The 56,218-nt window shown below is 63.9% G+C and carries 57 protein-coding genes (2 of these 57 running past the window's edge); 26 read left to right on the top strand and 31 right to left on the bottom strand.

Annotation, left to right across the window (positions count from 1 at the left end; genetic code table 11):
• Positions 1 to 1,128: the 5' portion of a translational GTPase TypA gene (gene typA / locus O4220_RS19780; RefSeq protein WP_032365354.1), read on the bottom strand. It extends 810 nt beyond the left edge of the window; the window shows 1,128 of its 1,938 coding nt (coding positions 1-1,128); it begins with the start codon at positions 1,126 to 1,128; its stop codon lies off the left edge, out of view.
• A 175-nt stretch (positions 1,129 to 1,303) separates the two neighbouring features.
• On the opposite strand from typA, the gene O4220_RS19775 reads away from it, so the two are divergent.
• Positions 1,304 to 1,480, top strand: a complete 177-nt coding sequence (locus tag O4220_RS19775) for a hypothetical protein (RefSeq protein WP_094609726.1) — start codon at positions 1,304 to 1,306, stop codon at positions 1,478 to 1,480.
• Here the strand turns inward: O4220_RS19775 and O4220_RS19770 are convergent.
• Entirely contained in the window at positions 1,446 to 1,871 is a 426-nt protein-coding gene (locus O4220_RS19770) for a (deoxy)nucleoside triphosphate pyrophosphohydrolase (RefSeq protein WP_269607180.1), read from the bottom strand. The genes O4220_RS19775 and O4220_RS19770 overlap by 35 nt on opposite strands.
• Before the next feature lie 14 nt (positions 1,872 to 1,885).
• Here O4220_RS19770 and O4220_RS19765 point away from each other — a divergent pair, with 14 nt between their 5' ends.
• Positions 1,886 to 2,170, top strand: a complete 285-nt coding sequence (locus tag O4220_RS19765) for a 4a-hydroxytetrahydrobiopterin dehydratase (protein WP_269607179.1) — start codon at positions 1,886 to 1,888, stop codon at positions 2,168 to 2,170.
• On the opposite strand, the gene O4220_RS19760 is transcribed toward O4220_RS19765, so the two are convergent.
• Complete coding sequence (locus O4220_RS19760) at positions 2,112 to 3,332, bottom strand: mannosyltransferase (protein ID WP_269607273.1); 1,221 nt, start codon at positions 3,330 to 3,332, stop codon at positions 2,112 to 2,114. The genes O4220_RS19765 and O4220_RS19760 overlap by 59 nt on opposite strands.
• A gap of 301 nt (positions 3,333 to 3,633) precedes the next feature.
• Between O4220_RS19760 and O4220_RS19755 the strand changes: the two genes are divergently transcribed.
• A complete protein-coding gene (locus tag O4220_RS19755) occupies positions 3,634 to 4,494 on the top strand; it encodes a hypothetical protein (RefSeq protein ID WP_269607272.1) in 861 nt (286 codons plus the stop codon).
• Positions 4,495 to 4,651: 157 nt separating this feature from the next.
• Here the strand turns inward: O4220_RS19755 and O4220_RS19750 are convergent, their stop codons facing one another.
• Positions 4,652 to 5,401 carry a DUF1906 domain-containing protein gene (locus O4220_RS19750; protein ID WP_269607178.1) on the bottom strand — a complete coding sequence of 250 codons (750 nt, stop codon included), beginning with the start codon at positions 5,399 to 5,401 and terminating at the stop codon, positions 4,652 to 4,654.
• A 228-nt stretch (positions 5,402 to 5,629) separates the two neighbouring features.
• Here O4220_RS19750 and O4220_RS19745 point away from each other — a divergent pair, with 228 nt between their 5' ends.
• Both O4220_RS19745 and O4220_RS19740 read left to right on the top strand, forming a co-directional pair.
• On the top strand, positions 5,630 to 6,208 hold the full coding sequence (locus O4220_RS19745; protein ID WP_269607177.1) for a TerD family protein: 579 nt from the start codon (positions 5,630 to 5,632) through the stop codon (positions 6,206 to 6,208).
• Between the two features lie 148 nt (positions 6,209 to 6,356).
• Entirely contained in the window at positions 6,357 to 7,154 is a 798-nt protein-coding gene (locus O4220_RS19740) for a hypothetical protein (RefSeq protein ID WP_269607176.1), read from the top strand.
• A 65-nt stretch (positions 7,155 to 7,219) separates the two neighbouring features.
• Here O4220_RS19740 and O4220_RS19735 read toward each other — a convergent pair whose 3' ends face one another.
• A complete protein-coding gene (locus O4220_RS19735; protein WP_269607175.1) occupies positions 7,220 to 8,572 on the bottom strand; it encodes a sialidase family protein in 1,353 nt (450 codons plus the stop codon).
• A 194-nt stretch (positions 8,573 to 8,766) separates the two neighbouring features.
• Between O4220_RS19735 and O4220_RS19730 the strand changes: the two genes are divergently transcribed.
• Entirely contained in the window at positions 8,767 to 10,155 is a 1,389-nt protein-coding gene (locus O4220_RS19730; RefSeq protein WP_269607174.1) for a WS/DGAT domain-containing protein, read from the top strand.
• Positions 10,156 to 10,230: 75 nt separating this feature from the next.
• Positions 10,231 to 11,097, top strand: coding sequence for a PE-PPE domain-containing protein (locus O4220_RS19725; protein ID WP_269607173.1), 867 nt, complete (start codon positions 10,231 to 10,233; stop codon positions 11,095 to 11,097).
• 36 nt (positions 11,098 to 11,133) lie between these two features.
• Here the strand turns inward: O4220_RS19725 and O4220_RS19720 are convergent, their stop codons facing one another.
• On the bottom strand, positions 11,134 to 11,517 hold the full coding sequence (locus tag O4220_RS19720; RefSeq protein WP_269607172.1) for a VOC family protein: 384 nt from the start codon (positions 11,515 to 11,517) through the stop codon (positions 11,134 to 11,136).
• A 21-nt stretch (positions 11,518 to 11,538) separates the two neighbouring features.
• On the opposite strand from O4220_RS19720, the gene O4220_RS19715 reads away from it, so the two are divergent.
• Positions 11,539 to 12,513: a glycosyltransferase gene (locus tag O4220_RS19715; RefSeq protein WP_269607171.1), complete on the top strand. Its 975-nt coding sequence runs from the start codon at positions 11,539 to 11,541 to the stop codon at positions 12,511 to 12,513.
• On the opposite strand, the gene O4220_RS19710 is transcribed toward O4220_RS19715, so the two are convergent.
• A complete protein-coding gene (locus tag O4220_RS19710) occupies positions 12,422 to 13,378 on the bottom strand; it encodes an alpha/beta hydrolase (protein WP_269607170.1) in 957 nt (318 codons plus the stop codon). The two genes, O4220_RS19715 and O4220_RS19710, sit on opposite strands and share 92 nt — an antisense overlap.
• A 74-nt stretch (positions 13,379 to 13,452) precedes the next feature.
• On the bottom strand, positions 13,453 to 15,366 hold the full coding sequence (locus O4220_RS19705; RefSeq protein ID WP_269607169.1) for an alpha-amylase family protein: 1,914 nt from the start codon (positions 15,364 to 15,366) through the stop codon (positions 13,453 to 13,455).
• Between the two features lie 71 nt (positions 15,367 to 15,437).
• Here O4220_RS19705 and O4220_RS19700 point away from each other — a divergent pair, with 71 nt between their 5' ends.
• The gene (locus O4220_RS19700) at positions 15,438 to 16,397 is read left to right on the top strand and encodes an SDR family NAD(P)-dependent oxidoreductase (protein WP_269607168.1); all 960 of its coding nucleotides are present in this window, start codon (positions 15,438 to 15,440) and stop codon (positions 16,395 to 16,397) included.
• 6 nt (positions 16,398 to 16,403) lie between these two features.
• On the opposite strand, the gene O4220_RS19695 is transcribed toward O4220_RS19700, so the two are convergent.
• Complete coding sequence (locus tag O4220_RS19695; RefSeq protein WP_269607167.1) at positions 16,404 to 16,949, bottom strand: hypothetical protein; 546 nt, start codon at positions 16,947 to 16,949, stop codon at positions 16,404 to 16,406.
• Positions 16,950 to 16,986: 37 nt separating this feature from the next.
• Positions 16,987 to 18,735 (bottom strand): GAF domain-containing protein, encoded by a 1,749-nt coding sequence (locus O4220_RS19690; protein WP_420030439.1) that lies wholly within the window; start codon positions 18,733 to 18,735, stop codon positions 16,987 to 16,989.
• Positions 18,736 to 18,805: 70 nt separating this feature from the next.
• On the opposite strand from O4220_RS19690, the gene O4220_RS19685 reads away from it, so the two are divergent.
• Positions 18,806 to 20,179 (top strand): FAD-binding oxidoreductase, encoded by a 1,374-nt coding sequence (locus O4220_RS19685; protein ID WP_269607165.1) that lies wholly within the window; start codon positions 18,806 to 18,808, stop codon positions 20,177 to 20,179.
• 5 nt (positions 20,180 to 20,184) lie between these two features.
• On the opposite strand, the gene O4220_RS19680 is transcribed toward O4220_RS19685, so the two are convergent.
• A complete protein-coding gene (locus O4220_RS19680) occupies positions 20,185 to 20,505 on the bottom strand; it encodes a hypothetical protein (RefSeq protein WP_269607164.1) in 321 nt (106 codons plus the stop codon).
• Positions 20,506 to 20,716: 211 nt separating this feature from the next.
• Here O4220_RS19680 and O4220_RS19675 point away from each other — a divergent pair, with 211 nt between their 5' ends.
• Positions 20,717 to 21,127, top strand: a complete 411-nt coding sequence (locus tag O4220_RS19675) for an ABC transporter permease (RefSeq protein WP_269607163.1) — start codon at positions 20,717 to 20,719, stop codon at positions 21,125 to 21,127.
• Between the two features lie 19 nt (positions 21,128 to 21,146).
• On the opposite strand, the gene O4220_RS19670 is transcribed toward O4220_RS19675, so the two are convergent.
• A complete protein-coding gene (locus O4220_RS19670) occupies positions 21,147 to 21,785 on the bottom strand; it encodes a hypothetical protein (protein ID WP_269607162.1) in 639 nt (212 codons plus the stop codon).
• A 20-nt stretch (positions 21,786 to 21,805) separates the two neighbouring features.
• Entirely contained in the window at positions 21,806 to 23,149 is a 1,344-nt protein-coding gene (locus tag O4220_RS19665; RefSeq protein ID WP_269607161.1) for an MFS transporter, read from the bottom strand.
• A gap of 170 nt (positions 23,150 to 23,319) precedes the next feature.
• Here O4220_RS19665 and O4220_RS19660 point away from each other — a divergent pair, with 170 nt between their 5' ends.
• From O4220_RS19660 to O4220_RS19650, 3 genes are all read left to right on the top strand, one after another.
• Positions 23,320 to 24,087 carry a metallophosphoesterase family protein gene (locus O4220_RS19660; protein WP_269607160.1) on the top strand — a complete coding sequence of 256 codons (768 nt, stop codon included), beginning with the start codon at positions 23,320 to 23,322 and terminating at the stop codon, positions 24,085 to 24,087.
• Between the two features lie 4 nt (positions 24,088 to 24,091).
• Entirely contained in the window at positions 24,092 to 25,264 is a 1,173-nt protein-coding gene (locus O4220_RS19655; RefSeq protein WP_269607159.1) for a winged helix DNA-binding domain-containing protein, read from the top strand.
• 103 nt (positions 25,265 to 25,367) lie between these two features.
• On the top strand, positions 25,368 to 25,862 hold the full coding sequence (locus tag O4220_RS19650; RefSeq protein WP_269607158.1) for a hypothetical protein: 495 nt from the start codon (positions 25,368 to 25,370) through the stop codon (positions 25,860 to 25,862).
• 88 nt (positions 25,863 to 25,950) lie between these two features.
• Here the strand turns inward: O4220_RS19650 and O4220_RS19645 are convergent, their stop codons facing one another.
• Both O4220_RS19645 and O4220_RS19640 read right to left on the bottom strand, forming a co-directional pair.
• On the bottom strand, positions 25,951 to 26,568 hold the full coding sequence (locus O4220_RS19645; RefSeq protein ID WP_269607157.1) for a class I SAM-dependent methyltransferase: 618 nt from the start codon (positions 26,566 to 26,568) through the stop codon (positions 25,951 to 25,953).
• A gap of 212 nt (positions 26,569 to 26,780) precedes the next feature.
• Positions 26,781 to 27,776 (bottom strand): alpha/beta hydrolase, encoded by a 996-nt coding sequence (locus tag O4220_RS19640; RefSeq protein WP_269607156.1) that lies wholly within the window; start codon positions 27,774 to 27,776, stop codon positions 26,781 to 26,783.
• 364 nt (positions 27,777 to 28,140) lie between these two features.
• Here O4220_RS19640 and O4220_RS19635 point away from each other — a divergent pair, with 364 nt between their 5' ends.
• Positions 28,141 to 28,548, top strand: a complete 408-nt coding sequence (locus O4220_RS19635) for a hypothetical protein (RefSeq protein WP_269607155.1) — start codon at positions 28,141 to 28,143, stop codon at positions 28,546 to 28,548.
• Complete coding sequence (locus O4220_RS19630; RefSeq protein WP_269607154.1) at positions 28,545 to 29,750, top strand: DUF6575 domain-containing protein; 1,206 nt, start codon at positions 28,545 to 28,547, stop codon at positions 29,748 to 29,750. The genes O4220_RS19635 and O4220_RS19630 overlap by 4 nt, the downstream gene beginning before the upstream one ends.
• On the opposite strand, the gene O4220_RS19625 is transcribed toward O4220_RS19630, so the two are convergent.
• The 8 genes from O4220_RS19625 to O4220_RS19590 form a co-directional block, all read right to left on the bottom strand.
• A complete protein-coding gene (locus O4220_RS19625) occupies positions 29,740 to 31,074 on the bottom strand; it encodes a tyrosine-type recombinase/integrase (protein ID WP_269607153.1) in 1,335 nt (444 codons plus the stop codon). The two genes, O4220_RS19630 and O4220_RS19625, sit on opposite strands and share 11 nt — an antisense overlap.
• A 1-nt stretch (position 31,075) precedes the next feature.
• Positions 31,076 to 31,267, bottom strand: a complete 192-nt coding sequence (locus O4220_RS19620) for a hypothetical protein (RefSeq protein ID WP_269607152.1) — start codon at positions 31,265 to 31,267, stop codon at positions 31,076 to 31,078.
• Positions 31,267 to 31,923, bottom strand: coding sequence for a recombinase family protein (locus tag O4220_RS19615; RefSeq protein WP_269607151.1), 657 nt, complete (start codon positions 31,921 to 31,923; stop codon positions 31,267 to 31,269). Before O4220_RS19615 ends, O4220_RS19620 begins: the two co-directional genes overlap by 1 nt.
• Positions 31,923 to 32,162, bottom strand: a complete 240-nt coding sequence (locus tag O4220_RS19610) for a hypothetical protein (RefSeq protein ID WP_269607150.1) — start codon at positions 32,160 to 32,162, stop codon at positions 31,923 to 31,925. The genes O4220_RS19615 and O4220_RS19610 overlap by 1 nt, the downstream gene beginning before the upstream one ends.
• Before the next feature lie 201 nt (positions 32,163 to 32,363).
• A complete protein-coding gene (locus tag O4220_RS19605) occupies positions 32,364 to 33,116 on the bottom strand; it encodes an HGGxSTG domain-containing protein (protein ID WP_269607149.1) in 753 nt (250 codons plus the stop codon).
• Between the two features lie 244 nt (positions 33,117 to 33,360).
• A complete protein-coding gene (locus O4220_RS19600) occupies positions 33,361 to 34,632 on the bottom strand; it encodes an AAA family ATPase (RefSeq protein ID WP_269607148.1) in 1,272 nt (423 codons plus the stop codon).
• Positions 34,629 to 35,828, bottom strand: a complete 1,200-nt coding sequence (locus O4220_RS19595; RefSeq protein WP_269607147.1) for a hypothetical protein — start codon at positions 35,826 to 35,828, stop codon at positions 34,629 to 34,631. Before O4220_RS19595 ends, O4220_RS19600 begins: the two co-directional genes overlap by 4 nt.
• 99 nt (positions 35,829 to 35,927) lie before the next feature.
• Positions 35,928 to 36,566, bottom strand: coding sequence for a hypothetical protein (locus O4220_RS19590; RefSeq protein WP_269607145.1), 639 nt, complete (start codon positions 36,564 to 36,566; stop codon positions 35,928 to 35,930).
• Positions 36,567 to 37,194: 628 nt separating this feature from the next.
• Here O4220_RS19590 and O4220_RS19585 point away from each other — a divergent pair.
• From O4220_RS19585 to O4220_RS19575, 3 genes are read left to right on the top strand one after another with little or no spacing between them, the layout of a single operon-like run.
• The gene (locus tag O4220_RS19585; RefSeq protein ID WP_269607144.1) at positions 37,195 to 38,403 is read left to right on the top strand and encodes a hypothetical protein; all 1,209 of its coding nucleotides are present in this window, start codon (positions 37,195 to 37,197) and stop codon (positions 38,401 to 38,403) included.
• A 6-nt stretch (positions 38,404 to 38,409) separates the two neighbouring features.
• Entirely contained in the window at positions 38,410 to 38,586 is a 177-nt protein-coding gene (locus O4220_RS19580) for a hypothetical protein (protein WP_269607143.1), read from the top strand.
• Positions 38,586 to 38,939: a hypothetical protein gene (locus tag O4220_RS19575; protein WP_269607142.1), complete on the top strand. Its 354-nt coding sequence runs from the start codon at positions 38,586 to 38,588 to the stop codon at positions 38,937 to 38,939. Before O4220_RS19580 ends, O4220_RS19575 begins: the two co-directional genes overlap by 1 nt.
• 218 nt (positions 38,940 to 39,157) lie before the next feature.
• On the opposite strand, the gene O4220_RS19570 is transcribed toward O4220_RS19575, so the two are convergent.
• The 4 genes from O4220_RS19570 to O4220_RS19555 all read right to left on the bottom strand — a co-directional run bounded on the left by O4220_RS19570 (position 39,158) and on the right by O4220_RS19555 (position 43,116).
• A complete protein-coding gene (locus tag O4220_RS19570; protein WP_269607141.1) occupies positions 39,158 to 40,156 on the bottom strand; it encodes a PIN domain-containing protein in 999 nt (332 codons plus the stop codon).
• 202 nt (positions 40,157 to 40,358) lie between these two features.
• Positions 40,359 to 41,438, bottom strand: a complete 1,080-nt coding sequence (gene ychF, locus O4220_RS19565; protein WP_094681040.1) for a redox-regulated ATPase YchF — start codon at positions 41,436 to 41,438, stop codon at positions 40,359 to 40,361.
• Positions 41,439 to 41,450: 12 nt separating this feature from the next.
• Entirely contained in the window at positions 41,451 to 42,245 is a 795-nt protein-coding gene (locus tag O4220_RS19560) for a TIGR03620 family F420-dependent LLM class oxidoreductase (RefSeq protein WP_269607140.1), read from the bottom strand.
• Between the two features lie 34 nt (positions 42,246 to 42,279).
• A complete protein-coding gene (locus O4220_RS19555) occupies positions 42,280 to 43,116 on the bottom strand; it encodes a helix-turn-helix transcriptional regulator (RefSeq protein WP_269607139.1) in 837 nt (278 codons plus the stop codon).
• 102 nt (positions 43,117 to 43,218) lie between these two features.
• On the opposite strand from O4220_RS19555, the gene O4220_RS19550 reads away from it, so the two are divergent.
• Positions 43,219 to 43,989 carry an SDR family NAD(P)-dependent oxidoreductase gene (locus tag O4220_RS19550; RefSeq protein WP_269607138.1) on the top strand — a complete coding sequence of 257 codons (771 nt, stop codon included), beginning with the start codon at positions 43,219 to 43,221 and terminating at the stop codon, positions 43,987 to 43,989.
• A gap of 22 nt (positions 43,990 to 44,011) precedes the next feature.
• On the opposite strand, the gene O4220_RS19545 is transcribed toward O4220_RS19550, so the two are convergent.
• From O4220_RS19545 to edd, 3 genes are all read right to left on the bottom strand, one after another.
• Entirely contained in the window at positions 44,012 to 44,344 is a 333-nt protein-coding gene (locus O4220_RS19545; RefSeq protein WP_052077602.1) for a CD225/dispanin family protein, read from the bottom strand.
• A gap of 84 nt (positions 44,345 to 44,428) precedes the next feature.
• Positions 44,429 to 45,046, bottom strand: coding sequence for a bifunctional 4-hydroxy-2-oxoglutarate aldolase/2-dehydro-3-deoxy-phosphogluconate aldolase (gene eda / locus O4220_RS19540; protein WP_269607135.1), 618 nt, complete (start codon positions 45,044 to 45,046; stop codon positions 44,429 to 44,431).
• A 29-nt stretch (positions 45,047 to 45,075) separates the two neighbouring features.
• Entirely contained in the window at positions 45,076 to 46,899 is a 1,824-nt protein-coding gene (gene edd, locus O4220_RS19535) for a phosphogluconate dehydratase (protein WP_269607134.1), read from the bottom strand.
• Between the two features lie 142 nt (positions 46,900 to 47,041).
• Between edd and O4220_RS19530 the strand changes: the two genes are divergently transcribed.
• The 6 genes from O4220_RS19530 to O4220_RS19505 all read left to right on the top strand — a co-directional run bounded on the left by O4220_RS19530 (position 47,042) and on the right by O4220_RS19505 (position 54,158).
• Positions 47,042 to 48,223, top strand: a complete 1,182-nt coding sequence (locus tag O4220_RS19530; RefSeq protein WP_269607271.1) for an ROK family transcriptional regulator — start codon at positions 47,042 to 47,044, stop codon at positions 48,221 to 48,223.
• A 134-nt stretch (positions 48,224 to 48,357) separates the two neighbouring features.
• The gene (locus tag O4220_RS19525; RefSeq protein ID WP_269607133.1) at positions 48,358 to 50,631 is read left to right on the top strand and encodes a carbon starvation CstA family protein; all 2,274 of its coding nucleotides are present in this window, start codon (positions 48,358 to 48,360) and stop codon (positions 50,629 to 50,631) included.
• Complete coding sequence (locus O4220_RS19520) at positions 50,632 to 50,802, top strand: YbdD/YjiX family protein (RefSeq protein ID WP_269607132.1); 171 nt, start codon at positions 50,632 to 50,634, stop codon at positions 50,800 to 50,802. It abuts the gene before it with no gap.
• A 57-nt stretch (positions 50,803 to 50,859) separates the two neighbouring features.
• On the top strand, positions 50,860 to 52,326 hold the full coding sequence (locus O4220_RS19515) for a DNA-3-methyladenine glycosylase 2 family protein (RefSeq protein ID WP_269607131.1): 1,467 nt from the start codon (positions 50,860 to 50,862) through the stop codon (positions 52,324 to 52,326).
• A complete protein-coding gene (locus tag O4220_RS19510; RefSeq protein ID WP_269607130.1) occupies positions 52,323 to 52,820 on the top strand; it encodes a methylated-DNA--[protein]-cysteine S-methyltransferase in 498 nt (165 codons plus the stop codon). Before O4220_RS19515 ends, O4220_RS19510 begins: the two co-directional genes overlap by 4 nt.
• Positions 52,821 to 52,916: 96 nt before the next feature.
• Positions 52,917 to 54,158 (top strand): AI-2E family transporter, encoded by a 1,242-nt coding sequence (locus O4220_RS19505; RefSeq protein WP_269607129.1) that lies wholly within the window; start codon positions 52,917 to 52,919, stop codon positions 54,156 to 54,158.
• Here O4220_RS19505 and O4220_RS19500 read toward each other — a convergent pair.
• Positions 54,140 to 56,218, bottom strand: partial view of an AAA family ATPase gene (locus O4220_RS19500; protein ID WP_269607128.1) — the 3' portion only. It continues 930 nt past the right edge of the window; the window shows 2,079 of its 3,009 coding nt (coding positions 931-3,009); the start codon falls outside the window, past its right edge — the gene reads right to left on this strand; it ends in the stop codon at positions 54,140 to 54,142. The two genes, O4220_RS19505 and O4220_RS19500, sit on opposite strands and share 19 nt — an antisense overlap.

The raw sequence follows: 56,218 nt of genomic DNA, 5'->3' as shown, positions 1-56,218 counted from the left end.
GTTGCCGATGAGCTCCTGATCGAGGCGGCTCTTGACCATGCGCGAGGTGAGCTTGTGGCCGCTGACGCGGCCGACGAGCGGGCTCGTGTTGGTACCGATGGTGACCGAGATCGCGGGCTGGTCGACGGTGATACGCGGCAGAGCGACCGGGTTCTCCAGGTCTGCGAGCGTGTCGCCGATCATGATGTCCGGGAAGCCCGCGACGGCGACGATGTCTCCTGCGACACCCTTCTCGCCGGGAACGCGCTCGACGCCGATCGTGTTGAGCAGCTCGGTGATCTTGGCCTTCTGGACGACGGGCTCGCCGTCGACCTCACGCATCCAGCTGACGGTCTGGCCCTTGGAGAGCTGGCCGTTGTGGATGCGGACCAGGGCGAGGCGGCCGAGGAACGCGGATGCGTCGAGGTTGGTGACGTGCGCCTGCAGTGGCGCGTCGACGTTGCCCTTGGGTGCTGGGACGTAGCTGAGCAGAACCTCGAACAGCTCGTCGAGGTTCTCGGCGTCGGGAGCGTGTCCGTTCTGGGGCTGGACCTTCGAGGCCTTGCCCTCACGACCGGAGGCGTAGAGGACGGGGAGGTCGAGTGCGAGCTCGGCTGCCTCGGACGCTTCGTCGTCGAGATCGGACGCGAGATCGAGCAGCAGGTCGTGGCTCTCCGAGACGACCTCTTCGATACGTGCGTCGGGACGGTCGGTCTTGTTCACGACCAGGATCACCGGCAACGACGCGGCGAGCGCCTTGCGCAGCACGAAACGGGTCTGCGGCAGCGGGCCCTCGGATGCGTCGACGAGAAGGACGACGCCGTCGACCATGGACAGGCCGCGCTCGACCTCTCCGCCGAAGTCGGCGTGGCCGGGGGTGTCGATCACGTTGATGACGGTGATGGTGCCGTCGGCATTGCGCTTGTGAACGGCCGTGTTCTTGGCCAGGATCGTGATGCCTTTTTCTTTTTCGAGGTCACCCGAGTCCATGACGCGGTCGATCGCTTCGGCACGTTCCTCGAACGCGCCGGACTGCCGAAGCATGGCGTCGACCAGGGTGGTCTTGCCATGGTCGACGTGTGCAACGATGGCGACGTTGCGAAATGTAGTGGTGCTGTCGATGTTGTCTGCACTGCTTGGGGCGCTCACGCGAAAAATTCTCCTGGAGTCGAATGCGGGCTCTTGTTCGCTAGCGGGCTTATGTCGCTAGAGAAGCGCGCTGCACCGCGAGGTTCTCGCGACTGATCGAGTTTACCCGTAGTCCGGCAGTGCCCCGCGCCACCCTCAGGTCTGTGACCTGCGCCACCCATTAGTCTTGGTGCTCATGGGCAAGATAAAGGCCGCAGATGTCTCGGGGATGAAGCCCAAGAAAAAATGCTGCCGCAAGAAGGTTCGTTGCATCAAATGCCCCGTCGTGATCATGCGAATGAAGAAGCTGGAATCCGCGGGCGCGACCAAGAAAGACCTCAAGAAAGGTCTGAAGACCGCTCGGGCGAAGTGAGCAGAATTTCCTGCAGGTCCGGCAGCCAGAGTCGGTCCGCATCGACCAGATCCACCGTCGGCAGCGTCTCGGCGTCCACCCAGCGCAGAGCCGAATGTTCCAGCGCTGCAGGGGTTCCCGAGACCAGCGCCGCCCGGTAGGTACGAAGCACCAGTCCGCCGGGGAGCTCGACATCGCCGCTCAGCGCCGCACCGATCGAGCACTCGACTCCCAGTTCCTCGCGCAGCTCGCGCGCCAGCGCCGCGTCCTCGGACTCCCCCGGCTCCACCTTGCCGCCCGGCAGTTCCCAGCGGCCGGCCAGCTCTGGCGGACGGGTTCGTTGGGCGAGCAGCAGACGGCCGTTCTCGATCAACGCGGCTGCGACAACCACAGCGGTAGGGGTACCGGACATGCCACCATCTTTCTATGACCGAACTGCTGACCGACCGCGACATCGACGACGCCCAGCTCGCCGATTGGACGGTGCAGGAAAAATCCCTGACGCGAACCGTCGAACTGGCCTCGTTCCCGGCAGCGATCGAGGTGGTGAACCGCGTGGCCGACGCCGCCGAGGAGGCGGATCATCACCCCGATATCGACATCAGGTGGCGGACGCTCACGTTCACGCTCTCGACGCACTCTGCCGGCGGTCTCACACAGAAGGATGTGGATCTGGCGCGTCGGATCGACTCGCTGACTGGTCCTTCCTGACTCTTCCCGCGTAGACGACCCAGCCGAGGAACAGAGCAGATCCGATCACGTCGACGGCACCGGCCCAGGCCTCGAGGCCGGGACGAGGGATGGTCCAGATCGATTCCTGGAAGAAACTCAGCAACCACGGCACCCCCACCGTGATCGTCACCAGCCAGTAGCCGGCGACGACCTTCGCTCCGGCGATGCCTCGCAGTGGTCCGTGCACCAGCCAGATCACCATCGGAATCACCCAGATCCAGTGGTGCGACCACGAGATGGGCGAGACCAACAGGCCGAGGAGTTGGACGATGACCAGGGTTCCCAGGTAGTCGCGGCGGTCGAGTGCCCGCCATGCCAGGACAGCGAGGACCACGGCGATCACTGCGGCGGCGATCCACAGCGGTCCTTGGCCGACGTCTTCACCCACGATCCGGCTCAGGGCTCCGCGGAGAGACTGGTTCCAGACCGAGCCGACGGGGCCGATGCGGTCCGCGTCGCCGAGCAACGTGGTGAAGTAGGTGCCGGCTTGATGCCCGAGCACCACGTAACTGACCACGACCGTGAGCGCGAATGCCACCGCCGAGAACACTGCAGCTTTCCACCGCCGAGTCGCCAGGAAATACAGACCGGTGATGGCCGGAGTCAGCTTGATACCCGCCGCGAAGCCGACGAGACCGCCGGCGACCCACCACCGCGAGCTGCGTACGGCGAGTAGCGCCAGCAGCACCAGGAAGACGTTGACCTGGCCGTAGTCGAGAGTTGTCCGGACGGGTTCGGACCACAGCCCCAGCGCGGTCCACAGCATCGCGATCCGCACCCAGCGCGGTTCGGCGGCACGCCTTTCACCCAGGACCATCGACAGTGCCAGCCGCACCACCGCGAACAACGCGGCCATGGTCGCGGCCTGCCACACGACGCCGACGACAGTGAAGGGCAGGTAGTGCAGTGGGAAGAACACCAGGGCGGCAAACGGTGGGTACGTGAACGGAAGCGGGAAGTCCGGGGTCTGCACCGAGTAGGTGTAGTCGTACAGGTTGTCGCCCAGCAGCGCTGCGGAGCCCTCGACGTACACGTGCAGATCGACGAGGTTCATGCCGTTCGGCGTCACGAAGGCCCAGACGAAGCGGCTGATCACCGATATCGCCAACAGAACGGGGGCCAGCCGAACGAGTCGGTTCACTGTGCGTGCGGTTCCGTTCGGTATCGGTGCGGTATATCGAGAACGAAGCTTATAGGTCGTCACAGGCCTTCCCTAACCGCGTGGGCGGACGAGTAACATTTGCATCACCTTTAACACTGACAACTCCAGTAACAGGCTATTGTTTGGCCCTGCGGAGAATTCGCAGCGTGGACCACATAGACTGCCCTGGCACAGTTGCGACGGGGGAGGGTTCGACGCCAACAGCTGTACATCGGGGATCGCGCTACATAGAGTGACCCCTCGAGCACCGGCTGTCGCCGGGGCCCGCGTCATGATCAGAATGGGGAATATCACCGTGCTTCGTACCCGCGGAACGCGTCGCGTAGTTACGGCATTTGCCGTTGCAGCCGCCGCCGCACTCGTCGTGCCGACCGGCGCATCCGCACAGCCTCTGGTGCCCATGGCGCCCGCCGATCTGCCTGCTGCACCGGCCGATCCCGCCGCGTTGATCGCTCAGTTCCTTCCCGCACCCGGTGAGCCCATGCCCAATCTGGCTGAGATCGAGGCGCTCGCCTCGTTCGCGCCTGCGATCGTCGGTGCTGCCGCCGGACCCGCCGATGTAGGAGCCGCTCCGGCCGCAGATCTGCTGAGCCAGGCCCGCGCTCTACTCGCAACGGCGCAGCTGCCGGAGCAGGTCAAGTCGCTGCTCGAGTCCGTCATCACCTTCCTGGACGGATCCGGCGGAGGCGGTCCTGAACTGCCCGCCGACGGACCCGCCATCGCTCAATTCCTCTACCCGACGCTCGGCAAGGGGTGCATCTCCGACACTGCCGACTCCGTCGGAACTGCTCTCGCCGTACCGGGCCCGGCCACGTTGCCTCCTCCCGGACCGGCCGCCGGCCAGGCAGGCTTCGTGTTCACTGCACTCGGCACCGCACCCATCGCCGCCGAGCAGTCCGCTCCGCTCACCGTCACCTGGCTCAACATCGACAATCGTCGCTCGGGAACACAGGACCTGACCGGCGCATCGAAGATCAACGCCGACGGCCCGGCAACGTTGTCGGCTATCGCCGACACCGGTCCCGGACGCGTGCTGTCGGTCGTATCGGGCTCGATCACCACGCAGTCGAAGGAAGACCCGACTGCCGCACCTCGCAGCTGCACCTTCCTCCCCACCATCGGAACGGTCTACGTTCCGTAGTTCGAGCGCACACGACGCACTTCGCCCCCGGCTGATCGTCAGCCGGGGGCGAAGTTCTTTCGAAGATGTTTCGGACGGTCGACTTCCACATAGTCGAAATGCGACTGATGCCGGACATATAAAGACAGTTGTGGGCGCGGAATTACATCGGTGTAATTCAGGTGATATCGGCGGCAGATTTCGACCACTGCCCATAATCGGCTTTGAGAATATTGTTGATGTCGACTTTGACTCCGCCGACAGAATCCTTGTCGATTCGGATCTGATGAATATGCGCCGCCGGATGAACGAAGCCCTTCGGTGTCCCCCAATTGTGCTGCCAATACCACTGGCCGAGACCGGCTACCGAGGCCAATTCTATGGTGGGTGAATTGGCATAGATGCCGGTGTTCTCAGCCCCGATCACCGACTGCCAACCCAGGATGTACGGAGCGATCAGAGTCGCGAACTCCACCGCGGAGGGATTGTCGTCGATCGACGCGTAGATCGGGCGGTCCGCGGGGCCGCCGGCAGCCGTGTGGAGCTCGAGGCCGCGTTCGGCATGCTTCACGCCGGCTGCGTACCCACCACGCCAATCCGAGCTCTTTCCTTTGCCGAACTGGTAGTTCGAGACCACCTCCAGCCCGGCGGAGGTGAGTGAGTCGGCCTCGGACTTGCGCATCGGCTTACCGATCATCCAGTTCGCGTCGGGTCGGCGATCGGACACGTACCGCACCGCCCCGCGGTGACCGGCCTGCTTGATCGCCGAGGCCGACGGCACCCCGCCCGAATAGTCGACGAGGGTTCCCAGTCCGGCGTCCGCGTGCGCGGTTGCCGTCCCCAGCGCAACCAGTCCGACGGCGGCAGCGGACCCTGCGGCGGCGTACTTGAACAGCTCACGTCGCGAAACCTGCACAGAAATCTCCATTGTCGTTCGATCGCCGCGGCGCGCCTACTCGCAGAACTGCACTACCACTGCTAGTTTGTGATCTTTTGTCGTATCCCACCACAATCCCATCGGTACCGCCAGCCCCACAGCTCACACCCGACGCCCTTCCCTCTGGCACCACTTCGGCAACTCGGGCACCCTGGACGGGGGCATGAATAGGGTGGGTAGAACGATGCACAGAAAGAACGCGCGAAGGAGTGGATGGACATGGGCGTAACTCTTGCCAAGGGTGGAAATGTCTCGCTGACGAAGGAAGCACCGAACCTGACTGCTGTCTCCGTCGGACTGGGCTGGGACGTCCGCGCCACCACCGGTGGCGACTTCGATCTCGACGCCAGCGCCATCGGCCTCGGCACCACCAAGAAGGCGTTGAGCGACCTCTACTTCGTCTTCTACAACAACCTGCGCTCCCCCGACGGCGCCATCGAGCACACCGGCGACAACCGCACCGGTGAAGGCGAGGGCGACGACGAGAGCATCGATGTGGACCTGGTGGCACTGACCCCGGATGTCGACTCCATCGTCTTCCCGGTGTCCATTCACAACGCAGACGCCCTGGGGCAGAACTTCGGTCAGGTCGTCAACGCATTCATCCGCGTCGTCGACAAATCCGACGGACGCGAGCTCGCCCGCTTCGACCTCAGCGAGGATGCCTCCACCGAAACCGCCATGGTGTTCGGTGAGCTGTACCGCCGCGGTGCCGAATGGAAGTTCCGCGCCATCGGCCAGGGCTACGCATCGGGCCTGGAAGGAATCGTTCGGGACTTCGGCATCGACGTGGGCTGAACTTGTTCATGGACCGTCCCGATCGGACCGTCTCGATTGGACCGTCTCGATTGGACAACGGATTCCGGCAGAACTTGTGACGTCGAGATGATGTGTGGTGATATCACCGCAACCGCAACATAAGCCACATCAGTCACAGGAGTCACACATGTCTCGTCGCCTCAGCCGTCTGGCGGGCGCGCTCGCGCTCTCCTGCGCGGCATTGCTCGCAATTCCCGCTACCGCGGCAGCGGAGCCGGCACCGGCAGATCCGCTGGCCCAGGCAATTGCCGAACTGCAGGGTCAAGGCGGTGCATCTCTCGAGGCCGCACACGCCATCGCCGACTCACGCACCCCGGTCGCCGAGGACGCGAGCACCGATCCGTTCGCCGCGCTGAACGCAGCCAACAAGGCGTTGACCGATTTCGGCATCACCCCGTTCTTCTACCCGACTGCGGCCATCAACTGCGCAGCAACGGGGGCCTCACCCCTCGGCATCGTCCCGGGTGTCGCGGGCGGAGCAGCGGGCCCGTGGCCGCAACTGAAGGCACCCATTCCGCTGCCGATTCCCGAACTCAACGCAGTGAACAAGGGCGAGACCATGTTCGCGTTCGTCCCGGCCGGCATCGTCAACGATTCGGCCGACAAGACCGGAATGCAGGTCGCCTGGTTCAACGTCAACACACTGAAGGGCGGCTTCGCCGACTTCGGTGGGCTGGTCACCACTCTCGCGGACTCGATCCTCGCCAATTCCGGCATCCCGGCTCAGTTCACAGATATTGCCCGGCCCTTCGTGGTCGACGCACTCAATGCGTTGCCCGCTGCCGGTGCGCGCGCCGTACCCGTCGAAACGGGATCGGGAACCGTCCTTGCGGCGGTGTTCGGCACGGTGAACCACAAGGGGCTCGACGGCACCGACAAGAGCTGCTTCTTCTTCCCCACCGTCGGCCTGATCAACGTCGCCTGATCAACGTCGCCTGATATCGAAGCCCAAAGGCCCTGCAGCGCATGCGCTGCAGGGCCTTTCGTTGTTCAGACTCCGATGACTCGGCCCAGCCGTCCGAGTACTGCCTGCATCTCGGTGCGTTCCGAACGCGCCGCCCAGGGACGCTGCCGGTTTCTGCCCCGCATCCTCATCACGGCTCCCGTGACGAGGTCACCGTTGGGGGCGAAGTGCACCCGAACGATGTCGTCGAGTGAGCGCCCGAACGCGAAGTCCTTGACGCCGCCGCAGAAGCCGTGCGGAAGAAGTGGCGCGTCGGGTTCGTTGTACTTGCCACCGACGAACACCGGGCGGCCGGTGCGAAAGTCACGGCACTGCGCGATGAACCCGTGGAACGCGCGCCCTCGCTCACGCCCGTAGTAGGCGATTCCCACTCGGCCGGACCCGGTGGCAGTGATAGCGCCGAGGCGAGCATCGCGCACTCCGGGCGCGGAGACGACCACCGGCCTCGACCAGGTCACCGTTCCATCGAAAGACCAGGCGGCATGGAGCACTCCGTCGCGATCCGGCCACACCACGTAGACGTTTCCCTCGTCGTCGACGGCCGTCGACTCCGGCAGCCGATAGCGCGAACCGAGCAACAGAAAATGCAGTGGGTTGTGGTACCTCGCCAGTGCCGACCCGGGGACCATGCGGACATCCCAGGTCAGACCCTCGTCGTGGCTGACTGCCACAGCGAACCGTCGACCGTAGCGGCCACCGATGTAGACCGTTCCGTCCGGGCCGACGACGCCCTTGCCGAACGTGACGTACTCGCGACTCGGCAGACCGGGGATGTTCTTCGGATCGATGTCGAATCCGCCGGCCACCTCCCACTTCACGCCGCCGTCGTAGGACCGCCAGATCACCTGACGGGTCACGTTGATCAGCGGTCGTACACGCAGTGCGAACGGCGTCGGAGCAGAAAGGTACGTCACTCTCCCACTGCTCGAATTTCGTGGGCCGGCAAATATCTTCGCGTTCATTCTGGCTTTGGACGCTACTTTTCGGATGCGCCAGGTCTCGCCTCGATCGTCGCTGACCCCGAGAACGAATCCCGTCCGAAACAGGTGCTGTGGTGCCGCGCCGAATCGGCCGGCATGCAGAAACAGACGATCGTCGACATCGTCGAAGTACAGATACGGCCGACGTTCACCTTTCTGCATGCCCTCCGGAACCGATGCGCGCCAAGACTTTCCGAAGTCCGACGACCGCAACACACCGATCCCGTCGACGGTGACGGCAGGTGCGAGAAAGACGGTGTCGTCCGACGCGACCCCGAGGGTGCAGGCCGCCGAGCCGTACTCCGTATAGGAGATGTCGGTGACGTAGTCGGCGGAGGCGGCAGCGTTGGTCGAGGAACGCAGACCCGCCCGATAGCCCGAAGCAACTCGGGGCGTCACGACACCGACCGTGCAATCTCACGGCGTCGCGGACGGAGGTCGAGGCGATGCATTGACCCAGGCTAACGCTGACACGACGAGTAATCGCCGAGGCAATCGAAGAAGTCCTCGGCCCGTCGTGGTGAGAGTTCACAGAACCGAACCGGTCAGTTCGTAACCCGCCCGGCCCCGCTGCGGCGCTTAGGCTTCGACTTGTGCCCCGCGATCGACCCGACAGCAATCGCCCCGACAACGATCGACCCGAGCCGATGCATCTGCGCCCGGCCGATGCACGGGCGTACTGGATGGCGTCGAAGATCCCCAGCGACCAGTTTCTGCTGTACTGCTTCGACACCGGGCCCGACGACCTCGATGCCGAGGTGGTGCGACTGCTCGAACGCAGCGCCCGCATCGACGTACTGCGCAGACACGTCACCGAGGCACCTCTCGGCCTCGACTATCCCCGGTGGACGGACGCACACCCGGGTACCGACACGATCACCGTTCACCCGGCACCGCGCACCTGGGCGGAGTGCCTCGCTGCGATCGCGAACTCCTTCGACAATCAGGTCGACCCCAACAAATCGGTGTGGCATCTGCACCTGTATCCGAACATCACCGATGCGCCGGGCGGTCCGGGCTCGACCGCTGTTGCTGTGCTGCAACTTTCACACGCAGCGGCCGATGGGGCACTGGCATCGAAGACTGCCCGCGACCTCTTCGGAACGCATCGACTCCCGCCCGCGCCCGAGTGCACCTTGCGTTCCACCGGTACCGAACTGGCGTCCGCAGTGCGTGCCGCTGCAGTCCTTCCGCTGCGCGTGGCGCTCATGGTTCGCGGCGGTCTACGCGCTCGACGGGACGCGCTGGCCCTCGGGCGAGCCACCGACTCGGGTTCGATCCCGCCGCCTGCTCGGTCGCGGGCTCTGACTGCCCTCGACGTCGCACCCACCGGTCGGACGTCCGTACGGACCATCGTGCTCGCGAAGTCCGATCTGAACGCCGAGGGCACCACGGTCACCGCGTTCGCGCTCACCGCCATATCGATTGCACTGCAAGCCTTTCTCGACACTCCGGCCGATCTGGCCGCAGAGGTGACCCTCGCGCGACGTGCGCGTGGACCCACGCGCAACAACTTCGGCAACGTGGGAGTCGGACTGTTCCCCGCAGAACCGGACATCCGCACACGCATGCTCCTCATCTCGGACGACCTGGCCGCCCGCAGAGTTCGCGCGAATCATCCGTTGACGGAGGCGGCACTCGCATCGCAGGACGACGTCGAACTACACGTGCCGGCATTTCTGGCCGAATGGGGAGTCGCACAGTTCGATCCGAACGCGACGCCACCGACGGTCACCGGCAACACCGTCGTGTCCAGCGTCTCGCGTGGTGCTGCAGACCTGACGCTCTGTGGCGGCCCCGTGCGGTTCACCGCAGGCTTTCCTGCTCTCTCCCCCGCCATGAGCCTGACCCACGGAGTGCACGGCATCGGCACTACCGTCACCATCGGCATCACCTCCAACAGCGCCGCCGTACCCGACCCGGACCGCTACGAGGCGCTGCTACGCGATGCCCTCGAACAGGTACGCGCTGCCTCGAACTGATCGGGGCCGAACTGCCAGACAGTTCTCAGCGTTTGTCGGGCATCGGGCTCAGGTTCGCCCGCCAGACTCGAGAGCATGAACCAGGATCAGGTCACCGTACTCGCCGTCGGGGGTACCGGAGAATCGCATCCGTCCGACCAGCGGACGTCGGTGACCGGGCTGCTCGCCTGCGTCGTCGGCGAACTCGACGACCGCTTCGTCGGACGATGGGTCGGCTACCCGGCGTCGTACGGTCCTGTTTCACTCGGCGGATTGTGCTTCCGCCACAGTGCCGACATCGGTGTCCGGCGCCTCCGTCGCGCAGTCGAGGGCACCACCGGGCCGATCGCGCTGATCGGCTATTCCCAAGGTGCGACCGTGGTGCGTGAGGTGCTCGGACTCGTCGCCGACGGCACGATCGACGGCACCCGGATTGTTGCTGCGGGCTTGGTGTCCGATCCCCAGCAACCGGCCGACGTGGTGAGTGGATGCGCTGGACGCGGCGTCGCAGGCCCGGGCCCGGCGCTGCCCGCGTCGATTCCGGTTCGCTGGATCGGCCTCGAGACCGACATGATCTGTAACGCCAGTGACGACAGCCTGATTCGCGACATCGCCGACCTCACCCGCTGGATGTCGTTTCGCACTCCGAGAATCTGGCTGCGTGAACTGTGGACCTTACTGCGCAGCAACAGCTTCCAGAATGCGACCCGGACTCGCCTCCGACCCTCCCAGTGGGTGAAGGATGTTCGACGCCTTCGCACCGCAGCCACCGAGGTGGCCGGGTATCTTCCGCAGTCGATGCGCTGGCACCGATTCGAATGGGCCAACCCCGGCGGCGGCCGACACATCGCCTATGCGCGTGAACCGTACGACGGCGAACTCACCGGATGCCAGGTACTCGCGCGCTGGCTGGGCGAGCAGGCAGATCTCGATGTCTCTCGACCACAGATCCGAGTTGCCTAGGCCTTCCCGGAGTCGACCGGGCTGCATTGCTCGTCGTCACTCTCTTTTGCACAGGCAGAAGATGTGCCCCGCGGGGTCGCGGTACACCCAGAACGAGGAATGCGTTCGGTCTATCAGCTCGGCCCCCGCGTCGACGACGAAGTCTCGTGCCTGTTCCATGTCGTCCACGACCAGGTCGAGGTGAATCTTGATGCCCTCGCTCGGCCAGTCGATCGGGGTGAACTCCGGGGCCCGCTGGAAGGCCAGACGTAATTCGCCCGGGCCGTGAACCACCACCCAATCGCCGTCGTCGTAAACTGGTTCCCAGCCGAGGATGGTGCTGTAGAAGCGCGCCAGCGCAGCCGGATCGGGGCAGTCGAGCACCGTGTAGTCGACGGAGATGCTGGGCGGTGTCGTCACGGCAACAAGAATATCGAACATTCCCAGGTATTGTTCACAAACATGCCTATAGGTCTTGTATCCGTGATCCTTCCTTGCTTCAACGGCTTGCCGGACGTCGATGTTCAGTTGGCCGCTCTCGCTGCGCAAGACTACGAGGGCGATTTCGAGGTGATAGTCAGCGACAACGGATCGACCGATGGACTCCGCGAGCATCTGGATCAGCTTGGGCTGCCGGTGGACATCCGGTGGATCGACAGCTCGGATGTCCAGGGCACCTCGCACGCGAAGAATGCGGGCATCGCCGCCGCCCGCGGAGACTTTCTTGCCTTCACGGACCAGGACGATGCCGTGTACCCGAATTGGCTCACTGCCCTGACCCGAGCCGCGGAGACAGCAGATGCCGTCGGCGGCCCGATCGAGGTGCACACACTGAACTCTCCGAAGGTGGCGACGTGGCGCGACGTCCCGGCACCGGCGGACAGATTCGAGACCGAGTATCTACCATTCGCACACGGCAACAACTTCGCGATGTGGCGACGAGTAGTCGATCAGGTAGGCAACTTCGACGAGAACCTTGTCGCCGGCGGTGAAGATATCGACATCTCTTGGCGGATACAGCAAGCTGGATTCAGTCTCGCCCACACGCCCGACGCACTGGTTGCATATCGGCTGCGAGACACGGTGACAGCAACGTTTCGGCAGGGCGTGCGCTACGGCCGCTCTTCCTACCGAATCAGCGTCAAGCACGGCTCGCGCGGCGCTTGGAATCCACCCCTGGTGAAGGTCATGGCACTGCAGGCCTGGGGAATCGTCTACCTGGCAATCGCGCGAAACCCATGTCTCCCGAAAATCCTTCACCCGTTGCCGAGTGGCAGATGGGCGCTGTTACTCGGCCAGTTCTGCGGAGCATTTCAGGTGCGGCTGGAACACGTCCAAGGGTTGGTCAGCCGCCGACTGCCGGGGCGATGGTCTCGAACCACGCCTCGTGCAAATGCTGCTCCCAGTGGTTCCACCAGTGCACACCGGTACCGGTGATCTTGACGTTGGGACGACCGCCTGCGGCCTGCAGCAACGGAACGAATGCGCGGCTGCTCATGCCGGCAGCCGTTTCCAGTGGCACCATCTGTGCAAATTTGACGGGGTCGAAGCGGCTGCTGGCCGGGTTGAACACTGGGTCCGTAGCCGGTGAGCCACTCCCCGAAGAGACGAAGACTGCCGTGTTTCGCAATGCGCCGACATTGAGAGACGGATCGTTACGGATCCAGTCCGCGGACGGCCAGGTGCCCCACATGTTGCGAGCGTTGCCGCCCATCTCGCCGACGGCCACCGAGATGCCCTGGGCAAATCCGGGGCTGCTCGCCGTCGGGTAGCCGCTGAACGATGCCACCGCCTTGTAGAAATCCGGGCGATGCGCGGCCAAGTTGAGCGCGGAGGTGCCGCTCATCGACAGTCCTGCGACGGCGTTGTTGACGTTGTCACTGCCGAAACGATCGGCCATGAAGGGCGGTAGTTCCTGGGTGAGGAAGGTTTCCCACTTCACCCGTCCGAGCTTGGGGTCGTCGCGCTGCCAGTCGGAGTAGAAGGTTCCGCCGCCGCCGAACGGAATGACCACGTTGACGTGCTTGTCGGCGAAGAAGCTCTCGACGTCGGTTTCGATGAGCCAGCCACTGTTGTCCTCGGGCGCGCGCAGTCCGTCGAGCAGATACAGAGTGGGCGCGGGTCCGCCCCCGGCAGCTTTGAGCACCTTGATCGGGATGTTTTTGTCCATCGACGGCGAGTAGACGTAGACGAGCTCGGAATCGGCCCGTGCCACACCGGACCCCATCAGCACCGTTGCCATCGTGGCGACCAATATCGCCACTACAGCGAGCACCAGACTTCGTATCCGAGCATGCAGCATCGAGGTTGTCCCCTTGTTCGTATCCAGCCGACCGTCTCGGGCAGGGTAACAGCCCGGTCACGACAGCGCTTGTCCTAGCGGCGAGGGCTGTCGACGATCCACCATGCCGCGTACGGCGGCAACCACACCGATCCGGTGTCGTCGACGTGCAGATCGTGCTGCGAGAGCACCTCGGTCGGGGCCGGGATGCCGAGCTCGATCAGCTCCGCGTGGGGAAAGGGCCGGTGGTCGGCCGTCACGTTGTAGAGGCCGACGAGGGTGCCGCTGGGATGACGCCTGCGCACGACGAGCAGGCCGTCGTCCGATTCGGTCTGCACGTCGACCGGTGCCTCGGCGTGCAGCATAGGCAGACCGGCGCGCACCTTCGCGATTCGGGCGATACCGTCGAACACCCGCTGCGCATCGCTACCCTGCTCGAACCGACCGGCGCGGTCGGCGTCGGTGACCCGGGGCCGATGCACCCACCTGTTGTCCTCGGCATGAGCCGGTTCGGCTGCCCAGTTCGGATCTCCCGGGGAGCCGAGTTCGTCACCGCTCCACACGACGGGAATGCCGCCCCACCCGGCAATGATGGCATGCGACAGAAAGATTCGCCCGAACGCGCCGTCGGGATCGAGGCGGGACGGGCCCAGCCCGGTGAGCGCGGCCGCGGTTCCACTGATACGGCGGTCGCCGGTGTCGGGGTTGAATTGGAACACCAGGCCTTCGGCCCAGGAGCCGTCGAATTCGCCGGAGTACCAGTCGGCCAGAAAGTGGCGGTGCCCTGTGCCCGAGAGTCCGAGCGACGCTGCGTCGCCGTCGTCGATGGCCCAGCCGATGTCGTCGTGGCAGCGAACGTAGGTCACCCAGGTGCCGCTCGGCGGCGTCGGGGGCAACGACGCCAACGCGTGACGCGCCAAAGCCGTACTGCCCGTTGCCAACATCGACCAGACCTGCACCATCAACGAATTGTGGTAAGCGATGTCCGAGACTCGTCCGGTGTGCCGCCCCTGGCCCAGGTACGGCAGCAGATCGCGGGGTCCGACGATTGCCTCGGCCTTGAACAGGGTGGCCGGAGCAGCCAGTCGAGCGGTGGCCCGCAGAGCCTGGGTGACCGCATGCACCTCGGGTTGATTCTGACAGTTGGTGCCGAGCCGCTTCCACAGGAACGCGATCGCGTCGAGACGCAGCACCTCGACTCCCACGTTGGCCAGATGCAGCACGATGCTCGCGAACTCCTGCAGCACAGCAGGATTGGCCCAGTTCAGATCCCACTGCCATTCGTTGAAGGTCGTCCACACCCATTCGCCGAGTTCGTCGTCGAAGGTGAAACTGCCGGGCGCGAAATCGGGAAATACTTCGGGGAGGGTGCGCTCGTACGAGTCCGGAGTGGTCCGATCGGGATAGATCAGGAAGTAGTCGCGGTATTTCGGATCACCGGCACGCGCCTCGGTAGCCCACTCGTGCTCGCGAGCAACGTGATTGAGAACCAGGTCGACCACAAGGCTGATGCCGCGTTCGCGCAGCGTCTGCGCAAGCGCGCGCAGATCCTCGTTGGTGCCCAGATCTTCTCGCACCGCGCGGTAGTCCATCACTGCGTATCCACCGTCGTTGTCGCCGGGCCTGGGCTGCAACAGCGGCATCAGGTGTAGGTAGGTGACACCGAGATCCGTCAGGTGGTCGAGCCGCTCACCCACCCCGTGCAGCGTCTGTCCGTACCGGTCGACGTAACAGGCGTAGCCGAACATGTCGGGCTGCTGAAACCAGTCGGGTTCGAGCAGTCGGCGCTGATCGAGTCTGTGCAGATCCTCGGATCGCTCCGCGTATGCACGGGCGGCGATGTCCACCAGGCCGGCCGCCGCGGAGTCGGGATCGGGGTAGACAGCGGTCACCGCGTCGTGCAGATCGGGAAACCACTGCTCGAGGCGCAACTCGAACGTCTCGCGTCGGTGTGCGGGAAGTTCGGCGAGGATCTCGCGGGTGACGTCGGAGACGGCGGGGTGAACCATGGACTCATTCTGGCATCGACCCCAGCGTGTGGACGCGCATACATCCGGTTACCGCGGGGTATCAGAGCGCCATGTCATTGCTGAGCCGCACGGTCGACACGATCCTCGACAGAGCAATCGTTCCCGGATACTCCCGGATCGGCGCCACGGTGCGTCGCCGGTTCTGGGCTGCCGATCCGACGCCGTTCGCCTCCCCCATCGACATGGTGGTGACCGGTGCGTCGTCCGGCTTGGGAGCCGCCACCGCGAAAGAACTCGCACGGCTCGGGGCGCGGGTACACCTGGTCGGCCGATCGGCCGAGCGACTCGAGTCCGCCGCCGCCGCCATCCGAACCGAGGTGCCCGACGCCTCGCTGGTGGTGCGTGAGTGCGATATCAGCGATCTCGATTCCGTGGCGGCGTTGATCGCGGCGTTGGCGTCCGAGCTGACGGCGGTGCACGCGCTCGTACATTGTGCCGGGGTGATGCCGGACGAGCGGCAGCTGTCTGCACAAGGACACGAATCCGCTTTTGCCACCCATGTTCTCGGACCGGTCGCGCTGACGGTGGGACTGAGAGAATTGTTCGACGCCGGATCACGAGTCGTGTTCGTCTCGAGCGGCGGCATGTATGCGGTGCCGCTGCAGAACTCCGACTTCGAGTACGAGAACGGCAAGTACTCCGGCATGACTGCGTACGCTCGCACGAAGCGAATGCAGGTGGTGGTGGCCGAGCAACTGGCCGAACGCTTTTCGCTCGAAGACGATCCAGTGGTGCACAGCATGCACCCGGGCTGGGCGGCCACTCCCGGCGTCACCGGTTCCATGCCGCTGTTCAATTCGGTGATGAAGCCGATTCTGCGCAGCGCTGACGACGGGGCGGACACCATCGTGTGGCTCGTGGCAGCCGATCCTGCGTTGACCAGCACCGGCACGTTCTGGCACGACCGCGCGCCGCGCCCGACTCATTACCCCTCCTGGCGGGGAGATTCACCTCGTGTACGAGATGCGTTGTGGGCCAGCGTGGTCGAGGCAACGGGAATCGAGATCTGACGTCGTTCACGGCTCGACCGGCGGCCTTTTCCGTGCCAGGTTCACCGACGTGTTCCGAACGATGATCAGCAGGGTCAGGCCGAACCCCCAGCCGAGCATGCACAGAATGACACCCACGCCCGACTGCCCGGTCACGTCGGTGCTGGCTTCGACGCAGAATGCCGTCGAGAATCCAGCGGTCGTGCCCAGCGCAGCGACGTGTCCGCCGGAATTCGACCATCGCGACAGATGCGCGGCAACAAGGCACAGCAGCACCACCGTGGCCCCGCACGCCGCCACTTGCCAGGACGGGAACGCGTTCGGGGCCGGGAGCCCGGGTCCGCGGAACTCACCCCGTTGATCGGCAGACCAGCTCAACCAGCCTGCACACGAAACGAAACCTGATGCGAGGGCTACCGATCCGGTGGCCCACAAGCCCAGCGGGCCGGTCCCCGCTCTCTCCCTGCGCTTCCTGAACCGGACCCACAGCAAGAGAGCCCAGAGTGTCGACGGCACACCGACGAAAACGAAGACTATCCACAGAAACTGAGACCACGAAAAGTCGGCTGCCATATCCCGACGCTATCCGACGAGGACCGATTCGCTCGGATCACAGACCCAGCAGATCGGCAGATCTGCGCAACCGCATCAGCACTTGAAGATCGAGAGCGTCGTCCGGGTCGCGCCACTGCGTACCGATCAGCCGGTCGATCGCCTCCAGTCGTTGATAGAGCGTGTTGACGTGCACACCCAGGCTCGACGCAGTTGCCGAATGGTGCCGTCCGTGTGCGAGATAGACCGACAGCGTCTCCATCAGCGGAACCCCGCGCTTGTTCTGCTCCGCCATCAAAGGGCCGAGCAGTTCCTCGGTGAGCTCGTCCAAATGCTCACGGGCCATGTGACTGAGCAGGATTCGATATATCCCGAGACCGCGGGCCGACGACACTTCACCGTCCCTGCCCAGAGTCGTCAGAACATCGACGGTCTGTTGCGCCTCGCGGAATGCTGTCGCCAGGGCGTCGGCACCTCGCGCGGGCTCGGAGATTCCCACCGTCGCGCGGGTGGAGATCATGCGGCGAACTGCAGCAGACTCCCGGGCCGGTACGACCAGCAGAATCCTCGAACCCTGCTCTGCCACCACTGATCCCGGAGGTAGTGCAATGGCCTCGAACTCGACTCTGGAGGCATTTCCTTGCCCAACGGCCACGCAGTACGTCACGTCCGGCGTCAGTCCGGCACGGTGGAACTGCCTGCGCTCGTCATCGGGTGACGAGGTGGGATGAAGAAGTAGATCCACCAGAAAGGCGTCCTGTGCACGGCGTGCAGATTCCGCTGCTGCACGCTCCTCGGCCAGTGACAACGCAATGGCCGGCGCAGCTCGATCGAGAAGCAGACGGGTTTGGTGATCCTCGGGTCCGACGGAGATCAACACCCCCAGGAAGTGACCCGCTGCCACCACCCGATGAGCGGTCATCGCGTCGTCGACGGCCGTCTCCGCGCCCGCCCTACAGCGGTCGACGAGGGTTTCGACCGTGGTTGCCGTGTACTCCAGAGCAGCCGGCACGGACGCAACATCTGCCACGAAATACGCCGGCCGCTCGGTGGCCGCAGCGACCTCCCGAACCAGACTCCGCACACCGCCCCCTTGGAGCACGACCTGGGTCAACGTGCGGTCCCATTGCAGAGTTTGTTCCAATTCCGCAGTGCGAAGAGATAACTCGGCGTTGAGAGTTTCGAGTTTGTCGATCGCCCGCACGTTCTCGATGGCGATGGCCGCGTGTGCGGCCAGTGCCGACAGCAGGGCGATCTCACTGTCTGCGAAATCCCGCTCCGACCGTTTGCACGCGAACAATGCGCCGATCACACGGTCGCCCACCCGCAGCGGTACGCCCAGCAACCCGCGCATGTTCTCCGATCGCGCTGCGCTGTCTGCTCCGGTGATGTGCCGAAAGGCAGGTTCGCTCTGATAGTCGGGAGTCCACGACGGCGAGGCACCGCGCACGATGAGGCCGACCAGCCCCTCGTCCTGCGCGAGCCTGATGCCCACGAGCTTCGGCGTCAGTGCACCACTGGTGACTTCGATGACGAACTCGTTCCCGTACACCGAACCCATGTAGGCCAGATCCACGCCCAGAAGTGTGCGCGCCTGGTCCACCACCTCCTGCAGCAGAATCCGATTGTCTCGCACTGTCGTCAGGCGCACCGCGATGTCGTTGAGCGCCGAGAGTTCGGTGCTGCGCTGTTTGCGCTGATCGAGCAATGCGCGCAGCCTCGAGGCCGCGTGCGCCTCGGCACCGGGATGTTCTCGACGGTGGGCTTCCAGTTCGTCGATGGACGCATCGTCCAGCAGCAATTCCATCCATGACTTCACGGGCGACATAGAGAAAACCTACATTGGCCGAGACCCAGGTCACAGCTAGAGTCGAGATATGTCGCTCGTCGAACAGTTGTCTAATTCGCTCCCCACGGACCGCGTCGTCGTCGATCCCGACGTCATCGCGTCGTACCAGCACGACGAGGCGGAATGGGCACCATTTGCGGTGCCTGTTGCCGTCGTGCGGCCCCGTAGCGCCGAAGAAGTGCAGGCTGTGGTTCGTGCGTGTCTGGCCCATGGCGCACCCGTCGTCACTCGTGGGGCGGGCACCGGACTGTCCGGTGGCGCGAACGCCACCGAGGGATGTGTCGTACTCGCCCTGGACGGCATGGACGCGATCAAGGAGATCGACCAGCTCGAGCGTTACGCCGTCGTCGAGCCGGGAGTGGTCAACGATCACTTGCGGGCAGCGGTCGCCGAACAGGGTCTCTGGTACCCACCGGATCCGGCCAGCGCGCCGTGGTCGACCATCGGCGGCAACGTCGCCACCAACGCCGGCGGACTGTGCTGCGTGAAGTACGGCGTCACCCGCGATTACGTCATGGGGATGCAGGTGGTCACCGGAACCGGAGAACTGGTGAGGCTCGGGCGCAAGACCGCGAAAGGTGTTGCGGGCTACGACCTTGCAGGTCTGATGGTCGGATCGGAGGGCACCCTCGGCATCATCACCGAGGTGACCCTCAAGCTGCGCCCGCTCCAGGATCCGCAGCGGACCGTTGCGGGCTACTTCGATTCGATCGTCGATGCCGGGCGTGCCGTCGCCGCGGTTGCCGCGGCCGGATTGACACCATCTGCGTTGGAGCTGATCGACAAACAGTGCCTCATCGCCGTCGACGCCTGGAAGAACATGGGTCTCTCGGTCGAGGCGAATGTGGTGTTGCTCGGGCGGATCGACGATCCAGGGCTCATCGGAGACCAGGAAGCCGAGAAGATGCTCTCGTGCTTCGACGAGGCCGGGGCCACGTGGTCTGCGGTCTCGACCGATCAGGAGGAGGCCGACGCGCTGTTCGCCGCCCGCCGGTTGGCGTATCCGGCGATGGAGCGCCTGGGCCCGGTGTTGACCGAGGACGTGTGTGTGCCGAAGAAGCATGTGCCCGAGATGCTTTCACGTATCGAGCAGATCGGCCTTCGATACGAGACGACGATTGCCAACATCGCACACGCCGGTGACGGAAACCTGCACCCGCTGCTCATCACTCCGCACGACGACCTTCCGGCCCGCGAGCGAGCACAGGCCGCCTTTGCCGAGATCATCGACGCTGCTCTGGAACTCGGCGGCACCGTGACCGGCGAGCACGGAGTGGGGCTACTCAAGATGGACGGCTTGGTACAAGAACTCGATCCGGTGGTGTTGGACATGCACCGCGCGGTGAAACAGGCACTGGATCCACACGGAATTCTGAACCCGGGCAAGGTGTTCGCGTCCTGATGGCCTTACTGTTGCGTACGCAGACTGCCGTTGTGCAGCGCGGTCACCAGCAGACTCGGCAGGCCGTTGACCAGCAAGAGAACGGCCACCACAAGACCCATCGCCAACCACGGCTCGGTCAGCCAGAAATGATTGCCGAGCTGTATCGCTCCGAAGATACTCAGAATCCATCCGGCAGCCTGGGCGCGGCGGGCACGCCGGGCAGGTCTGACCGGATACGAGCCGTTCACTGTGGGCAACCTGCGGCCGTAGTTTTCTCGAGATGCGATCCGAGCTGCCACGATGTGGAACAGAACAGCGAACGTGATCAACCACAGTGCGAGCACCAAGAATCCGTCACCCCTTCCACTTCCTGTCGAGCCGCAGTCTCCCGGGCCTGGAACGATAGACCGCTGACGCCCGAGCTGACCATGGATTTCGGGTCTACGTTACCCACCGGGTGGACCGAACTCGACCGAACTGCGGAAAACGGAGTACTGGTCGGTGTTCGATGGTTGACATTGCCATCCGTCCACGTACGAAGGCTAGGCTGCGGGCATGTTGCGGTCGGTGTGGTGGGCCCTCGCCGTAGCGGCGTTGGCTTTCACCGCGTGGAACGGGTTGTCGCTGAGAATGTTCGACGTATCGATGGCGTGCTCCAAGATCGGCGAGGGCGGTTCCTACCACTGCGATGACCGAGCCATCGAGGTGCTTGGGGTGTGGCCACTGGTTGTCGTGGGACTGTTGCTCACCACGCCACCTGCGGTGGCAGCGATAGCACTGCGTCAGTGGGTTTCCTGGTTCGCCGTCGCCACCCTCGTTGTCCTGCTCATCGCCGGGGTCGTGTTCGTGACGTCCGACTCCTACTCGAACGTGCTTGTTCTCGCACTTCCCATGGCGGTTGTCGGATCCATTACCGCGTTGTTCCAGCGAACCGCCCCAGGCGACGAAGCCAGAAAGGTGTCCTGACGCATCGACGCGGGCGATGTCAGCCTTCGAATCGCTTGATCCGCCACGGCGGAATCTCGCGACGCGGCCGGACCTTGATCGCACGAAACCGATAGCCGTCCTGATCGATAGCAGGCTCCCACTCGAAGTCGACCTGCTCGCCTACTTCGAGATTGGACTGACCTCCACCGATGCTGAAACCTCCTACCGATCGAGAGTCGATGACTTCGTCTGGATGAAGGGCACTGAAGAATGCCCAGCATCCACCTAAAGTGTCCTCGGAATCGATGACGCCCCAACTCTCTTCGCCGTTCCACACGGACACCACTCCGACGGACCACGTTCCAACCCGAATCGGTTCTTCCCCATCCAGATCTGTCACTTCGGTGACGGTGCCGTCAGGGGCAATATCCCAAGCACCGGACATCGGACGATCCGACTGTGCGACCGGCTCGGCGCCCAGGGGCCACGCGCGAACTGTGAAGAAGCTGTACCCGTACCGAGGTTCTTCCTGGTGCTGCCACTCGAACTCCACCTCCTCGCCTGGAGTGAGAACAGGCAATCCGTGAACAACGACGGATGCCCGCGGCGTCCAACTTCCGCCCGGGGTGTCGTCGGAATCGATCACGCCCTCCATCCCGAGAATCTCCCAGCTCCGGACCCGCCCGCGACTCGCCATCTGTCGAGTATGTCCGGTGTTCAGTGCGCCACCGGCACTTCCGTATTGCTCTCGGAGCGCACTCCCATGCGGCTGCGCAGCGCGATCACCAGTACGACCGCCATGAGCATGACACCGCCGACGACCCACAACCCGGCCTTGGCGTTGCCGGTAGCGTCGAGCAGCCACCCCGTCACGTACGGGGCACCGAAGCCCGAGGTGTTGCCGACCGAGTTGATGATCGCGATTCCCGCTGCTGCGCCTGCGCCGGTGAGGAACGTACTGGGCAGGTACCAGAACACGGGGAGCGCGCAGAACACTCCCACGGCGTTGACCGTCACCGCGATCATGGTGGTGAACGGTGAATCCATGTACAGCGCAAATGGGATGGAGATCGCACCGATCAGGGTGGGGATCGCGACGTGCCAGGTGCGCTCACCGGTCCGGTCCGAGTGTCGACTCCAGAGCACCATTGCCACTGCGCCCACCGCGAACGGCACGGCCACGATGAGACCCGTCGTCACGAGCGAGAAGTCGGTGTCGAACGTCTGCTTGAATCCGGCGACGATGCTGGGCAGAAAGAAACTCAGGGAGTAGAGACCGTAGGTGATGCCGAAATACACCAGGCCGAGCATCCAGACCCGGACGTCACCGAGAGCGCGCTTGACCGAGCCGCTGATGTGCCCGTCCTTCACAGCGTCCTCGGACTCCAATTCGGTGGTAAGCCAGTTCTTCTCGTCCACAGTGAGCCACTTCGCCTGGGACGGTCGATCCGTGAGATAGAACCAGGTGACCACTCCGAGCAGGATCGCAGGAATACCCTCGAGGAGGAACATCACCCGCCAACCCGACAGCCCGAACAGCCCGTCCATGTACTGAATGATCGCACTCGACAGGGGCGCACCGAGTGCCGAGGAGACCGGCAGCGCCAGCATGAACAGGCCCATCAATCGGACTCGGTAGGCGCGCGGAAACCACATCGTCATGTACAGCAGCACACCAGGGAAGAAGCCGGCCTCGGCGATGCCGAGAAGAATCCGTAGCCCGTACAGCCACCCTGCCGTCGGCACGAATGCCATGGCGGCGGCCACGATTCCCCACGACACCATGATGCGGGCGATCCACCGTCGGGCACCGAATTTGTGCAGCGCCAAATTGCTGGGCACCTCGAACAGCAGGTAACCGATGAAGAACAGTCCCGACGCCAGGCCGAACATCGTTTCGGTGAGGCCCAATTCGTCGCTCATGGTCAGCTTGGCGAGACCGATGTTGGTGCGATCCAGATAGTTGACGAAGTAGGCCAACCCGAGAAACGGAATGATGCGTCGGGCGACCTTCTTGACCACCCTCGTTTCGATCTCGGGCTTCGACGTGACTTCAGGCATGGGCTCGGCTTTCCCTAGAGCGAAAGTGACCTGGACCACAGTATGACCCTGCCGGGCGAGGGTCTATGGAGAAATCACCCACCGAAGGCGGAGATCCGAGGGCGAGATCTCCAATGCTCGCCGTGGCTGCCCGTGTTGCAGTCGTATGCCCGCGCTGCGATCCTGTGGTTGTGCGGGTAGCTCTCATAGCCGATATTCACGGCAACATCGCGGCGCTCGACGCCGTCCTCGACGACATCGAACGGCAAGGCGTCGACTCGGTGGTGAACCTCGGCGATCTGCTGTCCGGCGGCCTGCATCCGCGTCGAACTGCCGACCGGCTCATGGCGCTGAACTTTCCCACCATCGCCGGAAATCACGATCGCTATCTGCTCGAGCAGGATCCCGAGTCCATGAGTAGTTGGGATCGGCACGCCCATGATCGACTCGACGAGGAGCATCTACAGTGGCTGGGCTCGCTGCCGTTCTCACTCGAGCTGGGTCACGGAATCCTTGCAGTGCACGGAACTCCCACCGATGATCAGCAATATTTCCTGCACTCGGTGGACGCCAACGGCTCTCGCGAGGCAACCGAGGACGAAATCCTCGACCGGGCAGCAGGTTTCATGGACCGCTCTGTCATCGCCTGCGGGCACACCCATCTGCAGCGCCAGTGGACTCTTCCCAGCGGCACCCTTGTGATCAATCCGGGCAGCGTCGGCACCCCCGCGTACGACGACGATCAGCCCTACCTGCACGTCATGGAATCCGGGTCGCCGCATGCGCGCTACGCAGTACTCAACGATCACGGCAGAGGCAGCTGGACGGTCTCGTTCGAGCTGGTCGAGTACGACCACGTCGGTGCTGCCGCCGATGCCCGCGCACACGGCATGAACGCCATCGCCGACGCTCTTCTGACCGGTTTTGTCGGCCCTGAGCCTCAGCAGCCGTCACACTGAGCGCGTGAAGATCTCCGACGCCCAGCGGCGACACCGGCTCGTCGCGCAGCACTTCTCCCGTGCCTCGACTGCCGACGACGTTGTGGCGTCATTGCTCGCATTGCATGCCACCGACCCGGCGTCGGTGTACCTCTCGATATTGGCGCGTGCTCGATCGCTGGGACTGTCCGATGTGCGCGACGCGCTCTACGAACGACGAAGCCTCGTCCGCCTGATGGCGATGCGTCGCACGATGTTCGTCGTCGCGCACGACGACGTTCCGATGATTCACGCTGCGGCGAGCCTCGGGGTCGCGCGCACCATGCGGGCACGCTTGGTCAAACAAGTCTCCACGTTGCCCACCGAGCCGGTGATCGACGATGTCGAATCCTGGCTCGTTACAACCGAACAGGAGACCGAGACGGTGTTACGGTCGATGGGAACCGCGACTGGAGCAGAACTTTCTTCCGCAGTTCCCGGCCTCAAGACGGCATATCTGCCGACGACCGACAAGGCCTACGACGTCAAGCGGTACGTCACCTCCGAGGTGCTGGTGATGATGGCCGCCGAGGGAAAATTGGTGCGCGTCGAGCCGAGGGGAGCCTGGACTTCTCGGCGGCATGCGTGGGCACCGATCGATCACTGGTGGCCGGACGGAATTCCCGACATCGACGAAACCGAGGCACGCGCCGAACTCGCCCGACGCTGGCTCGAGGTCTTCGGACCGGCGACGCTCGACGACTTGCAATGGTGGACGGGATGGAACAAGACACAGACTCGCGGGGCGGTCTCGGGCCTCGACACCGTGGCGGTCGAACTGACGGAGGGCGACGGAATCATGCTGACCGGCACCACCTTCGACAAGCCCGCCGGCACGAGCGTCATTCTGCTACCGGCACTGGATCCCACACCGATGGGATGGAAACATCGCACCTGGTATCTCGGCGATCACAAGGCACCACTGTTCGACACCTTCGGCAACATCGGTCCGACCATCTGGTCCGGGGGTCGCATCGTCGGGGGGTGGACCGTGACTTCGGCCGGGGTGGTGGCCACCGAATTCCTCGAAGACGTCGGTTCGACGGTATCGAAAACCGTTGCAGCAGAGGCCGAGCGTCTCACGACCCTGCTCGACGGTACCGCGGTGGTCCCGTCCTTCCCCACGCCGCTGGAGAAGAAGCTACGGGGAAAGAAGTAGATATCAGTCAAAGACAACCTACAGGGGAACGCGCGTGGTCTACTGGCTTCGGTTGCCGGGCGGCCCGGCGTCGGGGCCGGAATGCTCACAGGAGTCGACTACCGTGCACAAGAACACTTCCCGCACCATCCTGGGAATCGTGGCCACAGTTCCACTGAGCTTTGCGCTGGCCACACCAGCCTCAGCAGCACCCGAAGCTGCCACGCTTTCTGCTACGTCGTCGGGAGACCTGATCTCCTTGCAGTTCGCTTTGACCAGTGACGTGTACACCGGCGCGTTCTGCAGGTACGAGGTCTACCCGGAAGACCCCACGAGCGATGCTGTTGCCGACGCATCGACGCCGGTTTCGTTCACGGGGCCGAATCCACCGATCACGGTTGGGCCGGTTCAGCTGGGCACGTACGAGGTCTACTGGTCCTGCTACAACGAAAGTGGAACCGAATTCACCACGATCGGCGGCTCTCCCGAGGGCAGTCCCGACCGGGTGGTAGTCGATGGCTCGATAGATACTCCGACGAATCCGACCACAGGATCGGCAGGATCTTCCAACGTGGGCATGGTCGGACTCGACCGCATCCTTGCCGGAATTTTCGGCTGATCCACCTGTCGCCGTGTTCGGCGGATGCGGCTGGCGCTCACCGTTATTTCACGGTAGTGACCATCGAGTTGCAAGCCGGCTGCGGCGGTCAGAACGGGTAGCGGCCTTCGGCCCAGGCACGGGCTGCCGGCGGGGTCACCGTGTCGACAGATTCACCGTCGCGGAAGTACTGCGTATGTAGAATTTTGCCCGAGTCGATTGCTTCCTGCCAGGCCTGGGTCGGGCCTTCACCGAACCAAAGCCATGGAGTGATGTCGTCCATGACGACCACCGACTCTGGGGTGGCGAGCGCGCGTAGATCGTCGAGGTCTGCGCGGGCACCTTCCACCGAATGGTCACCGTCGATAAAGATGACATCGAATCGGATGTCCGGGTGTTCCTTCGCGTATGCGGCGATGGTGGTGTGCGAGTCGCCCTGGATCAGGGTGTGACGGCCCGGAAAGTGTTCGTCGATATGGGCTTTCGCGGCGGCACTGTAGGTGTACGCGGCCAAGTCGAAGGACACGACGGTCACGTCGGCTGACGTGGAGAGAAAAGCCCAGCTCGAAAAGCCGGCATTGAACCCGACCTCACAGATCAGCTTCGTACTCGGCCGAGCCGCAAGCAAGGACAGATATGCCTGCTCCGCCTCATCGGCTCCACGCTCGAAAGGTTCCCCAGCAGTGGCCGTTCGGTGCACCAATGCCTCGAGTTCCTGCAGACCCATCCACGTTCTCCTATCGTCTGATTCGGAGCGTAGCCAAGTTCGATGGGCGGCGCAGACGACCACGCTCGACGGCAAATTACCGACAGCCATCTCGCCGATGCCATGCTGAGCCAGGAATACGACCAGGTGTGGCGGTACTGCGGAGTACGAACGGATCGATCCGCGTGAACCTGCTGGACTTTCGCGGGGTAACTACTGAGCCGCGAACAAGCTCACGGCTCGAGCCCCGCGGCCAGCGTCGGCCAGCTCCTTGCAAGCTGGTCGGCCCAGTACGGCCACGAGTGCGTACCAGGGCTGCCCAGATCGAACGTGGCCGGAATGTTCAGCTCGACGAGCTTGTCGCGCAGCAGGCGCGTGCAGAAATCGGTGCCTACTTCGATCGCCCCGCCGATCACCAGCGTGTCCAGGTCTTCGAGCGTCTCGTACCGCTCGTGCGGACCGGGGAGGCCGCTGGCGGAAAAGAGGTAAATGGACTTTCCGCGCAGCGCTTCTGCGTTCAACAGCAGGTCGTGAGCGGCCCAGCCCGCGTTGAGGGGCCCACCGAGCATATTGTTCGCGTTGCCGCCGTAACCGGCGACGATGCTTCGCATGAGGGTTTGCCCCAGTATGCCCTCGGATAAGAAGCACCCGCTGTACGCCGCGACGGCCGAGTACTTGTCCGGGTTTCGGGCGGCCAGCATCATCGCGGACTGAGCGCCCATCGACAGGCCCGCCACACCGTCTCTGCCGTTGCCCTCGAACTCCGCGTCGATCAACGGCGGAAGCTCCTGCGTCAGGAAGGTTTCGAATCGATAGCGGCCGAGGCGGGGGTCGTCGTTCTCCCAGTCGGTGTAGAAGCTCGCTGGACCGGCAAGCGGGAGAACCACGTTGACGTTCTTGTCACGGAAGAACTCCGCCGCGTTGCCCTTGCGAAGCCAGATGCTGCTCGACGGTTCGTTCTCCCCGGATCCGCTGAGCATGTACAGCGTCGGGCGCGGGCCTTTACGCTCCGCGGGAGTCAGAACCTGCACCTCGATGGTCCGATCCATGCTCGGCGAGTACACCGACAGCCACGTCAGCGTCGGCCCGGTATCGATTCGGTTCTCGATACGCGCCGGCTGGCTCGGTGCAGGATTGTCAGTGTCGATGTCTTGAGCAGCGGCGGGCACGCCCGCTACGAAGGTGAGCAGAACTGCGATCACCACCAGAACCGGCCGCACGCCGAACATAGAACCCCCACTGCCCCCGGCACCGTCCGGCCGCTGTTGTCGAGGCAGTCTTGCACGAAGCAGGGGTAAGAATCGGGCTAATCGTCGGCAACTTGTGAAAAATCCGGGATTCAGCCTGTTTTGTGCCGCACCGATGGGAATAGTCCAGTACTTACCGAGGCCGTGAGCCCCCAGCGGGCTGCCAACACGTGACATGCCCGGGTGACCTACTGATGTCGCGCATAGGGCTAGACGTTGAAGCGGAACGCTAGGTTGACACCCCGCAAGCGGTCTACCAGCACCGATCCAGGTCTCCGCGGCTAACTTAGCCCCGATCTAGCCCTGTCCGGTGAGCACGAAGCAGTCTGTGTGGAAAGATTGTCCAATGACCTCGGATCCGGGAGCGGAAGTGGAGTGGCCTTCCCACTACCCCAACCAGTGTCCGCCTGCCGATGCAGCCCCGGCCGAGGGCGTTTTCTACCGACTTGTCGACGAACTTCCGCCAACGGGCGACGATGTACTGAGTCACATGCAGATCAAACTTGATGGGCGCAGATTCCAGGATCGAAACTTCGACGACGAATGCATGGCGTCTGGGCTCAGCTTGTTCAACGACGACGCACCTCTCCTCAAAAAGCGCGCAAAACTTCCCGCGTTACGTAAAAAGATGTTGGCCAAAGGCGACATATCAGGACCCGGGAAGATAAAGCAATCCGGTGCGGACATCAGCCACTACACCTGGTGGAGACCAATTGGCGACAATGGTTGGGAATCATTCGAGGTAGTGACATGAACTGGTTCCCGCGCGGAGATCCCCTAGGCGAATTAACCCTTGTTGAGACATTTGTCTACTACGACGGCCCACGACTCTTCAGCTGCATTTCCCGAACCGGCGGGCTATTCCTCGCGATATGGGTGGAGGAAAGTACCGAAGCGGACGTTTGGCTATATCTTCCAGTTTCAGAATTACGACTGCAAACCATTCGGTCTGGTGGAATAGACATTCGTGATGCGTTTTTCGAGGCTGAGGAAACCGTTTACCAGGTATCGATTGCGAACGGGCGCGGCGAAGATAGCGTGTCCTACTTGAACGGCAAAGACATTCCGGAGTACTGGCTTTCGGAACCAGGCGAGAGACTCGAATTGCCAACATCTACATTGGCTCCCGCTACTTCTATCGCAGAGCTGACTTCTGTAGCTCAGGCCGAACATCGAGGAAGAATGCGGGTCGAGGTTGAACCTATTTCCTCCGTACGAAGCACTGCCCCAACTCGATCCGTTGGAAGGCTCCTCATTCAGTTACAAAACACGCTGGATGGATTCGGGCTCTCGCTTCTGGACGAAAAGGGTGGTAGCAGAGGCCCAATCCCGGCAAGAGTAGCGCGGGAGACCGTCAGTGAGGTCGTAGGATTAAGCGCAGCAAGCTTCGTTATCGATATTGCGGCCACGAATTATGATGACCTTCACGGCTCCACTTTCGCCCAATGCGCTGACGCGATAGTCGAGCTGTTCAATGCCGCAGACGCTCCTAGTAGCGAGCTGCGTACTCTAATTCGACCTCGACATCAGCGTGCAATTGTCGGATTTCGACGGCTTCTGGGAGAGTTTTCTTCACTAAATGGACCCGCAACGATTGCATCTGTTAGTAGCTTGACCGAGTATTCAGAGGCAGCACTGAATGTCGAGCAGATCGACAGGTTGTATCAAACACTAAGCTACCTATCACCAGACGAGGAACAGCCTCCGATTTCTGGTCTCATGTACCTTCTCGGCGGACAAGTGGAGAAGCAGACTTTCGAGCTTAGATCCGACTCTTTGGACAACACGTTCCGTGGGTACATCGACGAACAGGCAATTCCAGCCTTCCTAGAAGCGCCTCTCGGGTCGAACTACGACGTGACACTTCACGTTTCAAGCACTACGGATGAGTTCACAAGCGATAAGAAGTTCACGTACCGCTTGATGAAGATCAGCCCTGCGAAACTCAACTCCTAATTGCTCTCACGTTCTTCGTCTCCGTCACCGGTGTCGCAAAGGCCGCGCTCATCGCGTCGGTGACAGCGTCGCTCGCGTCTTCGTAAAGATGACCGTAGATGTCCATGGTCACCTTGAACGAACTGTGGCCGAGGTGCGCCTGAATAGCCTTGGCCGGGACGTTGGCTGCGATGAGCAGAGCCGCGCAGGTGTGCCGAAGATCGTGGGCGCGCAGTGTGCTTGATAGACCCGCGCGTAGAGCTGCTTTCTTCCAGTAGACGAGGTAGAAATCGCGGCCCCAATGCATGGGCGCGTTGCCGTACCAATCCCCATCGGTGGCACGCGGCGTCGGCCAGACGTACGCCTCCGGAGCGAAAGCTCCCCGGGCGGCTTGACCTTGCGCGTGGGTGGCAAGTGCACCGGCTAATGCAGGCGGCAACGGCACGTGCCGGGTCTTATTGGTCTTGGGCGGCACTACGTACCACTCCCCAGAATTGATCGTGCTGATGGATTCGCACACGGTCACGCGGTGGCGGAGCAGGTCGACGTTCTCCCACCGGAGACCGCAGATCTCGCCTGCACGCATCCCCGTCTGCGCGGCAAACCGCACCAGCAACCCGTACGCCGCGCTGTCCTCGCTCCCGGCCTCATCCGCGGTTGCTTCGATCGCCTGCGCCAGGAGTTCCACCTGGGCGACCGTTAAGAACGTCACCTCTTCGCGATGGTGGCGGGGCATGTCGTCACGAGTGAGCCCGTTCGCTGGATTGCCGCGCAAGTAGCGGGCGCGGACGGCAGCGTCGAGCACTTGGTTCATCACGCGCACCGCATTGCCGACGGTCCCAGCAGCTAGCGGAGCCCCGACAGGCTCAGCAATGCCGTTCTGGCGGCGTTGCTCGGCCAGTCGCTCGCGGCGCTGACGGTCTTTCAATGTGTTCGGGTTCGTGAGATCGGCGGCACCCTTGTTGTTGTGGTTGATGCGCTTGCCGTGCAACGAGAGATCGGTGATCCACGCCGTCAGATCCATCGTGGTAATCCCACCGATCGGCCTATCCGCGAAGGTCGGGTAGATGCGCTGTTCGAGGATAGTGCGATAGCTCTTGGCGGTCTTGGGCCTCAGGTTGCGGCTACGGAACCACAGCTCGGCCACCTCGCGAAAGGTACGGCGCGCCTCGTTCGGGTCGATGTAATCGCCACGGTTGCGGTCGCTCTTGATGTTGTCGAGGAACTTCTTCGCCTCGGTCCGCGTGGCGAACGTCTTCGACCGGCGCTTGCCGGTGTCGTCGTACCACCGCGCCTGCGCACGGCCACTCGTCTGCTCTCGGATTGCGTACCTGTTCGCGCCCATCTCAGAAGTCCTTGAGTTCGTCGTCGGTGAAGGTGATTGGTGGGACCGGGATTGCGTTCGGCCCATTGCTGTCTGGTGCTGCGTGCAGCGCGGCGTAGTCCGCGCCGGTCTCCCGCCAAAACAGTTCTTCGGCGGCTCGGCGTTCGGCCTCGCGTCGTTCGCGGTAACCGTCGTGTGGATTCACCCGCGACATCAGGCGTCCGCCTTGGCCAGCTCCACCGACTGGCAGAACCGACGCACAGTGCTCTCGTGCCACACCGGGCGACCAGCCGGGCTCAGCACCTGTTCGTCGGTGAGCGTCCGCGCTATCGCGCCGTAGGTCTGGCCGGTGGCACGCATCTCGACGATCCGCCGCGCTACTGCCGTGGGCATCTGACGCGACCGACCGAGCGCAACGCCTTGCGCCTTCTTCGCGGCGAGAGCCGCCTTGGTGCGCTCACCGATCAGCCGCCGCTCGAACTGAGCGAACGTGGCCAGCATGTTGGCCATGGCCTCACCACTCGCCGTGGAGGTGTCCACCTCGAGATCAAGAAGCACGAGAGCCCAATTCTGTTTGCGAGCGCGCTCCATGATCTCTACTGCATGCAACAGCGATCGGCTCATCCGGTCGAGCTTCGTCACCACCAGGCCATCCGCAAGGCCAGCGGCCAACTGCTCCAACGCATCCCGAAGACCGGGGTTAACCTGACTGCCACTCAGCCCCTCGTCGCGCAGGATCGTGAGCTCCCAGCCTCGCCGGCTCGCTTCTGCGACAAGTGCCGCCTCCTGCGCTTGTAGGCCGAGGCGGCTGTCGGCTTGTTCCTCAGTGCTTACTCGCACATAGCCGATCATGTGCGGTTGCTCGTTCATCACTGCGCTCCTGCCGTGTAGATGGTGGCTCCGCTGAACTCGGTGATGCCCACAATCACGAGGCCGGGCACGTAGTCGGCGTCGAGGATCGCCTGCACATCAGCACGAATCTCGGCGTCACTGCTTCCGCGTGGCACGTGCACGTCTATCTCCTCGCTGCATCCCTCGCCCGGCTTCCCGACGAACGCCGTCCATATCTCGTGGCCTGGTGGGATGCGCCCTCCGGTGAACTCGGTCATGTTGTCTCCCTTGAGAGTTGAGGCGTTAACGTCCGAAAGCGCCTAACGCCCAACTTACGCCGCGGTGACGCAGCTCACAATTCAGTTACATTGCGACAGTTGACTATTCGGGCTGGTCAGAATCGCTCACGCTTCGACTTCGGCGAGATGGCCCGGTTCTTCTTGTGTGGGTTGCGTCGGGGCTCGTCGTCAGGGTGCGCGTCAGCGAGGCTCACAATGGGAGTGCCGCTCAGATCGTCTGAGCGTCGTTGACGCGGCGTAGCCGTGCCAGTTACCGCCACCCGACCCCGTTGCGCTGCCCGTGTTGCCAGCAGCCCCCGGCGAATGCTGCTGTGGTGGTGGTGCGCCGTTGGGCGCGGGTGCGGCAGTACCGCTTCCGACGCCGTCGAGCATCCCTGCTGCGCCTACTCCATCGCTATCGACGACTTCAGCTTCCAGTACGAGCGGGTCGTCGCCGGCGAATCCGCGGGCGGCACGGCTCTCTGCGCGACTACCGCCTGCGAGATCCTCGAACACAATCTCCCACGGTTGCTTCGGGCCGACTGAAACCTCGACGGCTGTCTTGGCTCCAAGGCCGCTGCGGTCCAGCGCATCCCGTATAGCAGCGAGACGAACGGCAGGCGGTGTGGTCTCGTCCACAGCGATCCCGAGCAACTCCTTGGCCATACGATCAGCGGCGCGCTCGATGCGGACGCGGGCAGCGGCTTTCACCTGCGGGGCGCTACCGCCGTGCATTCGGCACACTGTGGTGCCGTGCATGGGTGGGTTGTTGCATGGGTCTCCGGTGCGACGGCTTCGAGCCGAGCAACTGGGCCGATCGGGATTCCGGTTGTAGTGCCGCGCGATGCGATCCGTCGAGACTGTCTCACTATCGATTTCTGCTTCTCGATTTGTTGTCACTGTGCTTCTCCACTTGTGTGAATTGATCGCTTGGAATGGCTGCCCGGACGCCATCGGCGTCGGACGATAACCGCCCTAAAGGGAAGGGCGGTCGGTTATCGCCTCCGTACGTTGGCCGATAACCGGCTCCGATAACCGAACCGGTTATCGGCTTCTACCTGCGGTAACGCGATGCCCGGTGGGTGCTCGACAGCGGTGCGGTAATCGTGCGGTTATCGGACCGGTAGCGATAATCGGTGCGGTTATCGGCCTGCCACAACACATTTGGCCGCACCCTCCGATAACCGGGTGCCCGCCCCTACGCCTGCACATGCGTCCATGTGGCGGCATTTCCACCACCTCCGTTCCCGCCCTTGGACCCAGCCCGATAGTCGAGAACCCCATCCCGAGTAAGGCGATTCAGCCGGCGACGGACCACCGACTTGTGCGCGGTGTAGCCGTCGTCGTCGCGGTCCTCATCGAAGATCGCCCGCACACACGCGGCCTCGGTGATGCCGACCGCCCCGGCTGCCAACGCCAGCTGAACCAACTGTTCCGTGGGGTCCGCCGAAACGGACGCACCCGCCCCATGCGCATGATCGACGATCAACGGGCCGACCCGGTCCATCGGCTGCTTGAGGTGGCTCAGTTCCACGGTGCTGGCTCCGGGGTCGCCCCACAGCAACACCACCGACCCCTTACCGGCGGTCAGCCATCCCGAGCCGTACACGTCGGAGAGCTTGTCGGGTTTGCGGTTGTCGGCGTTGGCCTTACGTTGGTGGTGCAGGTCCACGTATTCGGTTCCGTCGGCCAAGATGTGCTGCATCGCAGTGTTGATTCCCGAACCGACCTCGTCGCTGGCAAGCCCCGACGCCAAATCCTTCAGGCTGTCCACCACCACCAATCCCGGTGCGCGGCCAATGGTGGCCACCCAGTCGGCGAAGACTCTCGGCGCGCGCGATGCATCCACCGGTGGCGGCCCCTTCCACACCACCAGCTTCTGCCGAAGCATCTCAGCGATGTCGGGGTCGACGGCGTCGACCATTCGGGCGAGCGACCTCCGGATCTGCGGGGGCCGGTCCATCGCCAAATACAGCACCGGTCGCGGATCGGGCTGCACCGGCAACCCGAACAATTCCGGTGCCCGTAATCCCAGCCGCGCCAACACCAACTGCTGCACCACCGTCGACTTCCCCACGCCTTGCGGGCCGCAGATCATCAGGCCCTCTCCGGTAGCCATGAGCACCTTGTCGCCCTCGCCCCAGAGCGGGTCGGCCTCGGGTGCTTCGGTGAGGAACTGCAGACCGTCCATCGCGCGGTCGGCATTCAAGGCCAACAGCCGGACGGCCTTTTCCTCCTCGAACACCTCTCGCGCCCGATCACGAACTCGGAGCTTGCCGACCTCCACGGCGAGGTCAGCACAATCCGCGGCGGAAGGGTCGCTGCTCTGCTGAATCGCCTCGGCCACAACCGGATCAGCCGTGGTGTGCGTCGACGCACGCGGTACCGGAGCGGGCACTGGCACTGGTGTCACACGGACACGGGATTTGTGCATCAAGTCGGTGATGTTGACGACGCGTTCGTTGCTCATCGATGCACCACATTTGTCACACGCAGCGGCTCGGTCCCGTAGCGGAGCTCAGCGGCGTCCAGCACGGGGCGCATCCGCGCCTTGCTCACGGCACCGAACACCGCCCGGTAGAAGTCCGACGACGCCACGCCCTCGCTGCGGGCCTCACCGTCGAACTCACCGGATCGCCGACGCGCCATCACTTCCAGGTAGGCCGTACGTATCAGCTCCAACGCTAGTGCCAGACCGGCACGCCCCTCGGTGGCCGCGTAGGTCACGGCCAACACTCGGGAGGTCATCAGGCTGTGCGCTGACGATTCCGTGTCGGTGCCGTGGGCGAACAGCTCGACCAATCTCGGGAACACCACCAGCTTCTGCATCACTGGGCTCATGCCGTCCCAGTCGACGTCGGCCCCATTTTGAGCATTGATCCACTCGACCGCCTCACGGGGCGCAGTCGGCACACCTCGCACCGTCGGCGTCGTCGGTGCAACCACGATGGAATGGCCGTCCAGCACGTTGACAAGCCCTCGCCGGGTAACCCCAGGGGCAGCCGCGTTCAAGGCGGTACGCACCGGCACAGGTGCCAGCGATTGCTTGTAGTTGACCGTGCCAGGGCACCGCAACACACGGGCCAGGTCGTACACGCTGTCCACTCGGGCACCGGGATGGACCGTCGCGGCAGCCACGGCGACCAGACCGCCCCACCGGGCGCATTCGGTCCGCCACCGTTGCAGCGCCCACACGTCGCCGGCCGAACCAGGCCAGTGCTCGGCGACGCGGTTCGGGTGCGTCGGTGTGCTGCGTATCCGCCAGATCGGTTGCAGGCCATGGCCGGACTCGATCAACACCGACGGCGGACACCCCAGCCACTCCGAAACAAGATCGGTCACGGCGTAGCACTCTGTGAGGGATGCGAGCGAGCCCTTCTTGATGTCGAGGTCGGCCCACACCGCGCGGACGCGGGTGACGTCGGCTTCGGTACCTCGACCGCGCCGGACCGACCGTGCGATGGGGTTGACGCCGAACCAGGTGTCTCGGTCGTCGGGCGGTGACCAGTCGGTCAGGGATGCCACGGTCATCAGATTCGACCGGAACACCGGCTGCTTGGTGTTGATCGAGATTCGCTCGATGGGTCGATGTCTCAGCGATCCGAGTACGTCGGTGAGAGTTGTATTCGGTTGCGGCGTAGCAGGTTCGGAAGTAGCATTGCTCACGTTCAGGGGCCTTTCTGGCCGATGCCGAGTATGCGTCTCGGCGTAGAAGATGCAGGGACTACGGCCACCCGACAAGTCCGTTAGGTGGCCGTTCCTGTGTCACCGATCCCGCTTGGACGGGTAGAACACGTCGACGTCGGAATACTCGAACGCGACGTTTGCACGGCACCTTTCGCACGTGTTGATCACCCGCAGGACCGTCCCGCACGTGACGGCGATGCCGCACGTTGCAGGTGTGCGAGCACCATTTCGCCATTCGCACAGAGTGCATTGATGCCCGTGTCGTAACGCCAGAAGCTCCTCGGCCGTGCGACGCGCATCGCGCCCCAGCGTCACCTGAAACTGATCATCCTCGAACGCACTCAGCTGCACCCGCTGGCCGATGTGGATGCCGCTTCCCGCCACTGCCTGCGCAGTGTTGTGCAGTCCGCGCAGGTCAGCCGTAGAGACGCCGGGCAGCAGCTCGTCATTTCCTGTCAGTGACGAATTCTCGACATTCAGACCGATTCCGGGGAGATAGGTGGGGTCGTTCTCTGCATCGAAAACACGATCATCACCACGCTGCGCCATCCACTCCAAGACCACGGTCAGCACCGACACGTCCTGTGCGCGGGATGAGTAATTCTCGCGTTCGGCAGTTCGCAGAGGTGCGTCGATCTGGTCACCCAGGGCTGTGGTTTCTCGCCATTTCTCGTCACGGGCACGCTCGACACGCTCACGGGGAAAGATGCCGTTCATGCTGCACCGCCCTGGCTCGGCAGGTCAGTGTCACTTGTTGTCCACCAACGGATTGCCTCACGTCGAGTAAACAGATTCCGACCCGATTTCCGCACCCCAACAAGGTCACCCCGAGCGATGGCCCGGCGGATCGCTCGAGGGGTAATCGTAGGTGCCTGCAGTTCCTCGCGGAAGAAAGCGCACAAGGCTCGTTCAGTGAGGTCTGGCCTATCCAGGGGGTCTAGCCCGAGCTCCGGAATCGAAAGGGAAGGCTTGGTACGTACAACGCTCATTCGCTCATCCTCGCTATTTATGTCGCGAGGAGACTGCCCCAGACAGGAGCCACCTCACGACGATGTCGTGTGTGGTCCTCTGGACCGAACGTTGGCCCTCTGGGCCCAAACCTGGGGCCGCAAACGGCCTTGCCAACAAGTATGCACCTGGACCGTAAGCCGCGCAAGTGTTGACCCATCGACGCCCCACGATGTGCGTAAAGTGTTCAGGCGCAGCGATATACACTTGCCTGAACCAGTTCGGCAGCGATGCAGAGCGTCGACGATCGTGACTGGTCGGCCAGAGGCCGCACGGTTCGTCCGCAGGAGCGGAAACAATTGCCCTCCATTTCGCCTTGACCTGAAACGAGAACCGCATGAATACCAACGCCTTGGCCGACTTCGCACCGTTCGGCCCGCAAAATCCCGACCCGCTACTCCGACCGATCTTTGGTGGTGATTCCGGCGGGCATCGCGGCATCGGTACCGAGGCTGACGCGCTCGTCACCCGCACCGCGGACGGCACCGACATCAACGCCGTCTGGGACGAATTCCGCAGCGCTCTCGCGGCGTACAACTCGGAACGTTCCGCCCTTGTCAGTCTGCTGACGTTCTCCACAACGCTTTCCAACGACGTCGTCCCGCAGACACTGCAAACAACTTCTGAGTTCGAAGTCGCTTCGGAATTCGGGGAGCCTGTGTCCGCCCGTGTTCCGAGCGGGGTGCTGCGCCTCGGCTACACCATCAACGACTACGATCTGGCTAGCCGACTCACGTGGAAATTCTTGCGCGACAGTGATATTCGGCAGGTCGAGGCTCAATTCGCGGACATGCTCGCCGCTGACAACCGACTGGTGAACCGGAGTGTGCTCAAGCGCCTCTTCGACCCGACGCCAGGCGAAAACGAATGGGGCCACACCGTCTATGGCCTGTACACCGGCAACGACGGCTTCACGCCGCCCCCGTACGGCGGACTGACGTTTCCCTCGACCACGAAGCATTACATCGCTTCGCAAAGTGCGTTGATCGACTCGGGAGATGTCGAGGACCTCATGAACCTTGTCTCCAGGAAGGGCTTCGGCAAAGCGGAGGGGCAGCAGTTGCTGATCCTCGCGCACCCGAACGAATCGGAGGTCATTCAGACTTGGCGTCGGGGCGTAGGCAACGGCACCAGTGGTGCAATTATCTCGAAGTTCGACTTCATTCCGAGCCAGTCGGCCCCGGCCTACATCGAACCCGACGGGCAGATCGTGGGCCAGGCAGCGCCAGGCGAGTACAACGGTCTTAATGTCATTGGCTCACTTGGTCCTTCGTGGTTGATCGAATCGGCGCACCTCCCGGCGGGCTACGTCGCCGTGGTGGCTACAGGTGGTCCGAATGCTCAGTCCAACCCGATCGGTGTCCGCCTGCACGCCGACCCTCAGTACGCTGGGCTTCGACTGATTCCAGGCTCTGTCCCGAATTACCCACTGCGAGAATCGTTCCTAGCCCGTACCTTCGGTGTCGGCGTGCGTCGGCGTGGTGCCGCAGCCGTCGCGCAGATCACTGCATCGCCGACGTACACCGCGCCAACATGGGGTTGGTGACCGGCCATGGACGACCTGACTTCGACTCAACGCAAGGGCCATGGTGGGACACCCGGTGAGTCCGAGTTCTGCTGGGGAGCTGGGAACGCACCCAAGGCTGTCGCCGATCTTCCTCCGTCGCAGGGTGGTCCGTATCGCGGGACCACGCCGCGAGACAACGACGCACCCAAACGGCGCTCCTGATGGGACGCCGTCGCGGCAAGATCAAACGGGATGCGCTCGGGCGCTTCGCTTCCACGGGAGGTGGAGCAGCGGCGGGCGCAGCCGCCGGGGCAGCGGTAGGCGCAGCTCTCGGTAGCAAGACCGCGCGTTCGCGGTTGGTCGCCGGCTCGGTGAAGTCCGAGAGTTTCGTCGGTACGTCGAAGGATGGATTCACCGGAGCGAAGGTCGGCGCCCGGTACGCGGCACCCGGAGGACGGCAGTTGGTCGTAAAAGCGATCGTGGGAGTAAGCAAGCCAAAGACGGCCGCGAGGAAGAAGCCGCGCGCCAAGTCTGCCAACAAAAACACCACCGGCGCACGCGTCCGTACGCGTTGACGCGGGCCGGTGCGGGCAGTTGCACCGGTTGGCGGCAGTGGCCAGCCGTGCCGACGCTCAGGCGTCGGGGACAGGCCGCTCAGCAACTCAGCACACCGGACGGCGGCGCATCGCCGCATCAGTGGGCCGACCAAGAACCGTCAGAACCGGAGCCACGGCCGGAACTGACTACAGAGGTGGCTCGCGATGGTCTCGCCCGTCCGTCGCGGGCCATCTCCTTACAGATCTAGGAAATCCCATTCGCTCCCTAGGACCCACCGCAGGGCGGAGAGCTTGCCGTTTAGCATTCCCAACTCGAAATCACTGTATGGGCCGAGCATGTCTAGTCCGGCAAACCTTTCCTCTATCCGCGCCCTGCCCGGCCCCGCCGCTTTTCGGAGGTGCTCCAACCGAGTCGTATCCCCTTCCATCCGCAGTTGTATATCGTGCTGCAGGCTGTAGTGATACCAAAGCCGGTCGAACAGTTCATTCTCAGCCGAAAGGATCTCGTCTAGCCGTCTTGGATCCTCAAGAAAACCCATGTGCTGGTTGATATCAGATAAGTAATCGTCGCCGAAGTAGTCAGACAATGCCTCCAACAGACCGTCTACCCCAAGCCGATAATCCGAGCCGTCCACGGCGAATATTTCTGCAAGGTCGGGGTGAGGCAGTCGACGGTCCCCGTTTTCTGCTGAGAAGTCATCGTGGTTGGTAGATACGAATACGTGAGGGTGTTGCAACAGATCAGCCTCTTCTACCGCAGTGGCAAAGCCCTCGAGGATAAGTGCGTCAGCGACGCTGTTTTTGTTTTTGTGGAGTGGCGCGCGCTTGTCGAGCCCTCGTTGAACGACCTTCGACCGTTCGGCATCGGTCGACTGAACGGAAACACCTGCCTTCAGAAGCGCATCGATGTCGTCAAAGTTGCGCGTTGTCATCGCACCAATAAGCGGGGCGTGATGTGCCAGCTCGTCCAAGGCGTCATGCGTCTCGGCGTGGGCATCACCACCGAAGTCCCGAACCTCTCTTCGTAGCGAACGAAGCCTATCTGCCAAGCTCGTTGTGATCGAAGCCTCAACCCGTGGACGGTTTCGCGCAAACTCTTCGACAACAACTGGCGGGACGAGCAGCTGAAGCTCTCCGTCACCGATCAGCTCACCAATTGTGTAGATCGTCTTCTGCCCATCACGGCGCTTGGCTAGGTCCAGCCAAGTGGACGTGTCCACCAAAAGTGTCAGCACATCGCCGAGTCTAGGAGACTCGCAACGGCCCGCGATTACGGTTGGCCGTAGCCCCGTCCTAGCCCCATCGCACCCCGTTCAAGGCCTCAGCGCACCGTGCATACGGCGCGCCTACGGGGCGTACACACACTGCCTGTGAACAGGCGTTTCTTATGGAAACGTCGAGTAGCCACCTGGGGTTTCGTCCCCAGCAGCATCGTTCCTAAACGTTGAAGCGGAACTCCACCACATCGCCGTCGGACATGACGTAGTCCTTGCCCTCGATGCGCACCTTGCCCGCGGCCTTGGCCGAGGCCATCGACCCTGCGGCAATCAGGTCGTCGAAAGAAACGATTTCGGCCTTGATGAAGCCGCGCTCGAAGTCGGTGTGAATGACGCCCGCTGCCTGCGGGGCGGTGTCTCCCCGGTGAATTGTCCACGCGCGGGCCTCTTTCGGGCCTGCGGTGAGGTAGGTCTGCAAGCCCAGAGTGTGGAAGCCTGCGCGAGCCAACGCATCGAGACCGGGCTCGGTCTGTCCGACGGATTCGAGCAGTTCCGCTGCCGATTCCTTGTCGAGTTCGAGCAACTCGGATTCGATCTTCGCGTCGAGGAACACCGCGTCAGCGGGCGCGACGAGGCGAGCTAGTTCGCCGATCTTCGCGTCGTCGGTCAGCACCGACTCGTCGGCGTTGAAGACGTACAGGAAGGGCTTGGTGGTGAGCAGCTGGAATTCACCGAGAAGCTCGAAATCCAGCTTCGCCTTGGCCGAGAACAGCGTCTTGCCGTCGTTCAGCACAGCCTGTGCGGCCAGAGCTGCGTCGAGCGCAGGCTTGCGATCCTTCTTGATCCGCACCTCTTTCTCGAGGCGCGGGATTGCCTTCTCGAGAGTCTGCAGATCGGCGATCGCGAGTTCGGTTTCGATGACCTCGATGTCTGCGGTCGGGTCGACGCGACCGTCGACATGCACCACGTCGTCGTCGGCGAAGACACGAACGACCTGGCAGATGGCGTCGGCCTCACGAATGTTGGCGAGGAACTTGTTGCCCAGGCCAGCGCCCTCGGACGCTCCCTTGACGATGCCGGCGATGTCGACGAACGACACCAGCGCAGGCACGAGCTTCTCCGACCCGAACACCTCGGCCAGCTTCTCGAGCCGGGGATCCGGCAACGCGACCACACCGACGTTGGGCTCGATGGTGGCGAACGGGTAGTTCGCGGCCAGCACATCGTTGTTGGTCAGTGCATTGAAGAGGGTGGACTTGCCGACGTTGGGCAGTCCGACGATTCCGAGGGTGAGGCTCACGGTCTATGGAGTCTACTTTGACAACGCCACCAGCTCCGACAGTGCCCGGCCAGCGTCGATACTCGACGCACCCAGCGGCGCAAGAACCACGTGATCTGCGCCGGCAGCGTGGTGCGCGGCCACACTCTCGGCGATGTCGTCGATGCTCCCCCACACCACCAGGCCGTCGACCAGTCGGTCGCTGAGCTCGTCCACGTCCGCCTCGGTGAAGCCCATACGCAGGAAGTTCTGCCGATAGCCAGGGACCGTGGCGAGAAAGCTCAGCGGCTCCCGCGCTGCAGCGCGCGCTCGATCCGGATCGGAATCGACCACGACGAACTGGTCGACCACCAACGTCGACCCACCGAGTGCACCGCGCGCCTGCGCCGTCCACTCCGGCGTCACCAGCAACCCGATTGCGCCGGCGGCGCGGTTCCGCGCCATCTCCAATTTCTTCGGACCGAGCGCCGCGAGCAGAAGATGATCGGCGGGCACCTCGAGCTCGTCGAGGTACTTCCTCAACCCGGCCAGAGGCCGAGCACTCTGCGGCCCACCGAGGCCGAGGACGAATCGACCGGTGCCCGAGAGCTCGTCGAACAGTTCTCCGGTCTGCGCAGGCGAGTACACATCGACCGGCACGATCGCCGGAACGATGGTCGCAGTCTCGGTCGCGCGGACCAGATCGGCCAGCCTGCCGAGTCGATCGATCTGACCGCCCGGCAGCCAGAACGAGGTGAATCCGAGTGATTCCAATTCCCGCACATCGTCGAGGTACGACGGTGACACGTCGATGGAAATTCCGATTGTGCCGAGACCGAGTGTGTCCATGGCTACGACGCTAAAACCTCGAGCGTTGTTCAGGTCAAGAGGTGATCGCCGAACTCGGTTCCCAGCTCGCCAGGATCGGCAGGACTTTCGCCGTGCTCGACCCTTCCTCGACTGTGTAGACGATCAGATTTTGATCCGGCGCGCTCGGCGACGTCAGAAACTCGATCCCGAATTGCAGGGTGCCTGCCGCCGGGTGCTGAATGATCTTGGTGGCACCTGCAAATTCGGCGACCTCGTGATCGCTCCACCATTGCTCGAAATTAGGCTCGGACGAACGCAATTCGTTGATCAACGCAGTCAGGGTCGGGTCTCCCGGTCGACGGGCAAGATCGCGGCGAAGCGCCGCGACCGAGGCCGCCGCGAACTGCGACCAATTGACGATTCGCTCGCGGGCGATGGGGTTGCGAAACAGATAGTGGAACAACGTGTGCCCAACCGTCGGTTGCAGACTCAGTACGGATCGAACCAGCGAGTTGCTGGCCAGAATGACCCCGCTGCGCCCGAGCAGGATCACCGGCACATGGTCGAGCGCCTGCATGACCTGGAGCAGCCCTGGATTCGGTAGCTGCGCAACATCCTCGGTGGGCATCGCCGGGGATGCGAGATCGAGTAGATGCGCAGACTCGACCTCATCGAGCTTCAACGCGCCGGCGATTGCCAGCAGTACTTCGGGTGAGACATTGGCCTGGCGACCCTGTTCGAGTTTGCTGTAGTAATCCGGACTCACTCCGGCCAGAGCCGCGAGTTCTTCGCGCCGAAGCCCAGGCACCCGTCGGGCACCGGGGTATGTGCGAACCCCGGCCTCGATCGGGGTCATGCGGTCGCGCCGATCACGCAGAAACGCGCTGAGGGCGGACCTGTCTTTGTTCACGAATTCCACAGTAGCGACATGGGCGATTGCCAACCTGGTCATGACAGACCTAGGCAGAACGACGCCTGGTTCGCTGCCTCGACCGACCGTAGACATGGCGTCATGACTTCTACTACTTCTCCGCAACTCCTCGGACGCACCGCCGTCGTCACCGGATCGACCAGTGGAATCGGTGCTGCCATTGCGCTCACCCTCGCCGCCGAGGGGGCATCGGTGGTCGTCAGCGGCCGCGACGCCGAGCGCGGCAAGGCCCTGGCGCACCGCATCACAGGAGCAGGCGGCCTTGCGACCTTCGTCGACGTCGATCTCTCGGGCAGCTACCAGGAGCTCCGCGAGTTCGCTGCCCGCACCACCGACGATCTCGGCGGCCGCGTCGACATTCTCGTCAACAACGCCGGCATCTATCCGGCCACCGCCACCGCGGACCTGCCCGACGACCAGCTCGACACGATGCTTGCCGTCAACGTCCGAGCTCCACACGTACTCGTCGGCGCGCTGGCCCCTGCCATGGCCGAGCGCGGTAGCGGAGTCATCGTGAACATCGGGTCGTGGATGGCCACGCTGGGCAGTCCTTTCGCCGCCATGTACTCCGCCACCAAAGCCGCCGACGAACAGCTCACCCGCAGTTGGGCTGCAGAGTTCGGCCCACGCGGCGTGCGGGTGAACTCCCTCGCGCCCGGAGCGACTCTGACCCCGGGCAACGAGGATGCTCGTCAAGTACTCGACGCGATGACAGCCGGAACGCCGGCAGGCACAGTGCTCTCGCCGCAGGACATCGCCGACGGCGTTCTGTTCCTGGTCTCGGACAACGCCGCGATGGTCCACGGGACGACCCTCTACGTCGACGGCGGCATCTCGGTCACCCGCGGGTGAGCAGCACACCGCCGTCGACCGGTCACATGGTCGAGACGACCAAGCCGATGAATGCAAGGTAGAGAACGATGAAGGCACCGAAGATGATCAGCGACAGCTTCCCGAAGAACCCGGCCCGATTCGACGAATACTCTGCTCCCTGAACGTCTCCCATCATCCACAGTGGGTGCACCTTCAGTGCGTGGTTGAACGCGGGAATGGCCAACGGCCAGAAGAAGATGACGGCCACGACGGCCCACCCTGCATTGGAGGACGGCAGAGCAGCTGGCTGCGAATACGGCTGCGCGGCCGGAAAGGACTGCCCCGCTGGAAACGACTGTGCGGCTGGGAACGGTTGCTCGTACGGACCTGACATGAGAATTTCCCCCGATTGTTCGATGACGGACAGCTAGTTGGACGCCGCATCGTCACGTCTGGTTCCATCGGAGGAGGGGGAATTTCAGACCAGTTCGGCCGTGGCTGCCGCCAGAGCGACGATTGCATCCCAATCTTGTTCTGCTACAGCCGCGGCCGGAGTGAGCCACGATCCCCCCACACATCCGACGTTCGGCAGCGCCAGGTACGCCGACGCATTGGCGGTGGAGATTCCACCCGTCGGGCAGAATCGTGCGGCCGGGATCGGCGAGTGGATCGACTTCAAGAAATTCGCGCCACCGGATGCCTCGGCCGGGAAGAACTTCAGCTCGGTATAACCGGCTTCGAGCAGCGTGAGCACCTCGGATACCGTTGCGGCACCGGGCAGATGCGGAAGTCCGGTATCTCGCATGGCCTTCGTCAGCGAAGGCGTGCAGCCGGGCGAGACCAAGAACTGAGCACCCGCGTCGGTGGCCTGCTCGGCCTGGCCGGGAGTGATGATCGTGCCCGCGCCCACGAGGATCTCGGGGACCTCCCCCGCGATGCGCTCGATTGCGTCGAGTGCCACCGGAGTCCGCAACGTCAGCTCGATGACGGGCACTCCGCCCGCCACCAGGGCGCGTGCGATCGGAACAGCATCATCGAGGTTCTCGATGACGACGACGGGGATGACGGGTACGCGGTCGAGCAGAGATGCAGTCACGTTCTTACCTTCATTCGAAGTTGTCGGGCTCAGCGCATGACGAACATTGCACCCTCGTCGGCAGGGCCGACGAGCGCACGCATGCCCGAGAACAGGTCACGACCGGTGCTGGACCATTCGTCCTTGTCGAGGACTCGTCCGGTGACCGGTCGAGCCTCGAACTCGTCGAGCGGAACGTCGATCGACAATGTGCCGTCGAGAGAGTCGAGGGTGATGATGTCACCGTCGAGAATTTTCGCGATCGGTCCCCCGCTCGCGGCCTCGGGCGTGAGGTGAATTGCCGCAGCGACTTTGCCGGAGGCACCGGACATCCGGCCGTCCGTGATCAGCGCTACGGACCGCCCCTTGTCCTGCAGGATTCCGAGTGCCGGGGTCAGCTTGTGCAACTCGGGCATGCCGTTCGCCTGTGGACCCTGATAACGCAGCACCGCAACGAAGTCGCCGTCGAGAAGCCCTGCATCGAATGCCGCGAGGAAGTCCGCCTGGTCGTCGAACACTCGCGCCGGTCCGGTGACCACCCGATGCTCGGATGCCAATGCAGAAGTCTTGATGACACACTTTCCGATCGGCCCGGTCAGCACCTTCAGTCCGCCGTCGGCGCTGAACGGCTCGTTCGCGCCACGTAACACGGTGTCGTCGTGGCTCATCCGAGTACCGTCCTGCCACATCACCCCGTCGCCGTCGAGCTTCGGCTCTTGCGTGTAGCGTCGCAGACCCTGCCCGGCAACGGTTTTCACGTCCTCGTGCATCAATCCGGCGTCGAGCAGAGACCCGATGACGAAACCGAGGCCACCGGCCGCGTGGAAGTGGTTGACGTCGGCTTTGCCGTTGGGATAGATCCTGGCCATCAGCGGCACCACGGCCGACAGATCGGACAGGTCCTGCCACGTCAGCGTGATGCCGGCAGCTTTCGCGATGGCAACGAGGTGCATCGTGTGGTTGGTCGAGCCGCCGGTGGCCAGCAGTGCGACGCAGCCGTTCACGATCGACTTGACGTCGACGACCTCCCCCACCGGGGTGTAGTTGTCCCCGAGTGACGTCAGACCGGTGACGACGTGGGCGGCCTCGCGGGTGAGCGCGTCGCGCATCGCGGTTCCGGGGTTGACGAACGACGAGCCCGGCAGATGCAGACCCATGACCTCCATGAGCAGCTGATTGGAATTGGCCGTTCCGAAGAACGTGCACGTGCCACTGCCGTGATACGACGCGGCCTCAGCATCCAGCAGCGCCTCACGCCCCACCTTGCCCTCGGCGTAGAGCTGACGCGCTTTTGCCTTCTCGCCGTTGGGAAGTCCGGACGTCATCGGACCGGCGGGCACGAACACCGCGGGCAGATGGCCGAAACTCAGTGCGCCGATGAGCATTCCGGGGACGATCTTGTCGCACACCCCGAGCATCAGGGTGGCGTCGAACATGTCGTGGGACAACGCAATTGCCGTCGACATCGCGATGATGTCGCGGCTGAAGAGTGAGAGCTGCATGCCGTCGCGGCCCTGCGTGATGCCGTCGCACATCGCGGGGACGCCACCGGCGAACTGCGCGATGCCGCCGGCGTCGATCACCGACTTCTTCAGTACGGCCGGGTAGGTCTCGAACGGCTTGTGCGCCGAGAGCATGTCGTTGTAGGCGGAGACGATCGCGATGTTGGGCTTGACCATGCCGCGCAGCGCTTGCTTGTCGGCCTTGCCGGAGGCCGCGAAGCCGTGGGCGATGTTGGCGCAGGCAAGTCGGCCACGGGCCGGGCCTCGATCCCCGGCAGCAGCGATTCGAGCGAGATATGTGGTGCGGTCGGACTGGCTGCGGTCTGCGATGCGGTCGGTGACCTGACGCAGGACCGGATGAAGTGTGTCCATGAGTATCTCCGATGTTCGGTCTCTCACGACTCAGCCTAAAGCCAGTTAAGTCGATCAGCAACCCAACTTATGTTTTTCAAAGTTCTAAGTAGCTATTCTTAGGGTGTTGCCGTAAAAGTTGCCAGTTGGTTGAATGGCGTATATGTCGATGCCGCGCATGAGCGCTCCACCTGCGACCGCAGGTGAGATCTTCGCTCTGGTTCGCGACGGCGAAGCCGACACCCGATCCGAATTGGGCCGCATCACCGGACTGTCCCGATCGGCCGTCGCCTCCCGTGTCGCCGCACTCGCCGGACTCGGCTTGATCATCGAAACCGAGGACACCCAGTCGACGGGTGGACGCCCCCCGGCGCGATTGTCCTTCGACGTCGACGCGGGTGTCGTGCTCGCGGCTGCGATCGGACGAAGCCGCTCGCAACTGGGCGTCTTCACTCTCGGTGGGGAATTTCTCGCCGGCGATACCGTCGATCAGGAAATCGGCATCGGACCGGACGAGCTGATGCCGCAGATCACCAAGCGTTTGCAGGCATTGCTCGACGAATCGCACCGAACCGAACATCGCATTCTCGGCGTGGGCCTGTCCATCCCCGGCACCGCCGACACCGCGCGCGGGTGCAGCCTGGACTCACCGATCATGCACGGCTGGGACGGAGTGCCACTGGCCCCGTTCTTCGCCGACACCACATCTGCTCCGGTCTTTCTCGACAACGACGCCAACGCGATGGTCCTGGCCGAACGCCGGGACAATCGAGATCGATTCCAGAACGCGCTCTTGGTCAAGGCCTCGACGGGTCTCGGTGCCGGGATCGTCGCGGGCGGCGCACTACAGCGTGGATCATTGGGCGCTGCAGGCGAATTCGGCCACACCAAGACCGCAGCCGCAGCGGGCGTCGCGTGCCGGTGCGGCGACAGTGGTTGCCTCGAGGCCATCGCCGGCGGCTGGGCACTGGTGCGCGCGCTGAACGAGCAGGGCCGAGAAGTGGGCCACATCCGCGGTGTCGTCGACCTCGCGGTCAGCGGTGATCCCGAAGCACGCAGACTCATTCGCGACAGTGGACGCCACATCGGCGAAACCCTGGCCGGAGCCGTCAATCTACTCAACCCCGAGGTCCTCATCGTCGGCGGCGACATGGCCAATGCATACGACATCTTCGTTGCAGGACTGCGCGAAACCGTCTACGGAAACGCAACCGCACTGGCCACCAAGGCGCTCACCATCCAGGCCACCACCCACGGTGACCTCTCGGGGGTCATCGGTAGCGCAGCACTGGTGCTGGATCAGGTACTCAGCGCTCGGGCCGTCGACGACGCGCTCGGTAGCTGACGCCCCCGGCGACATCTCCGTTCGTCGCACTCCAGCGACCGCCGGGCGCAACGCGATGCGTCGATTCGAGGACGAGCACCGGCTGCCCACATAGGGTGATCGCAGTCACACCTGCGATCCTGGAGACCCCACACATGTCACTGAAAGCACCCGACGATCCACACGTCGAACTGCTGAAGACAGATCCCGACCTACCACCCGTCGGCATCGTCGAGTCACATCCGATGAGCACGGCCAAGCGTCTGATGCTCGTCGCCATCGGCCTACTCGGCGGCGTCGCCTGGACGATCATCGCCATCGTGCGCGGGGAGAACCCCAACGCCGTCTGGTTCGTCATCGCCGCCGTCTGCACCTACATCTTCGCGTTCCGCTTCTACGCCAGGTTGATCGAACGCAAGATCGTCTTTCCTCGCGACGACAGAGCGACACCGGCCGAGATTCTGGAAAACGGCAAGGACTACATGCCGACCGATCGTCGGGTGTTGTTCGGCCACCACTTCGCCGCCATCGCCGGAGCCGGTCCCCTCGTCGGACCCGTGCTCGCCGCCCAGATGGGCTACCTACCCGGCACGATGTGGATCATCATCGGTGTCGTGTTCGCCGGTGCAGTCCAGGACTTCCTGGTGCTGTGGATCTCGACGCGCCGCAACGGCCGCAGCCTCGGCCAGATGGCCCGCGACGAACTCGGCGTCGTCGGTGGTACCGCGGCGCTGATCGCGGTGTTCGTCATCATGATCATCCTGATCGCGGTGCTGGCACTCGTCGTCGTCAACGCGCTCGCCGAAAGCCCATGGGGAGTCTTCTCCATCGCGCTGACCATCCCGATCGCACTGTTCATGGGCGTGTACCTGCGCTACCTGCGACCGGGCAACGTCACCGAGGTCTCGCTCATCGGTGTCGTCCTGCTGCTGTTCGCCATTGTCGCCGGCGGCTGGGTTGCCGAAACCGAGTGGGGCACCGACTGGTTCACCCTCTCCAAGGTGACCGTCGCCTGGTTGCTGATCGGCTACGGCCTGCTCGCCTGCATCCTGCCGGTGTGGCTGTTGCTCGCCCCGCGCGATTACCTGTCGACGTTCATGAAGGTCGGCACAATCGCGCTGCTGGCCGTCGGCATTCTCATCGCTCGTCCCGAGATTCAGATGCCCGCCATGACGAGCTTCGCCACCGAGGGCAACGGCCCGGCGTTCGCGGGATCGCTGTTCCCGTTCCTGTTCATCACCATCGCCTGCGGTGCACTCTCCGGTTTCCACGCTCTGATCTCCTCCGGCACCACGCCGAAGTTGCTCGAGAAGGAAAAGCAGATGCGCATGATCGGCTACGGCGGCATGCTCACCGAGTCGTTCGTCGCCATCATGGCGCTCATCACCGCCTGCGTTCTCGATCAGCACATCTACTTCGCATTGAACGCACCGGCGACATTGACCGGCGGCACCCCGGAGACTGCGGCGACGTACGTCAACGGATTGGGGCTGAGCGGCGGCGACATTTCGGCGGCCGAATTGAGTCAGGCGGCAACCGATGTGGGCGAGGAATCGATCATCTCTCGCACCGGCGGAGCACCGACACTCGCGTTCGGCATGTCCGAGGTACTGCACCAGGTGTTCGGCGGCGAATCGCTCAAGTCGTTCTGGTACCACTTCGCGATCATGTTCGAGGCACTGTTCATTCTCACCACGGTCGACGCCGGTACCCGCGTCGCGCGCTTCATGCTCTCCGACAGCATCGGCAATTTGCCCGGAGCCTCGGCCAAGAAGTTCAAGGATCCGTCGTGGCGTCCCGGCGCGTGGATCTGCTCGCTGATCGTCGTCGCGGCCTGGGGCGCAATCCTTCTCATGGGCGTCACCGATCCACTGGGCGGTATCAACACCCTGTTCCCGCTGTTCGGTATCGCCAACCAGTTGCTCGCGGCGATCGCGTTGACGGTGGTCATGGTCATCGTCGTCAAACGAGGTCTCTACAAGTGGGCCTGGATTCCCGGTATTCCGCTCGCCTGGGACCTGATCGTCACCATGACGGCCTCGTACCAGAAGATCTTCTCCTCGGTCCCGGCCATCGGCTACTGGACTCAGCACTCGCAGTTCCGCGACGCCAAGGCGCAGGGGCTGACCGAGTTCGGCAGCGCCAAGACACCCGAGGCCATCGACGCCGTCATCCGCAACACCTTCATCCAGGGCACGCTGTCGATCATCTTCGCGGTACTCGTCCTGGTCGTCGTGATCGCCGGAGTGTGGGTGTGCATCAAGGCCGTTCGCGGAGCCGAACTGCCGGACAACGAAGAGCCGGAGGTGCCGTCGAAGATCTTCGGCCCCGCCGGATTTGTGCTCACTCCGGCCGAGAAAAAAGTCCAGGCCGAGTGGGACGAGCTGATCGACGCGGGCACCGTCCGCAGACCCGGATCGGCGCACTAGATGCGCGGGCTGTGGTGGTGGATCACCTCGGTGATGGGCGACCACGATTACGACCACTACGTCGCCCACCTGGCTCGGCACCATCCGGGCCAGGAGCCGCCGACCGTGCGGCAGTACTGGAAGGACCGGCACGCGGAAGCGGACCGAAATCCGGGGGCACGGTGCTGCTGACACGGTGCTGTCCGATTCCCGCTAGCACTGGCGGGATCGCGCTGACACAGTAGGAGCATGAGCAGCGAACGGCAGGTGCAAGAACTGGACTTCGATCGGTGTTATCGCGCGGTCTCCTCGCGTGACGCACGGTTCGACGGCCAGTTCTTCACCGCCGTATCCACCACCGGCATCTACTGCCGACCGTCCTGCCCGGCACGCACACCCAAGCCGGGCAACGTCTCGTTCCTGGCCACTGCCGCTGCAGCGCAACAATCCGGCTACCGTGCCTGCCGCCGCTGCCAGCCCGACGCCACGCCCGGTTCCCCGCGGTGGAACATCCACTCCGACCTCAGCTCTCGCGCAATGCGACTGATCTCCGACGGGGCCGTCGAGCGCGGCGGCGTCGACGGCCTCGCCAGCACCCTCGGTTACTCGAGCAGGCAACTGACACGGGTGTTGACGGCCGAGGTCGGTGCAGGCCCGCTGGCATTGGCCCGCGCGCACCGGGCACACACCGCCCGCACACTGATTCAGACCACCGACATGACGATGGCCGACATCGCCTTCGCTGCCGGCTTTTCCAGTGTTCGGCAGTTCAACGACACCGTCAAGGAAGTGTTCGCTGTCGATCCGTCCACCCTGCGGCGGGAGGCACACCGCACCGCGGTGACAACCGCAGGTGGAACGGTCACCTTGCGACTGCCCTACCGCCAGCCGTTGGACCGCGGCTGGATCGAGTGGTTCCTTCGTGGTCACGTGGTCGAGGGCATCGAATCGTTCTCCGAAGACGGAGAATACGTCCGATCACTGCGCCTGCCGCACGCCGGCGGACTGGTCGCGCTGCGAGTGATGGACGGATTCGTCAGTGCCGCAGTGACATTGCAGGACATGCGAGACCTCGCTCCCGCCGTCGCCCGAATCCGACATCTTCTCGACCTCGACGCCGATCCGCTTGCCGTCGACGAGGCCCTACGCACCGACCCGCAGTTGGCACCGAGCGTCGAGGCCCATCCCGGAATTCGGGCACTCGGGGTGGTCGACGGCGCAGAGATGTTGCTGCGCACCGTTATCGGGCAACAGATCTCGCTGAAAGCTGCAGCCACCCACACTGCCCGGCTCGTCGACGCGCTGGGTGAACCAGTCGACCTCGGCAACAACACCGTCACCAGGTTGTTTCCCGATCCCGCCCTCATCGCCGAACGCGGTCACGAAGTTCTCACCGGCCCTGCGGCCCGCGTACAGACCGTCATCCGCGTCGCCGACGCCATCGCGTCGGGAACCGTCGAGCTGCATCCCGCGCGCGAGGGTCCCGAACTGGAGCGAGAACTGCTGGCGCTCAAAGGTATCGGACCGTGGACCGCTCGCTATGTCGTGATGCGGCTGCTCGGCGACCCCGACGTTCTCCTCGACACCGACCTGGTCGTTCGCCAAGGCGCGGCTGCGCTGGACATCTCGTTGAAGGACTCCGCCCGCTGGGCTCCGTGGCGTTCCTACGTCTCGATGCACCTGTGGATCACCGCATTGGAAAGAAGACAGCCATGACCGCTACGTCCGCCACCCGGGACACCCCGATCGGCCCGTTCACCACGATCGTCGACGACGATCAGCGCGTACTCGCGTCGGGCTGGACCGATGATGTCGAAGAACTGCGAATCCTGATCCACCCGACGATGCGACCCGACACCGTTCGCAGTGCCGCCGACCTCGGTACGGTCACCGAAGCCGTCGACGCCTACCACCGCGGCGAGCTGACACGCATCGACGATGTGCGCGTCGCGCAACGGTCCGGTGAATTCCTGATGCATGCCTGGGATGTACTGCGCACCGTCGAACCCGGAGCCCCGGTGACCTACTCCCACTTCGCGGAGCTCTCCGGCCGGCCCGCCGCCATCCGAGGTGCGGCGTCCGCCTGTGCGCGCAATGCCGCCGCGCTGTTCGTGCCGTGTCACCGGGTGGTCCGCATCGGCGGCGCGCTCGGCGGATTCCGATGGGGGCTGCCCGCGAAGAAATGGCTGTTGGCGCACGAGAGCGCCTGACCGCTGCCGCGTCGGGTGGCGGTGGCCCACGGTCGAACGGTCCCGGGCGTTATGGTTCTTCACGATCCGCCATCCGCCGAATGTGAGGAAGCCCCAGTGACCGAATCGGCAGTGCCAGGAAAATCCACGGCATCCGCCAAGTCCGGCAAGGACCGCGGAGACCTCATCGGGGTCGGCGGCCTGTGGCTCGCCAAGTGGTCGCTCATCCTGGTGTCGATCGCGGCCGGAGCGTGGGTGTTCGGTTGGCTGATCGGTCATCTGTGGGTGATCCTGTTGCCGGTCCTGCTCGCGGTCATCGTCGCGACGGTGTTGTGGCCGCCGGCGAAACTGATGATGCGGCTCGGATTTCCTCCCGCGCTGGCCGCGTCGGTCTCGCTCGTGGTGTTCTTCGTCGTCATCGGCGGTGTCATCACCCTGATCATCCCGTCGGTGGCCGAGCAGGCTCCCGAGTTGGTGGACCAGGCGTCGGGCGGAATTGCGCAGGTTCAGGACTGGCTGAAGGGGCCGCCGCTCAACATCGGTGACGACCAGATCGATACGGCCGTGTCGGCCATCATCTCGCGGCTGCAGGACAGCGGGGACGTCATCGCTACCGGCGTGTTCAGCGGCGTATCGGCAGCCGGCTCGCTGCTGGTCACTCTGGCGTTGGTGCTGGTTCTGTCGTTCTTCTTCGTCAAGGACGGTCCGAAGTTCCTGCCGTGGCTGCACGGGTTCTCCGGTGGTCGCGCCGGCCGCCATCTGGGCGAGGTGCTCTCTCGGATGTGGGCGACGCTCGGCGGCTTCATCCGTACTCAGGCCATCGTCAGTTTCATCGACGCCTTCTTCATCGGCCTCGGACTCGTCATTCTCGGCGTTCCGCTGGCGCTGGTACTCGCAACGCTGACGTTCCTCGGCGGGTTCATTCCGATCGTCGGTGCGTTCGTCGCGGGTGCGCTCGCAGTTCTCGTGGCCCTGGTGGCGAACGGGCTGACGACGGCGCTGATCGTGCTCGCCATCATCGTCGCGGTGCAGCAGTTGGAAGGCAATGTGCTGCAGCCGATTCTGCAGAGTCGAAGCATGAACCTGCATCCCGCGATCGTGCTCCTCGCGGTGGCGGGTGGCAGCTCGTTGTTCGGCATCATCGGGGCATTTCTCGCGGTCCCGGCGGCTGCTGTTGCCGCAGTGCTGATCCGGTACCTGTCCGAACAGATCGACGCGCGCTCGAACGAACCGGACCAGGACGAACTCGAAGACGAAATCCCGCCGCCCGAGGGACTGACCGACGAACAGGCCGGTCTGGACGACGAGGACGAGTCGAAGCCGGACAAGACTGCGTCAGGTCAGGACGCGACGACCTGAAGCGTCGAACCGGTGCGCTCCCGCTTGACGTAGAGGCGACTGGGAATGCGCTGGCGCATCTCGTCGACGTGACTGACGACCCCGACGACGCGTCCGCCTGCACGTAGTTCGTCGAGGACGGCCATCACCTGCTCGAGAGTGTCGGCATCGAGCGTGCCGAACCCCTCGTCGATGAACATGGTGTCGAGCACGACACCACCGGATTCGGCAGCCACGACGTCGGCGAGTCCCAACGCGAGAGCCAGCGACGCGAGGAACGCCTCCCCACCGGAGAGAGTCTTGGCCGAGCGCACGACACCGGTGTAGTCGTCGCGGATGTCGAGGCCGAGACCACCACGCTTACCGCGAGCACCCGCCTCGTCGGAATGAACGAATTCGTATCGCCCCGAAGACATCCGACGCAGTCGCGCAGAGGCCGACTCGGCGACGTCCTCGAGCCGGGACGCGAGAACATAGGACCGCAGCGACATCTTCCTGGCATTCTGACCGCGCCCGGCCACCACGTCCGCCAGGTTGGCGAGCTCGTCGAATTCCGCGCGTTGCGGCGCGATGGCCTCGGCCGCAGTCGACAGTTCGGCGATCAGTCGTTCCAGATCGTCTGCGCGCCTTCGGCATTCCGCTACCGTGGCGGCGGCGGATCTGACCTGCCGGTCGAGCTCGGTACAGGCCTGTCGCAGCGGATCGAGGTCCACCGGCGCATGCCCGGCGACGGCGACGATGGTGGGCTCACGTAGTACGTGTTCGGCATGCGCCCGCCGCTCGTCGGCGGCGCGAAGTTCGGCCTCGATTCGCTCGACGCGATCTGCGGTGAGAGCGGATGCGGCCGCAGCCTCGACGGAGTCGAAACTCGATGCGGCAACGCGTCGGACCAGTTCGGCGCGCAGTGCATCGGACTGCGCAGTCGCATCGAGCCAGACGATCCGCGCCTCCTGAATTCGCCGGGCACCGTCGATCAGGGCCTCACGTTCGGCAATGCGATCGATGAGCGACTCGCCCCCGCCCACTTCCTGCGACACCGACGCGCGCATCTGCGCCAGCGATTCCTCGGTGGCCGATATCCGCTCGTCCACGGCCACGCGCGACGCGACGAGGTTGTTGAACGTGACCGTCAGTTCGTCCGTCTCGCGGCGCAGTCGGCTCAGTTCCGCCCTCGCCGGGTCGGCATCCGCGGCGCTCGCACGAGCATCCTGCACCGAACTCGTTGCCGTATCGAGGGCCTGGGTCAGCTGCGCGAGAGTCGCGCCCCCGGTGCGATCGTGCAGCAGGTCCACTGCGAGTCTGGCCTCCGCGACAGACCCGACCGCCTGATCGAGGGCGGCAGCCGCCTTACGTTCGGCGGCGGCTGCCTTGTCTTCCTGAGCCTTGGTCACCGTCGACGTCGAGGCCGCAGCGGGGTGAGGATGCGCGGCCGATCCACACACCTGGCACGGCTCGCCGTCTTTCAATCGGGCCGCCAGCTCTGCTGCCATCCCGTCGATGCGGCGCTCACGAAGATCGAGCAGGTGCTCCCACGCGGTGTTGTGTGCGGCAGCGGCAGAGTCGCGGAACCGTTCGCTCTCGGCCAGCGCGGCGCGCTTGCGCACCAACTCGATGGCGGATTCCGCGGCCACGCGAGCCCGTTCGCAGCGCTCGTCGAGGCCCGGCAGCTGTGTCGCGGCCGCCTCTGCTCGCGCCGCCCGAGATTCGGCGGCCGCGATCTTCTCGGGCATCGAAGCCTGCTGCTGCTCGGTGCGCTCGATCTGCGCTGCAATGCTGCGTTGTTGCGCTCGATAGTCGACCAGGGCACCGTCGAGCTTGTCTGCTTCGCGTACGACGCCGAGCAACGACTGCATTCGTGCGACGTCGGTGGTCCAGTCCCGCACGAACTGCGCGACGACGGTGCGCTCGTCCGCAGGATCACCCGGCGCGGGTGGCCAATGCAGTGCATCGTGAAACCGCTGCCCCTCCCGCGACGTCGGTAGCTCGCGTTCGGCTGCGGCCAGCGCGGCGGTAGCCGCCTCGCCCGCCGCACGCGCCAAAGACAGGTCCGCAGCGGCGTCGGCGATAGGTCCTGCGGCCGC

It is taken from the genome of Rhodococcus ruber, assembly GCF_027270735.1.
GTDB classification, from domain to species: Bacteria; Actinomycetota; Actinomycetes; order Mycobacteriales; family Mycobacteriaceae; genus Rhodococcoides; species Rhodococcoides rubrum_A.
The sequence above is the reverse complement of the archived record's forward strand: the minus strand, read 5'-3'. Positions and strand labels throughout refer to the sequence as shown.

Bases quoted from the DNA above. Each gene is read 5' to 3' on its own strand.
- O4220_RS19700 (WP_269607168.1), top strand. From the start codon at position 15,438: ATGTCATTGCTGAGCCGCACGGTCGACACGATCCTCGACAGAGCAATC.
- O4220_RS19585 (WP_269607144.1), top strand. From the start codon at position 37,195: ATGAATACCAACGCCTTGGCCGACTTCGCACCGTTCGGCCCGCAAAAT.
- O4220_RS19685 (WP_269607165.1), top strand. From the start codon at position 18,806: ATGTCGCTCGTCGAACAGTTGTCTAATTCGCTCCCCACGGACCGCGTC.
- O4220_RS19635 (WP_269607155.1), top strand. From the start codon at position 28,141: ATGACCTCGGATCCGGGAGCGGAAGTGGAGTGGCCTTCCCACTACCCC.
- O4220_RS19690 (WP_420030439.1), bottom strand. From the start codon at position 18,735: ATGGAATTGCTGCTGGACGATGCGTCCATCGACGAACTGGAAGCCCAC.
- O4220_RS19510 (WP_269607130.1), top strand. From the start codon at position 52,323: ATGACCGCTACGTCCGCCACCCGGGACACCCCGATCGGCCCGTTCACC.
- O4220_RS19645 (WP_269607157.1), bottom strand. From the start codon at position 26,568: ATGGGTCTGCAGGAACTCGAGGCATTGGTGCACCGAACGGCCACTGCT.
- O4220_RS19670 (WP_269607162.1), bottom strand. From the start codon at position 21,785: ATGGCGAGTCGCGGGCGGGTCCGGAGCTGGGAGATTCTCGGGATGGAG.
- O4220_RS19620 (WP_269607152.1), bottom strand. From the start codon at position 31,267: ATGTCGCGGGTGAATCCACACGACGGTTACCGCGAACGACGCGAGGCC.
- O4220_RS19515 (WP_269607131.1), top strand. From the start codon at position 50,860: ATGAGCAGCGAACGGCAGGTGCAAGAACTGGACTTCGATCGGTGTTAT.
- O4220_RS19550 (WP_269607138.1), top strand. From the start codon at position 43,219: ATGACTTCTACTACTTCTCCGCAACTCCTCGGACGCACCGCCGTCGTC.
- O4220_RS19580 (WP_269607143.1), top strand. From the start codon at position 38,410: ATGGACGACCTGACTTCGACTCAACGCAAGGGCCATGGTGGGACACCC.
- O4220_RS19720 (WP_269607172.1), bottom strand. From the start codon at position 11,517: ATGTTCGATATTCTTGTTGCCGTGACGACACCGCCCAGCATCTCCGTC.
- O4220_RS19765 (WP_269607179.1), top strand. From the start codon at position 1,886: ATGACCGAACTGCTGACCGACCGCGACATCGACGACGCCCAGCTCGCC.
- O4220_RS19545 (WP_052077602.1), bottom strand. From the start codon at position 44,344: ATGTCAGGTCCGTACGAGCAACCGTTCCCAGCCGCACAGTCGTTTCCA.
- O4220_RS19560 (WP_269607140.1), bottom strand. From the start codon at position 42,245: ATGGACACACTCGGTCTCGGCACAATCGGAATTTCCATCGACGTGTCA.
- O4220_RS19710 (WP_269607170.1), bottom strand. From the start codon at position 13,378: ATGCTGCATGCTCGGATACGAAGTCTGGTGCTCGCTGTAGTGGCGATA.
- O4220_RS19575 (WP_269607142.1), top strand. From the start codon at position 38,586: ATGGGACGCCGTCGCGGCAAGATCAAACGGGATGCGCTCGGGCGCTTC.
- edd (WP_269607134.1), bottom strand. From the start codon at position 46,899: ATGGACACACTTCATCCGGTCCTGCGTCAGGTCACCGACCGCATCGCA.
- O4220_RS19600 (WP_269607148.1), bottom strand. From the start codon at position 34,632: ATGAGCAACGAACGCGTCGTCAACATCACCGACTTGATGCACAAATCC.
- O4220_RS19695 (WP_269607167.1), bottom strand. From the start codon at position 16,949: ATGGCAGCCGACTTTTCGTGGTCTCAGTTTCTGTGGATAGTCTTCGTT.
- O4220_RS19770 (WP_269607180.1), bottom strand. From the start codon at position 1,871: ATGTCCGGTACCCCTACCGCTGTGGTTGTCGCAGCCGCGTTGATCGAG.
- O4220_RS19745 (WP_269607177.1), top strand. From the start codon at position 5,630: ATGGGCGTAACTCTTGCCAAGGGTGGAAATGTCTCGCTGACGAAGGAA.
- O4220_RS19725 (WP_269607173.1), top strand. From the start codon at position 10,231: ATGAACCAGGATCAGGTCACCGTACTCGCCGTCGGGGGTACCGGAGAA.
- O4220_RS19755 (WP_269607272.1), top strand. From the start codon at position 3,634: ATGGGGAATATCACCGTGCTTCGTACCCGCGGAACGCGTCGCGTAGTT.
- O4220_RS19665 (WP_269607161.1), bottom strand. From the start codon at position 23,149: ATGCCTGAAGTCACGTCGAAGCCCGAGATCGAAACGAGGGTGGTCAAG.
- O4220_RS19610 (WP_269607150.1), bottom strand. From the start codon at position 32,162: ATGACCGAGTTCACCGGAGGGCGCATCCCACCAGGCCACGAGATATGG.
- O4220_RS19775 (WP_094609726.1), top strand. From the start codon at position 1,304: ATGGGCAAGATAAAGGCCGCAGATGTCTCGGGGATGAAGCCCAAGAAA.
- O4220_RS19675 (WP_269607163.1), top strand. From the start codon at position 20,717: ATGTTGCGGTCGGTGTGGTGGGCCCTCGCCGTAGCGGCGTTGGCTTTC.
- O4220_RS19615 (WP_269607151.1), bottom strand. From the start codon at position 31,923: ATGAACGAGCAACCGCACATGATCGGCTATGTGCGAGTAAGCACTGAG.
- O4220_RS19520 (WP_269607132.1), top strand. From the start codon at position 50,632: ATGCGCGGGCTGTGGTGGTGGATCACCTCGGTGATGGGCGACCACGAT.
- O4220_RS19625 (WP_269607153.1), bottom strand. From the start codon at position 31,074: ATGGGCGCGAACAGGTACGCAATCCGAGAGCAGACGAGTGGCCGTGCG.
- O4220_RS19605 (WP_269607149.1), bottom strand. From the start codon at position 33,116: ATGGCGTCCGGGCAGCCATTCCAAGCGATCAATTCACACAAGTGGAGA.
- O4220_RS19590 (WP_269607145.1), bottom strand. From the start codon at position 36,566: ATGAACGGCATCTTTCCCCGTGAGCGTGTCGAGCGTGCCCGTGACGAG.
- O4220_RS19630 (WP_269607154.1), top strand. From the start codon at position 28,545: ATGAACTGGTTCCCGCGCGGAGATCCCCTAGGCGAATTAACCCTTGTT.
- O4220_RS19640 (WP_269607156.1), bottom strand. From the start codon at position 27,776: ATGTTCGGCGTGCGGCCGGTTCTGGTGGTGATCGCAGTTCTGCTCACC.
- O4220_RS19740 (WP_269607176.1), top strand. From the start codon at position 6,357: ATGTCTCGTCGCCTCAGCCGTCTGGCGGGCGCGCTCGCGCTCTCCTGC.
- O4220_RS19715 (WP_269607171.1), top strand. From the start codon at position 11,539: ATGCCTATAGGTCTTGTATCCGTGATCCTTCCTTGCTTCAACGGCTTG.
- O4220_RS19705 (WP_269607169.1), bottom strand. From the start codon at position 15,366: ATGGTTCACCCCGCCGTCTCCGACGTCACCCGCGAGATCCTCGCCGAA.
- O4220_RS19530 (WP_269607271.1), top strand. From the start codon at position 47,042: ATGTCGATGCCGCGCATGAGCGCTCCACCTGCGACCGCAGGTGAGATC.
- O4220_RS19525 (WP_269607133.1), top strand. From the start codon at position 48,358: ATGTCACTGAAAGCACCCGACGATCCACACGTCGAACTGCTGAAGACA.
- O4220_RS19750 (WP_269607178.1), bottom strand. From the start codon at position 5,401: ATGGAGATTTCTGTGCAGGTTTCGCGACGTGAGCTGTTCAAGTACGCC.